The organism is Aeromonas sp. R5-3 (genome assembly GCF_040908225.1).
Classification (GTDB): domain Bacteria; phylum Pseudomonadota; class Gammaproteobacteria; order Enterobacterales; family Aeromonadaceae; genus Aeromonas; species Aeromonas dhakensis.
On the sequence record NZ_JBFODH010000026.1, the window covers coordinates 1 to 56,841 of the forward strand.

Genomic DNA, 56,841 nt, shown 5'->3' on the forward strand with positions numbered 1-56,841 from the left:
CTGACCCCATGCCGAACTCAGAAGTGAAACGCTGTAGCGCCGATGGTAGTGTGGCATTCGCCATGCGAGAGTAGGACACTGCCAGGCACCCAATTTTAGATTACGCGGTGAGCGTGGTCTTTACCGGTTAGTGTGCTGATATGGCTCAGTCGGTAGAGCGCATCCTTGGTAAGGATGAGGTCCCCAGTTCGATTCTGGGTATCAGCACCATTTTCAAGTAGTACAGCTTTTGCCTGACGGCAATAGCGCCGTGGAACCACCTGATCCCATGCCGAACTCAGAAGTGAAACGCGGTAGCGTCGATGGTAGTGTGGCATTCGCCATGCGAGAGTAGAACACTGTCAGGCACCCATTTAGAAGAGGCCTCCCATTCGGGAGGCCTTTTTGCATTGGAAATTTGCCGTTCTGATGGGTTTCTTTTAGTAAAAATGCTGGGATGTCAGCACGTTGCCCGTTACTCTTGGTCTGGTGTTGTCGCGCGTCATTGCCAGAGGAGTATGCATGGCCACGTTGAAGGAAATTGCACTGGAGGCGGGGGTTTCCCAGGCTACCGTGTCGAGGGTGCTCAATGAAGATCCGACGCTGAGCGTCAAGGAAGAGACCAAGCAGAAGATCTTTGAGATCGCCGAGCGGCTGGAGTACAAGACCAGCGGTGCCCGCAAGGGGGTTCACAAGAGCAAACTGCACTTCCTGGCGGTATATGCCTACCCGCAGAGCACCGAGGTCAACGACCCCTATTATCTGGCCATCCGCTATGGCATCGAGACCCAGTGCGCCCGACTCAACATCGAGCTGACCCACTTCTACAACGGTGCCGAGGGGCGCGATCTCTCTGCCGTCGACGGTATCCTGGTCATCGGCCATCTGCCTGCAGAGCGTCTCGCCGCGCTCCACTCCCTCTCTGCCCAGTTGGTGTTCGTGGATTGCCGTTCTCAGGGGGACTTTGACTCGATTGACGTGGATTTGGCGCTGATCAGTCAGCAGGTAGTGGACTTCTTCATCGCCCAGGGACACCAGCGCATCGGTTATATCGGCGGTCAGGATGATGGCCCGGATCTGCGCGAGCTGGCCTTCCTCGACTACGGTCAACGGCTGGGTGTGGTGCAGGAGAGCGACCTCTATCGCGGGGATTTCTCCAGCGCCTCCGGCTACACGTTGGCGAAGGAGATGCTGGTCGGGGATTGGCCCAAGGCGCTGTTCGTGGCCTCCGACTCCATCGCCATCGGCGTGCTGCGGGCCATTCACGAGAAGGGGCTGGCGATTCCCCAGCAGATCGAGCTTATCAGCGTCAACGATATTCCAACCGCCAAGTTCACCTTTCCGCCGCTCTCCACGGTGCGGATCCACTCCGAGTTGATGGGCTCCCAGGGGGTCAATCTGCTGGTTGAACGGCTGCGTGACGAGCGGGATATCCCGCTGCGGGTGCTGGTACCGAGCAAGTTGACCCTGCGTGGTACTACGCGATGATTTTAGTAAAATCATCTGATTTTTAGTCGCATCATCTTGCGGTGGTGCGACACCCCTCCCAAGCAAATCTCTTTCCCATATCATTCCATTTCATCATATCATATTGTTTTATAGTTGATTTTATTCCAGTTCAGCCAACTATCATCAACATCCATGCCACTCCTCCATACCTTTCCCTCCTTTATCTCCCGCTTCTGATCTCGCTCACAAAACCATCTGTGCATTGTGATCAGGTTAAAACTTTACCGATCTAAAACTGATATTTAGTAAATGTTTATCTAGAGTTTACCCAGTTAACGTTGCCTTGTTCCGGGAGGACATGTGAATAACTGGGAAAACGTCCAATTCGTTGGTGAAAACAGGCTGGCCCCGCGCGCCTACTTCTTCTCTTATGCCGACCACGGGCTGGCGGCCACCATGCAGCGCGAGCTGAGCCGCCGTTTTCTGAGCCTTGGCGGCCAGTGGCAGTTCCACTACTTCGATCACCCCCTGCAGGTGCCGGAGGCCTTCTATCACAGCCCCATGAACGAGTGGGGCCAAATCACCGTGCCCAACATGTGGCAGATGGAAGGGCATGGTCAGCTGCAGTACACCGACGAGGGTTTTCCCTTTCCCATCGATGTGCCCTTCGTGCCGACCAACAACCCCACCGGCGCCTATCAGCGCAGCTTCACGCTGAGCCCGGCCTGGGATGGCGAGCAGGTGATCATCAAGTTTGACGGGGTGGAGACCTACTTCGAGGTCTATGTGAACGGCCACTACGTCGGCTTCAGCAAGGGGAGCCGCCTCACTGCCGAGTTTGATATCAGTGCCTACGCCAACACCGGCGAAAACCTGCTGTCGGTGCGGGTGATGCAGTGGGCGGACTCCACCTATATCGAAGATCAGGACATGTGGTGGATGGCGGGGATCTTCCGCGACGTCTATCTGGTGGGCAAACCGGCCACCCATGTACAGGACTTCTTCATCCGCACCGCGCTGGCAGAGGACAACCAGAGCGCCACCCTGAGCTGCGACATCCAGCTCGAGAACCTGGGGGCAGCTGCCCGTGATCACCGTCTGGTCTGGTCCCTGCTGGATCAGGGCAGCGAGATCGCCAGCGGCTCGCTCGACCATCTCGCCATCGACGGCAAGTGTGATTGCCGCTTCACGCTGGATCTGGCCAACCCCCATCTGTGGAGCGCCGAAGACCCTTACCTCTATCAGCTGCAACTCTCCCTCTACAACGGTCAGGGTGAGCTGCTGGAGGTGATCCCGCAGCGGGTCGGGGTGCGTGAAATCACCGTCAAGGATGGCCTCTTCTACGTCAACGGTCACTACCTCAAGCTGCATGGGGTGAACCGCCACGACAACGACCACCTCAAGAGCCGTGCGGTCGGCATGGATCGTGTTGAACGCGATATCGTGCTGATGAAGCAGCACAACCTCAACTCGGTACGTACCGCCCACTACCCGAACGATCCTCGCTTCTACGAGCTGTGCGACCAGTACGGTCTGTTCGTGATGGCGGAGACCGACGTGGAGACCCACGGTTTTGCCAACGTCGGCGATCTCAGCCGCATCACCGATGACCCCTTCTGGGAGCCGGTGTTCGTGGATCGCATCGAGCGCCACGTGCACGCCCAGAAGAACCACCCCTCCATCATCATCTGGTCGCTCGGCAACGAGTCCGGCTACGGCTGCAACATCAGAGCCATGTACCAGCGCTGCAAGGCGATCGACCCGACCCGGCTGGTGCACTACGAAGAGGATCGCGATGCCGAGGTGGTGGATGTGGTGAGCACCATGTACTCGCGCGTCTCCCAGATGAACTGCTTCGGCGAGTTCCCTATGACCAAGCCGCGCATCCTCTGTGAATACGCCCACGCCATGGGCAACGGCCCGGGTGGCCTCAGCGAATACCAGCAGGTGTTTGACCGTCATCCCCATATCCAGGGTCACTACATCTGGGAGTGGTGCGATCACGGCATCCTGGATCAGGACGAGCAGGGGCGCCCGGTCTACAAGTACGGCGGCGACTACGGCGACTACCCCAACAACTACAACTTCTGCATGGATGGCCTCATCTACCCGGATCAGACCCCGGGGCCGGGCCTGCGCGAATACAAGCAGGTGCTCTGCCCGGTCAAGGTGCGCGCGCTGGATCTGGCGAGCGGCATGCTTGAGCTGGAAAACCGCTACTGGTTCTCCAATCTGGACGACATCCGCCTGTTGGTCGAGGTGAAGGCGGAAGGCGAACTGCTGGCGAGCCAGCAGCTGCGGGTGGAAGGTATTGCCCCCGGCGCCACCACAGAGTTGCAACTGGCACTGCCGACCCTCGACGAGCGGGAAACCTTCGTCCAGCTGCGAGTCATCAAGGCCACCGCCACTCGCTACAGTGCGGCAGAGCATGAGCTGGGCCAGTACCAGTTCCAGCTGAAAGAGTCGACTCGCCAGCTGCAACCCTTTGCCAATCCCAACGCCACCCCATTGCAGATCGCCGATGAACGCCTCGCGCTGACTTTGAGCGGTAGCGGCTTTGCCCTGCGCTTCTCGCGCCTCGACGGCAAGCTGGTGAGCTGGCAGCAGGATGGTATCGAGCTGATTGAGCGCTCGCCGCGCCTCACCTTCTTCAAGCCGATGATCGACAACCACAAGCAGGAGTACGAGAGCCTGTGGCACCCGAATCACCTGCAGATCATGCAGGAGCACTTCCGCACTCTGAGCTGGCGTCAGCTGGGTGAGGCGGTCGAGGTGACGGTGGAGAGCCTGATCGCGCCGCCGGTGTTCGACTTCGGCATGCGCTGCCGCTACGTCTACACCCTGAGCCCGAACGGCCAGCTGCACGTGGCGCTGTCCGGCGAGCCCTACGGCGGCTATGACGACATCATTCCCAAGATCGGTTTCGAGCTGGGTATTCGTCAGGATCTCGACCGGGTGCACTACTACGGCATGGGGCCGGGCGAAAACTATCAGGACAGCCGCCAGAGCAACTGGATCGACAGCTTCCAGAGCACAGTGGGCGAGATGTGGGAGCACTACCCTTTCCCGCAGGACAACGGCAACCGCCAGCAGGTGCGCTGGGCGACCCTGACCAACCGTCACGGCGCCGGTCTCTACGTGCGGCCCGATGCCCCCATCAACCTGAGCGTCTGGCCCTACAGCTGGGAGCATATCCACGGGGCGCAGCACATCAACGAGCTGGAGCCCTGTGGTTATCTCACCCTCAATCTGGATCACAAGGTGCTGGGGCTGGGTTCCAACTCCTGGGGCTCCGAGGTGCTGGACTCCTGGCGGGTGCGCTTCGAGCCGTTCAGCTTCGGTCTGACCCTGCTGCCCATTGCCCGTGGCAACCTCAATCCGGCTGCGCTGGCCGGGCTCGATCTCACCATCAACGGCGGGAGGAACCTCGCATGATCACCCTGGACAACCTGACCCTGTTCAAAAATATCTACCGGGAGGGCAAGAAGTGGGGCCGCTGCGTGGAGGCCATCGACAACCTGCCGAACCTCAAGCCAGGTATCTGCCACTCCATCGGTGACTCCCTCACCTACCGCTTGCAGGAGGGGGCCAGCCCAGCCACCTCACTGTTCGAGGGGCAGCGCCGCTACTTCGACGTTCACTACTACCTGGAAGGGGCAGAGACGGTGGAGTGGGCTGCCAAGTCGGAGCTGGGGGTCGAGCAGGCCTACGACGACACCACTGACCGCGAGTGGCTGGCCGGTGAGGTGCGTGAGCGCCAGCAGGTCGGCAATGGGCAGGTGGTGATCTTCGAGAACGACGAGGCCTACCGATTCGTCGGCGACGGGCCGGTGCGCAAGCTGATCATCAAGGTCACCGTCGAAGGCGGCTACTTCAAAAACAAATAACAAGCCGCCGGTTCTGCACTGACAAAGCCGGAAGGGCGGGGCTCACCCTACAAATCATGCCCCGCCCTTTCGCGAGATAACTACAGGTCTGGAGATGCACCATGTCTGATTCCAAACGCAATACGATAGGCAAGTTTGGTCTGCTGTCGCTCACCTTCGCGGCGGTATTCAGCTTCAACAACGTCATCAACAACAACATCGAGATCGGTCTGGCCTCGGCCCCGATGTTCTTTCTGGCCACCATTTTTTACTTCATTCCGTTTTGCCTGATCATTGCGGAGTTCGTATCACTGAACAAAAACTCCGAAGCGGGGGTGTATGCCTGGGTGAAGAGCTCCCTCGGCGGTCGCTGGGCCTTTATCTCCGCCTACACCTACTGGTTCGTGAACCTCTTTTTCTTCACCTCCTTGCTGCCGCGGGTCATCGCCTACGCCTCCTATGCCTTCCTCGGCTACGAGTACATTCTCACCCCGGTGGCGACCACGGCCTTGAGCATGGTGCTGTTTGCCTTTGCCACCTACGTCTCCACCAACGGCGCCAAGATGCTCGGCCCCATCACCTCGGTGACCTCGTCCCTGATGCTGCTGTTGACCCTCTCCTACATCCTGCTGGCGGGTGCGGCTCTGGTGGGCGGCGTGCAACCAGCCGACCCCATCACGGTAGAGGCCATGGTCCCCGATTTCAGCTGGGCCTTCCTGGGCATCACTACCTGGATCTTTATGGCGGCCGGGGGCGCCGAGTCGGTGGCGGTCTACGTCAATGACGTAAAAGGCGGCTCCAAGTCATTCGTGAAGGTGATCATCGTCGCCGGGATCTTTATCGGCGTGCTCTACTCCATCGCGTCTCTGCTGATCAACGTGTTCGTCCACAGCGACACCCTGAAATATACCGGCGGCTCGGTACAGGTGTTCGAGGGGCTGGCGGCTTACTTCGGTTTGCCGGAGATCCTGATGAACCGCTTCGTCGGGCTGGTCTCCTTCACCGCCATGTTCGGCTCCCTGCTGATGTGGACGGCGACCCCGGTGAAGATCTTCTTCTCCGAGATCCCGGCCGGCATCTTTGGCAAGAAAACCGTCGAGCTGAACGAGAACGGCGTGCCCGCCCGTGCAGCCTGGATCCAGTACCTCATAGTGCTGCCGCTGATGGTGATCCCGACCCTGGGCTCCAACACAGCGCAGGATCTGATGAACACCGTCATCAACATGACCGCTGCCGCTTCCATGCTGCCGCCGCTGTTCATCATGCTGGCCTACCTCAATCTGCGTCTGAAGCTCGACCACCTGCCGCGGGATTTCAAGATGGGGTCGCGCACTACCGGCATCGCCGTGGTATCGGTGTTGATCGCCATCTTCTCGGTGGGCTTCCTCGCCTCCACCTTCCCGACCGGCGCCGACATCATGACCATCGTCTTCTACAACGTCGGCGGGATCGTGATTTTCCTCGGCTTCGCCTGGTGGAAATACAACAGATACGAGGCCTCCCTCAGCGCCGAGGCGCGCGCCAAAGAGGCCGAGCCGGCGGCGCAGGTCGCCATGCAGGCGCCATAGGCACTGCATTGAATCCCAATCAGACCGGGTGGCCGTTGGCCACCCGCAAACCATTGAGCCAGATAAGGAGAAGAGCATGAGCGAGACGATCGAGTTTGCCGAATTCAAGCGGGTCGAGATGAAGGTGGGCAAGGTGCTGGAGGTGGTGCGCCACCCCGGGGCCGACAAACTCTACATCGTCCAGATCGACGTGGGGGGCGAGCGGCCGCTGCAGACCGTCACCAGTCTGGTGCCCCACTACCGCGAAGAGGAGCTGATGGGCAGCGAGGTGGTGGTGCTGACCAACCTCAAGCCCACCCGAATGCGCGGTGAGCGTTCCGAGTGCATGTTGCTCTGCGCCGAGACCCAAGACGAGAGCCAGAGCGTGCTGCTGCAGCCGCGGGTGCCGATGGCGCCGGGCACTCCGATCGTTTGAGTGGTTTTGCGAGCCGGTGCGGGAGACTGCACCTGTTCACCAACGAGGCCACCAAGTGGCCCGATCATAACAAGAGAGTAAAGCGCGGGGCCGACAGACCCTTGCCGAACATATCACAGAGTCACAGCGTTACCCGCAGGGAGCGCGAGTCCACTGGAGGACACCATGTCTGAATCCGTACGCGGCACCATAGGCAAGTTTGCCCTGTTGTCGATGACCTTTGCCGCCGTGTTCAACGTGCGCAACATCGTCAACAACAACATAGAGCTGGGGCTCAGTTCCGCCCCCATCTTCCTGCTGGCGACCATCGTCTACTTCATCCCGTTTGTTTTCATCATTGCCGAGTTCGTCTCGGCCAACAAAAACTCCGAGTCGGGGATGTACGACTGGCTGAAAAAACCGCTCGGCACCCGGATGGCCTATCTGGGCTCGTTTCTCTACTGGTTCGTGAACCTGTTCTGGTTCGTCTCATTGCTGCCCAACGTCATCGCCTACGCCTCCTACGCCATGCTGGGCTATGAGTACAGCTTCTCGCCCATGGTCACCTCGATCATCTCCATCGTGCTGTTTGCGGCGGCGACCCACATCTCCACCAAGGGGGCGAGCTGGCTCGGCAAGATTGCCGAGATCGTGGCCTACGGCGTGTTTGCCCTGTTCGCCATCTATGTGCTGGGCGCCCTGATGGCCCTCGGTGGCGATCATGTACCGGCCCAGCCCATCACCCTGGAGGCGATGACTCCCACCATCAACTGGGCGACGCTGGGCATCATGTGCTGGATCTTCCAGGCGGCGGGCGGTGCCGAGACGGCGGCGGCCTACCTCAATGACGTGAAGGGGGGCCAGAAGTCCTTCATCAAGGTGATCATCAGTGCGGGTATCGTTATCGGTGCCATGTATGCGGTCGGTTCCCTGCTGGTGAATGTGTTCGTGCCGCGCGAGAGTCTCACCTATGCCGGCGGCATGGTGGAGATCTTCACCGGCATGGCCCAGTACTTCGGGCTCTCCGAGGCGCTGGTGGGCCGCTTCGTCGGCGTGGTGCTGTTCATCGCCATGTTCGGCTCCATGATGATGTGGACCTCGGCGCCGGTGAAGATCCACTTCTCCGAGATCCCGCAGGGGGTCTACGGCGAGAAGACCACCCAGCTCAACGAGCACGGCGTGCCGGTGCGCGCCGCCTGGTGGCAGTTTGTCTTCGTGTTCGTGATGCTGGTGGTCAACGGCTTCGGTTCCGAGTCGGTGCAGCAGATGATGAACACCGCCATCAACCTCACCGCCGGTACCGCCATGCTGCCGCCGATCTTCATCATGGTGGCCTACTTCGTGTTCCGCTGGAAACACGACGACACCCCGCGCGAGTTCCGCATGGGATCGCGCAAGTTCGGGATGGGGGTGGTGTCGGTGCTGATCGCCATCTTCGTGGTGAGCATGAGCGCCTCCGCCTTCCCGGCCGGGGTCGATCTGGTGCGCGCCTTCTTCATCAACGTCTTCATGACGGCGGTCTTCTCGGCGCTGGCCTACTGGTGGATCTCCCGTTTCGAGAAGCGGCAGGTCCGCAAGCAGGCAACCGGCACAGCCGGCGGCAAGCTGGCCAAACAGAGCTGAAGCACAAGGCTGGCCGGATCCGGTGGCCAGCCGGGTTTGCTTAATTTCCGGCAGATAAAGGGGGGCGCTCAACTTTGCGCCTCCCGCTTATCGGGGTAAGCTGGGGATCCGTTTCAACAGGAGCTGTGCCACAGCTCCTGTTGTGTTTCCTGTCGTCCCCGATCACCGGCTCCGCGTGGGGACGGGATCTGCTTTCACCGGAGACCGCTCGTGCGTCTGGATCCCTTTACCTCTGTACTGATTGTGGTGGTCGCGCTGGCCTCCTTCTTCCCCTGCGAGGGGCAGGTAGCCGTCTGGTTCGGTCTGCTGACCAAGCTGGCGGTAGCGCTCTTGTTCTTCATGCATGGTGCCAAGCTGTCGCGCCAGAACCTGCTGGCGGGCCTCGGCCACTGGCGGCTGCACCTGGTGGTGATGGCCAGCACCTTCGTGCTGTTCCCGCTGTTGGGGCTGCTGCTCACGCCGCTGGTGCCCCACTGGCTGAGCCCGGCCATCTACCTCGGTTTCTTGTATCTGTGCGCCCTGCCTGCCACCGTGCAATCGGCCATCGCCTTCACCTCGATGGCCGGCGGCAATGTGTCGGCGGCGGTGTGCAGCGCCTCGGCCTCCAGCATTCTCGGCATCTTCCTCTCGCCGGTACTGGTGGGGCTGATGATCAATGTGCAGGGGGAGGGGGTCGATACCTGGCACTCCATTCAGGCCATCATGGTGCAGCTGATGCTGCCGTTCGTGGTGGGCCACCTGTCGCGCCCGCTCATCGGTCGCTGGGTCGACAGCCACCGGCCGCTCATTGGCAAGCTGGACCAGAGCTCCATCCTGCTGGTGGTCTATGTGGCCTTCAGCGAGGCGGTGGTGCAGGGGATCTGGCATCAGGTAGGCTGGTACGATCTGGCCAGTATAGTGCTGCTGAGCTGCGTTCTGCTGGCACTGGTGCTGGGCTGGAACGTCTGGATCAGCCACCGCCTCGGCTTCAACAGGGCGGACGAGATCACCATCGTCTTCTGCGGCTCGAAGAAGAGCCTAGCCAACGGGGTGCCGATGGCCAACGTCATGTTCCCGGCCGCCAGCGTCGGGGTCATGGTGCTGCCGCTGATGATCTTCCACCAGATCCAGCTGATGGTGTGCGCCGTGCTGGCTCGTCGCTACCGCGAGCAGGAGGCCGTACCCCAGGTGCAGCAGGGGTAAGACGCCCGGATAAAAAAGAGGGAGGCCAGTGGGCCTCCCTCTTTCGTTTGCCGCCTCGTCAGCGTTTGCGCCAGACGGTGAGCTGGGCCACCGTGTGCTGGTACTTGCGGGCGGTCTCGCGGATGACGAAGGGGACGTCCCGCGGGGGCATGTGCTCCTCGAACTCCTCCGCCAGCAGCCGCTGCAACGACTGATAGGTGCCGAGGGCCTCGCCGTTCTCGCGCACACCGCCGAGCCAGTTGGCTTTTGGGGTGTAGTCGGTCAGCCAGGTGTAGGGGCTGGTGAGCACCAGCAGGCCGCCGCTGCGAAGGCGCGGAGCGATGTCCCGCAGGAAGCGGGCAGGTTCCCGCAGCCGGTCGATGAGGTTGGAGGCGAGCACCAGATCGTAGTCCGCATACTTGGGCTTGAGGTTGCAGGCATCCCCCTGGCTGAAGTGAACGCGATCGGCCTGCTGGCGGCCGAGCTCATGGCGGGAGAGCCGCGCCTCGCAATACTCCACCAGCTCCCCCTCCATCGGCACCGCGTAGCGGAAGCTGTCCTGGCTGGCGAGCGCCAGCGCCACGTCGATGAAGCGGGCCGAGTAGTCGACCCCGTCCACGTGGGCGAAGTGGCGCGCCAGCTCGAAGCTGGCGCGGCCGGTGGCGCAGCCGATGTCGAGCGCGCGCTCATGGCGGCTGCAGAGCTCGCTGGCAAGGCCGGCCAGAGCCTCGGCGTAGTTGGCGACCCCGAAGTGGTTCGGCCCGTACTGGAAGTCGAGATACTGAGCGACGAGCGTGTCGGTTTCATAGGGATTCACGATGACGGGCTCCTGATGGCGGGATACCAGATAGCGGAAGCCCGCATGCTGGAAGAAGTGGCGACGGAAGGCGTAGCGGGAGGACTTGAGCGCCTCGTTGCCGGTACTGATCCAGCTGCCCCCCTTGATCAGGGTGTGTTTGCCGTCGAAGGTGGGGGTGGAGAAGTCGTCGTAGAGGGGGTGCACCTTGAACCCCTCGAAGCCGTCGATGGCGGTGCTGGTCCACTGCCAGACGTTGCCCACCAGATCGAAGAAGCTGCCCTGCGGACAGGCATCCACCGGACAGGAGGAGGCGAAGCGAGCCAGGTTGATGTTGCCGGGCGCCTCGATCCAGTCCGGCTGGTCACCAGCCAGCTGTTCGCGCAGCAGCATCCACTCCGCCTCGCTCGGCAGCTGGATGGGCAGGCCGGTCTGGGCCGCCTGCCAGCGGCAGAAGGCGGCGGCCTCCAGCTGGTTCACCTCCGCCGGCCAGTCCCAGGGCATAGGAACCTGCCTTGTCATCAGTCGCAGTTGCAGTTGCTCGGGCTCGAGGGGGTCGCCGACCCAGAAGGTGGGCATGCGGGCCCCGGCATACTGGCGCCAGCCCCAGCCTTCGTCATCCCACCAGTCACGGGTCTCGTAGCCGCCCGCCTGCACGAAGTCGAAAAATTCTGCGTTGCTCACCAGCATGCGGCTGGCCTGGAAGGGGGCCAGTTCGATGTGGCGCTCGCCATATTCGTTGTCCCAGCCGTAGGTGGCGTCCTGTTTGCCAAGCCGCACCCGGCCACCGGCCACCGGCAGCAGGCTGTTGGCGGGCACCTCGTCACGGCGATGGCGCGCCTCGAGGCAGACCGGCCACTGGGGCTGGCTGCGCACCCAGGCCAGCGGCAGCTGGCGGATCAGCACGCTGGAGGTTTCGAGGTGGATGCGCTCGTGCTCTATGCCCATCAGGATGACCCAGGCCGGGCTCTGCCAATGGATGGGCAGCTCGATCGGCATCCGCTCGATGAAATCACACACCAGGGCGCGCACCCGGCCCCGATAGTCGCGCAGCTCGCTGACGGAGGGCCAGTCGTAGTGGGTCTCGTCCAGATCGTCCCAGCTCATCTCGTCCACCCCGATGGCGACCATGGCCTCGATGCGGGCGTCGAGGCGGCCCTCGATGAGGCGTGCCGCCAGCAGCTTGTTGATGAAGAAGGCGGCGGTGTGGCCGTAGTAGAAGATGAGCGGGTGGCGCAGGGGGATCGCCTTGTCAAACCAGGCCCGCTCGTCGGCCAGGCAGTCGAACAGCGAGTCGTAGAGATCGAAGGTCTGGCAGAAGTAGGTGAGCAGCTCGCGGCGTTTTTGTTCGGGATCGCTGCCAGTCAGCAGCGGGGTTCGGGTCGGTTCCGGCAGGCCGGTGGCGGTGGAATAGAGAAGAGTGGCTTGGGTCACGCTCTGACTCCTTGTTGGCAGTGAAGACTGACAAGACAGTGGTAATGGCATTACCGCAATGGAGAGCTTTGTACGCACAAAGTATCACTATTGGCTCAACAGACCGGCTCGGCAACCAAAAACTTCCACGGCTTGTCAGCATAGCGACCCCGCGAACGGCTCGCCAGCCAACCCTCCGCCTGCCCGTTCGGGGATGGTCAGATTCGCCAGTTTATGGTCTGAATGACTCTCTCTTTGCTGTACCCATGTGGAGTGAAAATGGATATCTTCTTGTAAATCATGTGGTTGATTAACTGGCACAGGCTTTGCGATGGATGCTGATCAAGGGGCCGCGACTGGCCAATACACAATGAGGAGAGTGGCGATGAAATGGATGATGGGCGCGGTGCTGGCGGTCGGGCTCAGCGGGTGCAGCTGGCTGGATGATACCCGGGTGAGCGGGGCGGGGGCCCTGATCGAGCAGCAGCACGGGATGGGCCGGCAGGTGACCCGGGTGCTGGCCGGGGTGCCCGCCAGTGTCCATCTGGTGGCCGGCGAGCCGCGCGGGGTGCGCATCCGCGGGCAGGAGAACCTGCTGCCTTACCTGGTGCTGAGCGAGCGGGGCGACAAGCTGGAGATCGAGGTGAAGGACGGTTACCGGCTCGACCCGACCGAACCGCTGGAGATCACCATCACCCTGCCCGCACTCCATGAGCTGGCGCTGGCAGGGGTTGCCAACGGCGAGCTGCGCGGCTTCAAGGGGGAGGCGCTGGTGCTGTCGGTGGCCGGGGTCGGTGACATAGTCGCCGACGGGCTCGAACTGGATCGGCTGGAAGGCAACATCGCGGGAGCGGGCAGTCTGGATCTGGGGAACAGCACGGCCAGGGCCGTCGAACTCAACATCGCCGGCTCGGGGGGTGTGCTGGGGGCCGGGCTCAAGGGGCGCGAGGTGGAGGTCAATATCGCCGGCAGCGGCGACGTGGAGGTCAGGGCGCAGGATCGGCTCAAGGTGGGCATCGCCGGCTCGGGTTCGGTCAGCTACTGGGGCGATCCCGTGCTGCAGAGCGAGATTGCCGGCTCCGGCGAGGTGAGCCGGCAGGGCAGCTGAATGGTCTTGTCCACCGACCAGAAGAAAACAGGCCCGTCACGGGCCTGTTTCGATCAGAGGTGGCGGGCGTGAAAGCGCAGGTGCGCCTCGATAAAGCTCGCCACGAAGTAGTAGCTGTGATCGTAACCGGGGTGGCGGTTGAGCTCCAGCGGCCACTCCTTGCCGGCGGCCACATCGGCCAGGGCATCGATGTGCAGCTGTTCGGCCAGGAAGGGATCGTCCAGCCCCACGTCTACCAGGGTCGGCAGTGGTTTGACCGACTCATTGCGCAGCAGCTGGCAGGCGTCCCACTCCTGCCACAGCAAGGGGTTGTTGCCGAGGTAGGCGCCGAGCGCCTTCTGGCCCCAGGGGCAGCGACTCGGGTGGCTGATGGGGCTGAAGGCCGACACCGAGCGGTAGCGACCGGGCTCGCGCAGGGCGGCGATGAGCGCCCCGTGGCCACCCATGGAGTGGCCGCTGATGGCGCGTTTCGTCGAGACCGGGAAGTGGGTCTCGATGAGCTCGGGCAGCTCGCGGGTGACGTAGTCGTACATCTGGTAGTGATCGCGCCAGGGGTGCTGGGTGGCGTTGACGTAGAAGCCTGCGCCCATGCCGAGATCGTAACCGGGGTCGTCCGCCACCTCTTCGCCGCGGGGGCTGGTGTCCGGCGCCACCAGGGCGATGCCGAGCTCGGCGGCGATGCGCTGGGCGCCCGCCTTCTGCATGAAGTTTTCATCGGTGCAGGTGAGGCCGGAGAGCCAGTAGAGCACGGGTACCTTCTGGCCGGTGAGGGCCTGGGGCGGCAGATAGATGGCGAAGCGCATCTCGCAACCCAGCACCTCGGAGGCGTGGCTGTAGCGCTTGTGCCAGCCGCCGAAGCTCTTGTTGCTGCTGATTATGTCCAGATTCATCGGGGGAACTCCTGCACCCCGCCCACGGTGGCGGGCGGGGTGATCATGCTCAGTAGTGGATGACGGTGCGGATGCTCTTGCCTTCGTGCATCAGATCGAACGCCTCGTTGATCTGCTCCAGCCCCATGGTGTGGGTGATGAAGTCGTCCAGCTTGAACTCGCCCTGCATGTAGCGCTGTACATAGCTCGGCAGTTCGCTGCGACCGCGCACGCCGCCGAAGGCGCTGCCGCGCCAGACCCGGCCGGTGACCAGTTGGAACGGACGGGTGCTGATCTCCTGGCCGGCGCCGGCCACCCCGATGATGACCGACTCACCCCAGCCCTTGTGGCAGCACTCCAGCGCCGCACGCATCACCTTGACGTTGCCGATACATTCAAACGAGAAGTCGACGCCGCCGTCGGTGAGCTCGACGATCACCTCCTGGATGGGCTTGTCATAGTCGTTCGGGTTGATGCAGTCGGTGGCGCCCAGCTTGCGGGCCAGCTCGAACTTGCTCTCGTTGATGTCGATGGCGATGATGCGGCCGGCCTTGGCCAGGCGAGCCCCGATCACCGCGGAGAGGCCGATGCCGCCCAGCCCGAAGATGGCGACGCTCTCACCCTCTTTCACCTTGGCGGTGTTCATCACGGCGCCGATGCCGGTGGTGACGCCGCAGCCGAGCAGGCAGACCTCTTCCAGCGGGGCGGCCGGGTCCACCTTGGCGATGGAGATCTCGGGCAGTACAGTGTATTCGCTGAAGGTGGAGGTGCCCATGTAGTGATAGATGGGCTGGCCATCCTTGGAGAAACGGGTGGTACCGTCCGGCATCAGCCCCTTGCCCTGGGTGGCGCGGATCTTCTGGCACAGGTTGGTCTTGCCGGATTTGCAGAACTTGCACTCGCCGCACTCGGGGGTGTAGAGCGGGATCACGTGATCCCCCACCTTGACGCTGGTGACGCCCTCGCCGACGGATTCGACGATGCCGCCCCCCTCATGGCCGAGGATGCAGGGGAAGACCCCTTCCGGATCTTCACCGGAGAGGGTGAAGGCATCGGTGTGGCAGACGCCGGTCGCGACGATGCGTACCCGCACTTCACCCGCCTGGGGCGGCATGACCTCGACTTCTTCGATGGAGAGGGGCTGGCCCGGGCCCCAGGCGATGGCGGCCTTACACTTGATGCTTTGAACCTGTGCCATGACGGATGTCCTTATTGTTGAGCAGGGTGAGGAGAATGGGTTCGGACATCCAGTGTAGTTTCCCGCTTATTTGGTGATAATAAGGCGAAATCTGAAATCACTTTTACTGACAGGTAATAATGTTCGGCTGGGAAGGGATCTGTGAATTTGTCAGCGTGGCGGAGCAGGGGGGCTTTACCCCGGCGGCGCGCAAGCTGGGGGTGTCGGTGGCGCAAGTCAGCCGGCAGGTGGCACAGCTGGAGGATCGGCTGCAGGCCAAGCTGTTGCTGCGCACCACACGCCAGGTGCGGCTCACCGAGCTCGGCGAGATCTACTATCGCCACTGTCGCCAGCTGCTGGACAACCTCTACGAAGCGGAGCTGGCGGTGGGGCGCCATCAGGCGGTACCGCAGGGTACCCTGCGCATCACGGCCCCGGTCTCCTACGGCGAGAGCCGCATCGCCCCGCTGGTGAACGACTTCATGGTGCGCTTTCCCCAGCTGGAGGTGACCCTCAACCTCACCAACCAGCTGCTGGATCTGGTGCACGAGGGCTACGATCTGGCGCTGCGACTCGGCCACCTCAAGGATTCCAGCCTGGTGGCGCGCAAGCTGGCGCAGCGGGTGCCCTATGTGTGTGCCTCGCCGGCTTATACCGCCCGCCACGGCATGCCCAACAGCCTCTCCGAACTCACCCGCCACACCTGCCTGGTGGGCAACAGCGACGAGTGGCACTTCACCCTGGATGGCCGCCCCCACAGCGTGCGGGTGCACGGCCTGCTGCACTGCAACAGCGGCCACGCCCTGCTGGATGCGGCGCTCAAGGGGATCGGCATCATCCAGCTGCCGGACTACTACGTGAGCGACCACCTGGCCCAAGGCGAGCTTATAGAGCTGCTGCCCGAGCTGCGGGCGCCGGCGGAGGGGATCTGGGCCCTCTATCCCCACAACCGCCATCTCTCTCCCAAGGTGCGGCTGCTGGTGGACTATCTGGCGGAGCGGCTGAGCGATCCCCACCAACCCGCGCTGGTGCGCCCCGTCGGCTGAGCTGAGCTCAGCTCAATAAAAAAGGCCCGCTTGTGCGGGCCTTTTGCATGGCATGAAGGGGGTTATTCCCGCTCCTTGACGTAGGGGGTGCCGAGCGCCTTGGGTGCCACCGCCTTGCCGATGAAGCCGGCCAGCAGGAACACCGTCAGGATGTAGGGCAGTGCCTCGATGGCTTGCACCGGGATCGGGAAACTGCCGATGCTGACCCCTTGCAGCCGGATGGCGACCGCATCGAGGAAGCCGAACAGCAGGCAGGCCGCCATGGCGTTCCAGGGACGCCACTTGCCGAACACCAGTGCCGCCAGCGCCATGAAGCCCTTGCCCGCGCTCATGTTGGGGATGAACTGGGCGGTCTGGGCCACCGCCAGGTAGGTGCCGCCGATGCCGGCCAGCAGGCCGCCGATGATGAGCGCTGTGTAGCGCATGCGCACCACAGAGATACCGGCGGTATCGACCGCTGCCGGTGCCTCGCCCACCGCCCGCAGGCGCAGGCCGAAGCGGGTACGGAACAGCACCCACCAGGCCAGCGGCACGGCGGCGAACGCCACGTACTCCAGCAGGGAGTGGCCGCTCAGCAGCTCGCTGTAGAGCTGGCCAACGACAGGCACGTCATACAGCTCCTTGGCATAGGGCAGGTCGATGGGGGCGAAGCGGGCCGCGCCGGACAGCGCCGGGGTCTGACCGCCCTGATCGAACCAGTAACGGCCCAGGGTGACGGTCAGGCCGGCCGCCAGGATGTTGATGGCCATGCCGCTCACCACCTGATCACCGCGGTGGGTGATGGTGGCAAAGCCGTGCATCAGGGCGAACAGGATGGAGACACCCACCCCGGCACCCAGCCCAATCCAGGCAGAGCCGGAGACGGCTGCCGCTGCCGCGCTGGCGAACGCCGCCGCCAGCAGCTTGCCCTCCAGGGCGATGTTGACCACCCCGGAGCGCTCGCAGAACATGCCGGCCATGGCCGCCAGGATCAGCGGTGGCGCGGTGCGGATGGTGGCATCCAGCATCAGGATCAGAATTTCAAACATGATCAGGCCCCCTTGACTTGCGCAGAGCGGTTGGCAAACGCCAGATAGAGCTGCTCGATGCGCGGACGCATCATGTGCTCAAGGGCGCCACAGAACAGGATCACCAGACCCTGCAACACCACCACTATGTTGCGGTCCACCCCGAACTCGAAGCTGAGCTCGGCACCGCCCTGATAGAGGAAGCCGAACAGCAGGCTGGCGATGATGACGCCGACCGGGTGGTTGCGCCCCATCAGCGCCACTGCTATGCCGGTGAAGCCGAAGCCTTCCACGAAGTTGAGCTTGATCTGGTGCAGTTCACCCTGCAGTACGTTGAGGGCGAAGAAGCCCGACAGCATGCCGGAGATCACCATGGCCAGGATCACCACCTTGGGATAGGAGATGCCGGCATAGGCGGACGCACTCTGGCTGGCGCCGACCGAGCGGATCTCGTAGCCCCAGCGGGTGTGCCAGATGAAGACCCACACCAGGGCCGCGCAGAGCAGTGCCCAGAAGAAGCTGATGTTGAGCGGGCTGTTCGATATCTCCATGCCGAATGCCCCCGCCAGTTCGCTCATCTTCGGCAGCCAGCTCGCCTCGGCGAACACCTTGCTCTCGGTGGCCATGGAGCCCGCCGGCTTGAACACCTCGACCAGCAGGTAGGCCATCAGGGAGGCGGCGATGAAGTTGAACATGATGGTGGTGATGACGATGTGGCTGCCGCGCTTGGCTTGCAGCCAGGCCGGGATGAAGGCCCAGGCCGCGCCGAACAGGCCGCCGGCGATGATGGCCAGCGGCAGCAGCAGGGCGAACGGCAGGGAGTCACCCAGCAGCAGACAGACCAGACCGACGCCGAGGCCGCCGATATAGGCCTGCCCCTCGCCACCGATGTTGAACAGGCCGGCGTGGAAGGCCACCGCCACCGACAGACCGGTAAAGATGAAGCCGGTTGCGTAGTAGAGGGTGAAACCGACCCCTTCACCGGTGCCGAAGGCGCCGTACCACATGATCTCGGCGGCATCGACCGGGTTGATGTCGAGGTAGTAGAACAGGATGGCCGACACCAGGAAGGCCAGCAGGATGTTGACCGCGGGCAGTACGCCCACGGAGATCCAGGCAGGGATACGTGCTTGGCTCATGGGCGAGCCTCCTTGGCAATCTGGTCGAAGACGGGAGTGTTGACCATCAGCAGGCCGAATCCGTTACAAGTGGCTGTGACCTTCATGATGTGGCTCCTTGTGATTGGCTGGCCGCCACCTCGTCAGGAACTATGTTCGCCATCATCAGACCGATAGTGCGTTCATCCGCCTTGGCGGCATCCAGCTCACCGACGATGCGACCGTCGGCGATGACCAGAATGCGGTCAGAGAGGCTCATGATCTCGTCCAGCTCCACCGATACCAGCAGCACCGCCTTGCCCTTGTCGCGCATGGCAATGATCTGCTGGTGGATGTACTCGATGGCGCCGATGTCGACCCCGCGGGTCGGCTGACCGATCAGCAGCACGTCCGGGTCCTGCTCCACTTCCCGGGCGATCACCAGCTTCTGCTGGTTGCCGCCGGAGAAGTTGGCGGTCTTGTGCTCGGGGTGGGGCGGGCGCACGTCCCACTTGTCCATCTTGGCCTGGCAATCCTGCAGGATCGCCTCCTTGTTCTGCAGCCAGCCCTTGTTGTACTGGGGGCGGCGGTGATAACCGAGGATGAAGGCCTCTTTCGCCTCGAAGCGGTTGATCAGCCCCATCTTGTGTCTGTCTTCCGGCACGTGGCCGAGACCGAAGTTGCGCACCCGCTCCGGGTCGGCCGGGTGGCTCACGCTCACCTCGTGGGCCTGACCGTTGCCGGTGATGGTGAAGCTGCCCTTGCTCGGCTTGAGGATGCCGCCGAGCAGGCTGAGCAGCTCGGACTGGCCGTTGCCGGAGACGCCGGCGATGCCGACCACTTCACCGGCCCGCACCTCGAAGCTGACGGATTTGACCCGCTCTACCCTGGCATCGTCCACATAGCTGAGGCCATTGACCTTGAGCTTGGCGTCGCCAGGCTGGGTCGGCCCCTTGTCGACCTTGAGGCGCACCTTGCGGCCCACCATGAGTTCGGCCAGCTGCTCCTTGTCGGTATCCCTGGTGGCGACGTGGGCCACCATTTCACCCCGGCGCATGATGGAGACCTGATCCGTGATGGCCAGGATCTCGCGCAGCTTGTGGGTGATGAGGATGATGGTGGCACCCTGATCGCGCAGCTTCTTGAGCACCTCGAACAGGTGATCCGCCTCTTGCGGGGTCAGTACCCCGGTCGGCTCGTCCAGGATCAGGATGCGGGCGCCGCGATAGAGCGCCTTGAGGATCTCGACCCGCTGTTGCAGGCCCACCGGAAGATCTTCGACCTTCTCGTGCAGCGGTACTTCGAGGCCATAGTCCCGTGCCAGCTCGCCCAGCAGCTTTTCGGCCGCCGCCAGGCTCTGGCCCAGGTGCCAGCCGTTTTCCGCGCCGAGAATGACGTTTTCCAATACGGTGAAGTTGTTCACCAGCATGAAGTGCTGGTGCACCATGCCCACGCCTGCGGCGATCGCATCTTGTGAGCCATGGGGTTTGAAGGGGTTGCCGTCGATGAACATCTCGCCTTTGTCGGCGTGGTAGAAACCGTAGATGATGCTCATCAGGGTCGACTTGCCGGCGCCATTTTCGCCGACGATGCCGTGAATGCTGCCTTTACGAACCTTAAGGTCGATCTGCTTGTTGGCGTACACTTCGCCAAACCGCTTATCGATACCCCTTAATTCGATGGCATAGCGATCTGTCTGGTCCATGATGCAGTCCTTGCGGGTCATGAAAAGAGACTAAAAACCGGCCCGTGCGGGCCGGTCGTTGGGTTGAGAGTAGTAGCGGTTACTCAGTATTTGCAGGTGCTGTCGCTCATATAGTCGTGCACCTTGACCTTGCCGGAGATGATCTCGGCCTTGATGGCCTCCACCTTGGCTTTCATCTCGGGGGTGATCAGCTTCTCGTTGTCTTTGTCGAGTGCCCAATCCACCCCACCCTCGGCCAGACCCAGGTTCTTGATACCCGGTTTCCAGGTGCCCTTGGCGGCGTCATCCCAGGTCTGGTAGGCGGCCAGGCCCACCGACTTGACCATGGAGGTCAGCATGGTGCCCGGTTGCAGGTGGTTCTGGTTGGAGTCCACGCCGATGGCCAGTTTGCCTTCGTCCTTGGCGGCCTGGTAGACACCGATGCCGGTACCGCCGGCGGCGGCATAGACAACATCGGCGCCCTTGGCGAACTGGGACTTGGCCAGTTCAGCACCCTTGGCCGGGTCAGCAAACGCCGCCGGGGTGGAGCCGGTCATGTTCTGGAACACTTCGATCTTCGGATTGACGTACTTGGCGCCCTGCTCGTAGCCGCACTCGAATTTGCGGATCAGCGGGATGTCCATGCCGCCCACGAAGCCGACCTTGCCGCTCTTGGAGGCGATGGCCGCCAGCGCGCCCACCAGGAAGGAACCTTCATGCTCCTTGAAGATGACGGACTGGACGTTCGGCTTGTCGACCACCATGTCGATGATGGTGAACTGGGTTTTCGGGAATTCGGTCGCGACCTTTTCTACCGCGGAACCCATGTTGAAGCCGACGGCCACGATCGGGCCATTGCCACGGCTGGCCAGACGACGCAGACCCTGCTCACGCTGGGCTTCGTTCTGGGGTTCGAACTCCTTGACCTTGACGCCTTTGTCCTTGTTGTAGACTTCGACGCCATTGCGGAACACGGCTTCGTTGAACGATTTGTCGAATTTGCCTGCGGTGTCGTAGATGACGGCGGGCTGGGAGGCTGCCTGGGCAGAAAGGGCAGCGAGAGTGAGGGCGGCAACGGTGGCCAGCTTGAGCACTTTAGTCACGATCGTATCCTTGATTGTTATGTGAGGGTCCACAACCTGCCGGGGCAGGCCATAAAGCACGCCGGCTAACTGTAAGTGAGCCGTGGTACGGGTCAAGGAGATCATAAAGGAAAAACGTTTGCGTTAACGGTTTGAAATATAAGCAAATGACTTTATAAGTTGTTGTTTTGATGCCTGTTTTCAGATTTAAATTCTGTGAGTAATTGGCTCCAAATGACATTTCTGTTTTTATTCATGAGGTTATAAGCAAGCGTTTTCCTGAAATCGGCTAAAAAGGGGCTTCCAATGGTGCCAACTGATGGATTTTTCTCGGTTGGAACGCCTCGACCGGGGTGACAAGAAACCGGGCCGTGGTGATCACCCCTACGCCGATTTGGTCTGTGGCGCCGCAGGTCGTATAATCCCCGCCTGTATAAATAAACAGGAGTGGTGATGGACGTTTCAACCCTGCTCGACGGGCTCAATGACAAGCAAAGAGACGCGGTGGCGGCCCCCCGTTGCAACCTGCTGGTACTGGCCGGTGCCGGTTCGGGCAAGACCCGGGTGCTGGTGCACCGTATCGCCTGGCTGATGCAGGTGGAACGCTGTTCACCCTTCTCCATCATCGCGGTGACCTTTACCAACAAGGCGGCGGCCGAGATGCGCGGCCGGGTCGAGAAGGTGATTGGCGACGGCGTGCGCGGCATGTGGATCGGCACCTTCCACGGCATCGCCCACCGCCTGCTGCGGGCCCACCATCTGGATGCGGGCTTGCCGCAGGACTTCCAGATCCTCGACTCCGACGATCAGTACCGCCTCATTCGCCGGGTGCTCAAGGCGCTCAACCTCGACGAGAAGCACTGGGCCCCGCGTGCCGTGATGGGCTACATCAACGGCAAGAAGGACGAGGGGCTGCGCCCCGGCGACATCGATCTCTACGGCGACCCCGTCACCCGCACCTATCAGCAGATCTACAAGACCTATCAGGAGACCTGCGATCGCTCCGGTCTGGTGGATTTTGCCGAACTCCTGCTGCGCGCCCACGAGCTGTGGCTGAACAAGCCCCACATCCTCGAGCACTACCGCGACCGCTTCCAGAACATCCTGGTGGACGAGTTCCAAGATACCAACGGCATCCAGTACGCCTGGCTGCGGATGCTGGCCGGCGACACCGGCAAGGTGATGATCGTCGGTGACGATGACCAGTCCATCTACGGCTGGCGTGGCGCCAAGATCGAGAACATCCAGCGCTTCCTGACCGACTATCAGGGGGCCGAGACCATCCGCCTCGAGCAGAACTACCGCTCCACCGCCAATATCCTCAAAGCCGCCAACTGCGTTATTGCCAACAACGCCGAGCGCCTTGGCAAGGAGCTGTGGACCGAGGGCGCCGAGGGCGAGCCGATTTCGCTCTATGCCGCCTTCAACGAGGTGGACGAGGCCCGCTTCGTGGTCGGCCGTCTCAAGGACTGGAAAGAGAAGGGCGGCCTCTTGGCCGACTGCGCCATCCTCTATCGCTCCAACGCCCAGTCACGGGTGCTGGAAGAGGCGCTGATGCAGGACGCCATGCCCTACCGCATCTACGGCGGCCTGCGCTTCTTCGAGCGCCAGGAGATCAAAGACGCCATGGCCTATTTGCGTCTTATCAACAACAGAGGCGATGACGCCAGCTTCGAGCGGGTGGTCAACACCCCGACCCGCGGCATCGGCGATCGCACCCTGGAGATACTGCGCAATAACGCCCGGGATCAGGGCCAGAACCTGTGGCAGTCCGCCAAGACCCTGCTCAATGACAAGGTGCTGACCGGTCGCGCCGGCAACGCGGTGCGCGGCTTTGTCGAGCTGATCGACGCGCTGGAGGAGCAGGTCTCCCTGCTGCCGCTGCACCAGCAGGCGGATATCGCCATCCAGAACTCCGGCCTCAAGGCGATGTATCTGGCGGAGAAGGGCGAGAAATCCCAGGCGCGGGTAGAGAACCTGGACGAACTGGTCACCGCCTGCCGCCAGTACCAGCGCCCGGACGAGCTGGAGGACATGAGCGATCTCTCCGCCTTCCTCGCCCACGCGGCGCTGGAGTCCGGCGAGAATCAGGCGGACGAATATGCCGACGCGGTGCAGCTGATGACATTGCACAGCGCCAAGGGGCTGGAGTTCCCGCTGGTGCTGTTGGTCGGCGTCGAAGAGGGCATGTTCCCCAGCCAGCAATCGACCGAGGAGTCGGGGCGGCTGGAAGAGGAGCGCCGCCTCTGTTACGTCGGCATGACCCGCGCCATGGAGAAGCTCTACATCTGTTATGCCGAGAGCCGCCGCATCTACGGCCGCGAGATGTTTCACAAGCCGAGCCGCTTTATCCGCGAAATGCCCGCCGAGTGCCTGGAAGAGATCCGGCTGCGCACTCAGGTCAGCCGCCCCACCCAGTACGGCCGTTTCAGCCAGAACGAGGTGCAGCAGAGCTTCGACGCCAGCGGCATCAAGCTTGGCCAGCGGGTGCTCCATCCAAAATTCGGCGAAGGAATCGTGCTCAACTTCGAAGGAGTCGGCCAGCAGAGCCGGGTGCAGATCCAGTTCGATGACGTCGGCGCCAAGTGGCTGGTGACGGCGTATGCCAGATTGGAGGCGCTCTAATCCCCTCACCCTGACCCTCTCCCAACGGGAGAGGGGATCACCCCCGAGATAGTCTTTGCCTCCTTCTCTCATGGCGGGAGAGGGGCCAGTTCCCGTGATCGTCTTTGCTCCCTTCTCCCCTTGTGGGAGAGGGGCTTGTTCTCGAGATCGTCTTGCTCCCTTCTCCCCTTGTGGGGAGGGGCCTGTTCCCGAGATCGCCTTTGCTCCCTTCTCCCCTTGCGGGGGAGGGGCCTGTTCCCGTGATCGTCTTCGCTCCCTTCTCCCCTTGTGGGAGAAGGGTTGGGGATGAGGGGGTTCGGAAATGGCTTTGGATCTTGGCACGGCTGGCGCCGTGCAGGACGCGAGGGCCGTGCCCTCGACGGGATTTCGCCCGCCCTTCGGGCTTGGGCGAGTGACTTTTCTTTGCGTGGCCAAAGAAAAGTCACCAAAAGAAAGGCCACCCCCGCCAATCCGCTGGCTTCGCCAGTGCCCTCGGTCCAGAGCCAACGTCGGACGGGCCGCCGCAGACGGCACATCCCTGTGCCGGCTGCGGCTACGCCATCATCCCTGATGGCGTCCCTGACGTTGCCCCTGACCCTCGGCGGATTGGAGGGGGATCAAAACCGTGCCCATCTGTGACTTGGGTTGTTAATAACATTGTCTGAAGTATGTGTTGCTATTATTTGATTCTAGTTTGTAAATAAACTCACAGTACATATAATAAATGTTTAACTATGTGATTCGTATATCGAAATTCAAATATATATTTCATTTTTGATATTGATTGCACCATTCTAAAAAATGCATATTTAAATATGTATGCGATACATGAGTGGATTATATTGAAATATCTTGCTATACTACGTTTAAAGTTTAAAGGGTGTGGCGAAATCATGTCAGTTTTATTGCGAGAGCAGGAAGTTAAAATTGCCCTTATTGATTGGCTATTTAAGAAGGGCTTATTAGAGAATGCTACTCTTATTAATGAAATGGTTGTGGCTGATTGGAGCCGTCGTGCCGACTTGGCCGTGGCCAACGGCCACCTCCAAGCATTTGAAATTAAAAGTGACTTTGATTCTCTTAAGCGACTAGACGGCCAATTAGAAACATTTGTTTCTCGTTTTGAGAAAGTTACTGTTGTTTGTGCTCCAAAATTTACTTACGAAGTCACAAAAAAAGTAGCTTCTGATATAGGCGTTATTGAATATTCAAATACTAACAATGGTGTTCGGTTTAAAATCGTTCAGCGTGGACGGACATCAATTCTAAGAAATAAAAGTATTTATCTTAATTTTCTGCTGAAAAAAGAGTTGCAAACATTTCTCGTTGAGAATGGGAGTCAGCTTCCGTTTGAAACTAGTCGTGAGTCACTAGAAGATATGGCTTATCAGTTTTCATTATCAAGAATTAGAAGCTTCACGTTGAACGCGCTTAAAAATCGTTATAAAGAAACATCTAGTAATTTCTTGAAGAAGTTGGTTGATACTAGTTTTTCTAGTGAGACTGATTTGAATTTATTGAGCAAAGCTAAGTTGAGGCGGGAACACAATAAACTGAATGCTTCTGGAAGTATAAAGATAGACGCATCAAATGAATTCTATACGGCGAATATTGAAAATTTTATGAGAAAACATGGAGAGGTCGGTAATACTCAACCCATTAAAGTCTTGAAAAGAGTCATAAAGTAATAAGGGAGGTTCCCCTCCCTTCTAACCTCAGAAAAATTCCTCTTCAGGATCGTAGGCAGTTTTCAGTGCTTCTGATAATTCAATTTGCTTTGTTATGTGTAGATTTACACGTACCGATATCCATTTTGCAGGACTGCCCATACCGGCAATGTCACCAGATGCAGCATTTCTGATCATTTGGGCCCCCCAAGATTCATCATCCAAATAATCTGGATATCTTTTCAAAATTGCTTTTGCTGCTTCAATATATCCTTTGCTATCAAGACCTGGCCTTCTCTCAAAAAACCAAGCGTCATCTAATGCCACGTCGATTCGAGGCACATAACGTCCACCAACATCGTCATAGACAACAGAGTGGATTGAACTGTGATCTCCATATATTGATACACTTCTCCCTCCAATAGCCTGGTGGAACTCTCTTTCCATTATATCTATATATCCAAATTGCCCATTCTCACCAGAAAAATTCGCGACAGAACTTGGGAAACTGGTTGGCAAAACACTTATTATGGCTTCTGGAAGTTCTGTTCTTATTTGGTTTATCGCATTTATTGCTGCTGAGGTCATTGCTGATATATGCCCTCTTATATAACCTAAATCAATAAATATAATGGCACTTTCTGGCGAATCTAAAGAGACTAGAGATGCAATCGTTTTATTAATATCTGTATTAAGGTTTTTAATGCGAAATGCAATCGCCCCTTTTTCTCTTTCAAGGGTTCTTGCCTGTTGAACTACATCTCTAAGTCTGGCAGATTCTGGCATCTGAACAACAGGGATAATAGCATCATTGCGAGAGCAAAAAGATATCCAGTTACTGAAGTTATTTTCAGAAGATAGAAGCTCTAAACTTGAAGCACAGTGATGTTTGTTCTCTTGAGTAACATCGAGGATGAAAGGTAAACCATTCATTGCCTCCAGGGTTTTATCGAGAGATACTTGAATTTCATCAGCCCTAGGCCACTTACCTAAAGTTACTAATGGAAGAATTTTTTCTTTTTTATCATGAGTCAATTTATTCAACCCAAGAATTTCTGCAGCGCGCGTTCTTAATGCAGGATAATATGAATAATCATCAAAATTAATACTCATTTTAGTTTCCTCCTGATTCAGTGTTTTCTTGCCTTACAATAGCTCTAGGCATAGCGATAACCTGAGAGTTTTGTGTAGCTAAATAAGCTGCGATTCCTTCCATTTTCTCTTTTTGCTCTAAGGCATGTGCAAGCTCTGTGGTTAAATTTTGATTGCGATCTATAAGGTTTTGTTTAACGGCATCATTACTAATTACTACTTCTTTATGATCTCTGCTTAAGAGCTTTATTGTTTTATGCGTGAACCATCCAATTATTAAAGCAGCAAGCCAACCTGAGCATACAAGAAGCCATTGAGATATGTCTTGATTTCTGATGAAGCTCGTCACAATTGTAACCAAAGTGCCGACGATACCAATAATCCCATAAATATGATTTATCATCTTATGACTCGCTGTAACCTGATATATTCCTAAAAAGAGCAATAGATATATGACTACCACGACATAAATTGTCGTTAGTGTACATCCATGTCAGCCTTGATTGAAGCCTTAATATGGCCTGAAAGAAGACTATCCGGAAATCTAGGATTGAGGTGGGCCTTGTCTGGTGGGTTACCCGTGTCGTCACCCAGAGGTGGGTGTCCGAAGATGTTGCTTTGAGGAGGCTGATAGGGACGGCATACTGCCCCGTCACCAGATGGGAGTCGTTGATGTCTACATGGATGCCGACACTGCGCCGGATGGGGCGCTGGTTTTTGCGAAAAACGTCGCTGGCGCTGCTGACCAGGGCCGTAGGTTCGATTAGCGAAGCGTAATCGAACGATCGCGTAATCGGACGTTTAACCCTTGAGAGGTTTACTCCAATCCCCCCATCCACCGACCCGCACCAATCCGGCGGATAAACGCCGCTCGCCACGTAACGATGGAAGGTGGAATACGGCCAATCGGCCACCCGCATGACATGACCATGCTTGAGCGGGTTGATATGGACGTAATCCATATGGCGGCGGTAATCCTGCTCATCCCGGATCAGGTGTTCCCAATAGTGGCGCTGCCAGATGCCCCGCTCCCCGTGGCGTAACCGGGTCTGGCTGCGCCGCTCGGTCACCGGCAAGGCGCGGGAAAATTGGCTTTTGATCAGCCGCCAACGCAGGGGGAAATCGGTGTCCCCTTCCGGCAAAGAGAGAATGCAGTGGAGATGGTCGGGCAACACCACCCAGGCGTGAATGGCAAAGGGGTGAGCCTGTTGCACCTTGGCAACGCTGTGACGCAGCAGGTCGATCTGCTCCACCAGCAGCCGGTTGTTGCGCCGCTCCAGCAGGTTGACGGTAAAGAACCAGGTTCCTCCGGGCCACCATGCCCGCCGCCAGTTGGCCATACCCTTCCGCTCGCCTCGGCCGAAATGCCAAGCATAGCCTTGCCTCACTTCGATCTGCTTGCAGGCCATGATGACGCGGATGTTCCATTACGCGATCGTCCGATTACGCTTCGCTAATCGAACCTACATGCAGGCGGGTTCCAACAGGTGAATGCCTCAAGCTCCCGCCTGTCGGGCTACCTCAACTGAAACGCCTTGACGATAAATTCGATAAAGAGCCGCACGTTGGGGGACTGCTCCTTGTGGAAGGGGTAGACGGCGAACAGGGCGTGGGCGTCGGGTTGCCAGTCGGGGAGCAGTTTGACCAGGGTGCCGTCCGTCAGCTCGCTTGCCACGAACTCGTGCGGCACCAGGATCACCCCAAGCCCTTGCACTGCCGCCTGTTTGAGGGCGATGCCGTTGTTGGCGCAGAAGCTGGCGGGGGGCAGCTCCACCGCCAGGCTCTCCTCTGCCCGGCTAAAGCACCACTTGTTGGGGGAAGCTGAGAGGCTGTAGCGCAGGCAGTTGTGCTCTTTGAGATCCTCCGGCTGGGCGGGCTGACCCGCCTCCTGGAGGTAGTCGGGGGCGGCGCAGAGCACCCGCTGCACCTGGCACAAGGGTTTGGCGCGCAGGGTGGAGTCCTCCAGGGTGCCTGCCCCCCGGATCACCACGTCCAGCCCCTGATCCACCAGATCCATGTAGGCGTCGCTCAGGATCACCTCGATGCCGATCGCCGGATAGCGGTGCTGGAACTCGCAGACCAGGGGGTTGAGCCGGATCAGCCCGTAGGACATGGGCATGCCTATCCTCAGCCGACCCCTGGGGGTGAAGGAGGCGGCCATGATGGACTGGTCGGCGGCTTCCAGGCCGTCCAGCACGGCGCAAATCTGGCGGTAATAGGTCATGCCGGCTTCGGTGATGCTCAGCCGCCTGGTGGTGCGGTTGATCAGCGCAATGCCGAGATAGGCTTCCAGCTCGTTGATGTTCTTGCTGACCGCTGCCTGTGAGAGGTGCAGGTCATCTGCCGCCGCCCTGAAGGTGCCCATCTCCACCACCCGGCGAAAGACGTTCAGCGCCGTGATCTTGTTCATCCTGCCCCCCGATAATTCACCACTGGTAAATGATGGTGCCATCATGGCGCGGTGAATTCACCGTCTCCGGCTTGTCGGGCGCCAGGTAACAGAGAGGCACCACAAGGGCGGCAGGGCCTTGACCCGACCGCCCGGTGCCGCGCGGAGGCCTATTGCGCCTTGCCCGGGGCGGGGGGCAGGTTGATGCCGACATCGGCCCAGGGGTTGGTGCCGAGCAGTTGGGCGTGGGGCACGTCGGCCTGGTAGCGCATGGTGAATTCCTTTGGACCGTGGGCGAAGGCCACCAGCAGCCCCTGTTTGGCATCCATCAGTCCGGCGTGCATGCCCAGCCCGTGATAGCTGATCCGCACGGCCTTGTCCTCCAGGCCCACCTTGTCGATCTGGAAGCGGGCGATGCTGCCGTCTTGCAGGGTAAAGCCCCAGCGGAACGGCCCACCGCTGACCACCGTCATCACCTCGTCGATGTCGGTGCCGTCCTCGGCGGAGTTGACGTGCATGCGGCCATATTTGCCGAGCACGGCGCTGCGGGTGCGCTCGTCCAGCGCCATCAGGTCATAGACCTTGGGGTAGGGGCCGACGCCTGTCTCTTCGGTGGCGACACCGCCCCCAGGTACTGCGGGCTCGCGCCCTGCCAGCCTGGCCTGCTCCAGCAGCTCCCCCTGACTCAGGTTGAAGGCCGCAATCAGGGCGCCGTGCTCCGCTTTGGTCAACGCGCGGCGGTGGGAGGCCTCAAGCAGGGGCTTGGTGGCCTCGGGGATGTCGACGGTGACCACGTTGACGCCGATGGGGTTGAGCGCTTTATTGACCGCCTCGACTCCGCTGACGGCGGGGCGGCCATCGCTGAACTGCACCGAGACCAGGTCACCGGCGAAGGTGCTGAAAGAGAGGGCCGAGGCGAGGGTGCCGGCCAGCAAAGTAATATGGGTGAGTTTCATACAAGACTCCTCGTTAAGGTTCGATGAGCAGTCTAGGGCGGTGGAAAGTGCACTGAAATAGCATCAAATGAATATCAAAATTCACTGCTGGTAATCAATCGCATGGGTGGCCGCCATCATGCCGCCCGGAGCCGCAGGGGCCAAGGTTGATTGACGCATCCTTGCTCGAACCAGCGTAGACACGGGGAACATAGGGAAGGGAGAGCAGAAACCCGGCCACTGACGGGGCGCGGCGGCCGGGTGAATTGTAAAGAGTAGGGTGACAGGTAACGCGGGGTATCAGCCTAGTCTAATCAACTCGATGAGGGCGTAGCGCTCCCGGGAGTTGGCCAGCAGCACGCACTGCTCGTGCTCGGCCTGATAGGGGGTCAGGTTGTCGGTGTGAGCCTCTTTCAGTATGTCGACGGCGCCGGTGGCGGCGATCATCACCCGCTGACCCGGTGTGAGCGCATTACGGTTTCGGTCATAGATTTTCATGGCACTCTCCTTTTGTGGTGCCCGGCGACATGCCCGGGCTGCGCGAATCAGCCTACGCCCCTGTCAAAGCGTGATGCATGTCACAGATCAAAAAAGAGCCAAAGAGGGCCTCGGCATATCGGCAGCCGCAGGGGTCGTCCAATCCTGTCGCTGGGCAACTGGCCGGGGCCGGCATTTTGCGGGGGCGGGCTCGAACAAACGGGGGGATGCGCTATAGTGGATGCCGCTCGTGCAACCGCCTTCAACCAACCGAGAGCGCATTATGAATCGTGAGATCGCCGCCCAGTTTATCAAGATGCTGACCAACCTCGACCACTGTCTGGCCAAGGCCGAGGCCCATGCCGCCGCCAAGAAGTTCAACGTGGAGAACTTCTTCAATGAGCGGCTCATCGTCGACATGCTGCCGCTGGCCAAGCAGGTGCTGATCTGCTGCGACAGCGCCCGTGCCGTGGTGGCCACCGCCAGCCTGAGCGAGCCGCCGGTGCTGGGGGATGACCCTAAGACCATGGCGGATCTGCGCGCCCATGTGGCCAAGACCCTCACCTATCTGCAGAGCAAGCTGGAGGCCGACTTCAGCCAGTATGCGAGCGGCCACTACACCCCCTACTGGGCCGGTGGCAAGGGAATGGACGGTCACACCTGCGTGCACGAGTACGGCATCCCCAACTTCTACTTCCACCTCACCATGACCTATGCCCTGCTGCGCCAGGCCGGGGTCGAGCTCGGCAAGGGAGATTACCTGGGCGCCATCAAGCTGTAATAAGCTGTATTCAGGAACGAAAAAGCCTGCCTCCTGGCAGGCTTTTTTTATCCGCGAACGGAGGGCGAGCCAGATCTAGCTGCATGGTCGCCGGCGACGGCTCTGGGCATAAAGGCGTGGTCTTCGGCCCTCGCGCGGTTACAATCCGGCGTCAAAGTAGAAAGGGTAAGAGAAACATGAAGATCCGAGTAATAATGCTGGCGGCCTTACTGTGCCATGGCGCCGCGCAGGCGCAGGAAAGCGTCGCCGCAAGCTGGCCCGACACCCCCGTCACCCGTCTCAAGGCGCAGGCGCTGCTGCAGACCCTCAATGCCACCTTGCTCAGCAACCCGAGCGCCACCGTCACCCTGCAGAACTGGTGCGCCGACCACCGGATGGCCGGTGAGCCGCGCATCCGCGCCCTGCGTGATCAGGATACCCGCAAACCGGCCGACGCCGCCGTCCGCGAGCAGCTCAAGATCGCGGCCGACGAGCCCGTCGGCTATCGCCGGGTACAGCTCGCCTGCGGCGATCATGTCTTCTCCGAAGCGGACAACTGGTACGTGCAAAGCCGCCTCACTCCCGAGATGAACCGGCTCCTCGACACCAGCGATACCCCGTTTGGCCTGGCCGTCAAGGCGCTCAACTTCAGCCGCCGGACTCTCTCTTCCACCCTGCTGTGGGCACCCCTGCCGGCCGGTTGGGAGATGCAGATGCCCACTCTCACCAGCAGTGACCAGCCGCTGGCGATCCCCGAGCGGGTGCTGCAGCATAGGGCCATCCTCTCACGGGGGGACGGCGTGCCGTTCAGCCTGGTGGTCGAGACCTATCGCCGCGATCTCTTCGCCTTCCCGCTGGACAAGGCCCCCGGCCGCTGAGCCCGGATGGTGGTTTGGCGCACAGGCCGCCAGAAATAAAAAAAGCCTGCCGGCTGGCAGGCTTTTTCGTGGGTGTCACTCAGCCCGGCGGGATCTCCGGCTCCACCAGGGCCGCCAGCTGGGCCAACGACTCCTGCCAGCCGAGATAGCACATCTCCACCGGGATGGCTGCGGGGATCCCCTCCTGCACGATGACGAGTTCGGTGCCGCACACCACCCCGGTCAGGATCACGGTCACGTGCATCACCCCCGGCAGGTTGGGGTCGTCGAAGCTGTCGGTGTAGCGAATGCGCTTGCCCGGTTCGAGCTCCAAGTATTCGCCGCCAAAGGCGTGGCTGTGGCCGTTGCCGAACTGGGTGAACGCCATCCGGAAGTGGCCGCCGACCCTGGCCTCCAGCTGTTCCACCTGGCAGGTGAAGCCGTGGGGGGGCAGCCATTTGGCCAGCGCATCGGCCTCGATAAAGGCCCGGTAGATCCGCATCGGCGGCGCCTTGAGCACCCGATGCAGTCGCACTGTTCCTGTCTTCATCTCTCTTCCTCGTTGCCTTGGGTCCATCAAGGATAGTCGGTTGCGTCCGCTTGCCGACCAGAGTCCGGCCGCGGCGGCCTAGAAGGGACCGTTGCGCTCGCGCAGCTGGTCGGGCAGGCCGTCGTGATCCCCCAGCTCGCGCTCGGGTACCGTATCCCAGTGCCGCTCACCGATGAAGCGGTTGCGCTCAGGGTGCAGGGCGTAGTGGATGTGGTTGTCCGCCCGGTCGGTGTCGCCCACGCAGAGCAGCCGCACCGGCTGATCGGTATTGTTGATGAAGGTGTGGGCCAGCCCGTCTCCCGCCTTGAAGCCGACCGAGTCACCGGGTTGCAGCCGATGGAGCACGCCGTCGAGCCAGACATCCGGAGTGCCTTCCAGCACGTGGACGAACTCGTCCTCGGTCTCCTCGGCGTGAGGCCAGCTGGTGCGCCGGCCCGGCGGCAACAGCTCGTGGTGAATGCCGAGACGGGCAAAGCCGTAGTGTCTGCCGAGGGCACTGCCCAGAGAGAGTGGCTCCTGGCTGCCGGAGTAACGGCCGGGTTCGGGCTCCTGCAGCTCGCGCCAGTGTTTGATGCTGGGGTGACGGGTCATAGTGGTTCCTTTTCTATGGGGATGTGGTCACGGGAAGGGTCATCCTGACTGCCGGAGTGCGGGGAGAACAGCAGAGATTTGCTGGTCAGATGAGCCCCTCTGGCGAGGGGCCCGGTGGTCTGGGCTACTTGGCCTTGACGCAAGGCATTGCGGGCAGTTCCCCCTGGGCGGCCGGCCGGGTCATCTGGTAGTGGCCGGCGAGATCCCGATAGACGCGGGTATTCCACACCTCACCGTTGTCGAGCCGGAAGGCGATGTCGTAGTTGATCCCGGAGACCACCTGGCTGCGCACCTCGAGAATGCGTTCCAGCCTGGCGGAGGTGTTCATGCGCGCCAGCACGCTGGCCAGCGCCGCTTCGGCGTCGGCGTTCGGCAACGGCTGACTCTGCCATCCGCCGGCCATGGGGGCGCACTCCTGCTGCTGTGGAGCCATGCTGCAGGCGCTCAGCAGGCCGGCAACCAGAATGGGAAACAGCGCTTTTTTCATATCTTTTCCTCCAGCCAACAAAGTAATGACCTTATCAACATTCAGGCGATAACGCAGCTGTCATGGCTCCAAAAGCCCCCCTTTTTGGAGGCGGCCAGCCTGTTCAGCGACCCAGGTTGTCGGCCAGCTGCTTGGCGCGGCCGGCGGCCCACTGGTCGATCATCTTCGCCATCTCGCCGGCTGTGATGGGGCTCTCCTTGTGGGTGGTGTCCGGGCTCTCGCGCGCATCCATCACCCGCACCAGCAGCTTGCCGCTTTGGGAGTCGAGCAGCTGAGCCATGCTGCCCACCCTGAGCAGATAGGGCTCCTTGCCGATCACCTCGCGGGTGACGTTGATGGCGATCTTGGCGGGCAGCAGATCCCGCAGCTTGGGGTCGGGCCGGGTCAGGTCGAAGTTGGTGATGGCGGCCTGTACCCGCAGCACGCCAGGGCCAGGGGCGGTGGCAATCCTGACGCCGTGGTTTATCAGCTCGCGCTGGAAAGTGGCGTGGTAGTAGCGGCCGATCTCGTTCTGTTCGTTGGCGGTCAGCAGGTACCACTGGCCGTTCTCCTGGCGGATGAACTGCAAGGGATCGAGCAGCACCTGCTGGTACTGGCGCAGATCCGCACCGGGCTCCTTGTAGATGCGCTGGTTGGGGTTGCTTTCACTCTGCTGGAAGGCGGTCAGCGGGATCGCCTGCAGGCTGTGGGAGACCTGGTTCTTCACCGCGCAGCCACTCAGCAGAATGGCCACCATGCCCGCGATTACGGCTCTCTTCATCTCTTGCTCCTGATTGCGCTGCTTGTCCGACCCTGGCATCCGCTGCACAGGGCATGGCAAGAGAGATAACCGATTCAAAGAGCGCCCACAAGGACAGAATGCGGGGTGTTCAGGCAGGGTCCAGCCTGGCGTCGATGGCTATCCGGTTGCCGGGACATGACGCCAATACGATGATTTTGTTTCGGATCGGCAATCATTTGATCAAGGTTGCGGATATTGACGCCGTTCGCTCATATAATCGCCGCCATGACACTGATTCGGAAGGATTCGATGACCAGCCTGATGGCGGCCCTGTGGGGGCTGCTCTTCTCCTGCCTGGCCTGGGCGGCACCCAACCCCTTCGTCACCACGCCCCCTGACGGCACCACCACGACGCAGCCTGCCAGCATGGAGCCGCTGCTCTCCTGGTTTACCGGCGAGTTCTCCAGCCGCGAGCAGGCCAGCTACGACAGCCGCTTTACCAGCGCCGAGCTGCGGTTGGTGGAGATCTGGCCCGGCTACAAGGGCTTTCGCTGGGTCTATGCCGAGCAGTACCTGACCGAGCGGGCGGTGCGCCCGTTTCGCCAGCGCATCTATCGCTTCTCGCTGGTGCCCGATGGCCGCATCCTGATGGCCGAGCTGACCATGCCGCGAGCCATCGACTTTGCCGGTGCCTGGCGCCGGCCCGAACTGCTCGACTCCCTCACTCCGCAACAGCTCTCTTTGCGCCAGGGCTGCGAGATCTGGCTGACTCGCCAGCCGTCGGGGGAGTACGCCGGCCACAGCAAGGTGGGCAGCTGCTCCACCAATTTCGGCGGCGCCAGCACCCTGGTGCAGTACCTCTGGATCGGCCCCCACAGCGTGCGACTGCTGGATCGGGCCTACGACACCGATGCTCATCAGCGCTGGGGCAGCCCGGGGGAGGGCTATGTCTATCTGCGCCGGGTGAAGCTGCGCGGCGAGTAGGGCTGCGCCCTACAGCTGGTGGCGCAGCTCGATCAGGTAGTCGATGAGCAACCGCAGGCGCAGCGGCAGCGGCTCCCTGGCCGGGTAGAGCAGGTTGACCGGGCGCGGGGCGGGCAGGGCATCCGCCAGGATCTCCTGCAGGGTGCCGCACGCCAGCTCCTCGCTCAGCAGGGCGCGCGGCTGCAGCAGGATGCCGGCGTGGTTGAGGGCGGCCACCTTGAGGGCGCCGCCGTGGTTGCTGATGAAGGGGCTGTCCCACAGGTGCAGCTGTTCGAGGGGAAAGGCCTCGGCCAGGCGCGACTGGCCGAGCCAGGGGCTGAATCCCAGGCAGTGGTGGCTGGCCAGATCCGCCAGCGTGAGGGGAGTGCCGTGGCGTTGCAGATAGTCTGGCGATGCGCAGAACACCGAGCCCGTGCTGGTCAGTGGCCGGGCGATGTAGCCGGCATCCTTGGGCTGGCCGATCCGGAAGATGAGGTCGAAGCCGTCGCCGATGACGTCCACCAGCCGATCCGACAGATCCAGCTCGATGCGGATCTGCGGGTAGCGCTCCATGAAGCGGCACAGCAGCGGCGTCAGCCGATAGCTGCCGAAGGTGACGGGGGCGTTGATGCGGATCCTGCCCGCCGCCTGGCCGGTATTGGCCAGGGTGTTCTGCTCCAGCTCCCGGTAGTGTTGCAACAGGCTCTGGCAGCCGGCGAGGTACTCCTGGCCCGCCTCGGTCAGGCTCTGGCAACGGGTGTTGCGATTGAGCAGGCGGGAGCCGACCCTGGCCTCCAGCCACTTGATGTACTTGCCGATCATGGCCGGCGTCATCGCGAAGCGCTCCGCCACGGCGGCGAAACTGCCCGCCCGGGCAACCTCGACGAAGATCTCGATGGCGGTCAAGCGGTCCACTCTAAACTCCTGGTTTATAAAGCCCGGCGCCACTATGTCTGGCTGGCGTCGCGGCTGTCAATATACTGGGCGGCAGCCAATCCACGCTGGAATCTCTCTCGATGACGCTCGACTATTACGCCCTCTATCTGCTGCTCGCCATCGGCACCGTGCTGAGCCCGGGGCCCGCCGTGATCTACACCATAGGCAACACCCTGACCCGGGGTGCGCGCCATGCCATCGCCGGCTTTTGCGGGGTGGCGGTGGGCATCCTGCTGGTGGCGAGCCTGGCCTCGCTGGCGGTGCTCTGGTTCACCCGCTGGCTGGCCGTGGGCCAGCAGATCCTCACCCTGGGCGGCGCGCTCTATCTGCTCTATCTGGGGCTCAACTCCTGGCGCCAGCGGGCGGTGAGCCCGGTGCCGGGGGCCGGGCCGGATCGGGATTGCCGCCGCAGCTTCATCAAGGGGGCGCTCATCAGCCTGCTCAACCCCAAGGCGATCATCTTCTTCACCAGCCTGTTCCCCCAGTTCATCGACTTTCAACACGGGGCTCTGGGTCAGTGCATGCTGCTGGCAGTCACCTTCAGCGCCGTGGTGCTGGTGGTGCATGGCGGCTACTGTCTGGTGTTTCACTGGGTGGGGGCGCAAGGCTATGGCGAACGCTTCGCCAGGGGGATCAACCGGTTGTCGGCGGTGATGTTCACCGGTTTTGCCCTGTTGCTGTTGTTTAAAGGACTGAGATAGAGAAGAAGGGGCTGGGGGGCCGCGTGGGATCTGCGAACCGGCTTGGAAGGGGAATAGTGGCGGGATGGCGTTTAACCGTGCCATCCCGTTGTTTTATCAGAGCCTGAACAGCGGGCGCAGGCGGATGCCGATCAGGCTGCCGGCGAGGGCCATCAACATCCAGACCCAGCCGTGCAGGCTGCCCGATGCCGTGCCGTCGAAGAAGCCGCCAAGGTTGCAGGCGCTGTACATGGCGCCCATTCCCATCAGCAGGCCGCCGAGGATGGAGGCCAGGCTGTTGCCAAGCCGCATCGGGGCGAATTGGCCGCCACCGCTGATGCAGCGAGCCAGCATGGCCCCCAGGATCCCCAGCCAGAACATGCCGACCATGGGGTTGATGAAGAGCGGCTGGGCCAGCTTGGGGTGGCCCTCGAGCAGACCGAACAGGGAGGCACCGCGCAGCGCCATGTCATAGACGGCGCCAGTGATGGTCCAGGCCGAGCCGTGCAGGGCGACCACGGACGAGTTGAGCAGAGCTATGATGATGCCGCCGGTCAGCACGGTGAAGCGGCCATCGCGCCAGAACAGGTTGCCGCCGCTGAAGAGGGGCTTGAGCTCACCGGTGCGCTTGAGCTCGCTCTTGCGAAACAGCAGGAACAGCGCGGCGACCAGCGCCAGGTTGAGCAGCATGCCGCTCCAGATATTGCCGGTCAGGTCTTTTGCCAGCACGACATGGCTGGAGAAGGTGGCCTCCAGCTCGGGGCGGAACTGGTTGCTGATCAGGGTGCCGATGCCGTAGCAGAGCAGCACCAGCCAGAAGCGGGGTTGCCCCTCGCCGCAGCAGTAAAGGGTGCCGGTGGCGCAGACGCCCGCCAGCTGCATGCCGATGCCGAACAGGAAGGCACCGACGATGAAGGGAATGCCGATGGCCATCACGTTGCCCACCATGGCGTCGCCAAACAGGGCGTGGCTAAAGGAGAGGAAGCAGGTGAACAGCAGAATTTCGATGGCGATGGTGAGCAGGTGAACCCGCACGTAGTAGCTGTTGCGCTTGGTCAGCATCTCGCGCCAACCGAACACGATGCCGAAGCGGCTGAAGGAGAGGGTGAAGCCGAAGCCGAATCCGATCAGGGCCATCAGAGCCCATTTCATACCAAAGGTGTTGCCGAGCCAGAGTAACGCTCCCCCCGCGATTGCCACGATGGGGAGCGACCATTTTCGATTCATGCCTGTTGTTTCCTGTGCGTCATGGATGGAAGCCGTGCATCCTATTCCCACATTGGGTCCGATTCCAGCCCGGATCCGGTGGATGGCCGGAAAATTCGGGCAAAACCCCATCCAGATCAATTAACCCTGTCTTGCAGAGCGAAATGAGGATGAATCCGTTTTCGCGCAATAATTAATATCTCTGCCGTCTTGAATTGGAATTTGATGACGAAAGATGAATTTATATTTTGCGCCACCCCATATTTCTGGGTAGAATCTTGGCGTGTTATCAACAGGTGGAAGGATATTATGGACAGCGACAGTTGTAGCCGATTGCACAGCGCGATGTGGGCTAATCAGAACTGAGGTTGATATCCCTTCTTCTCCCTCACTCTGATCGCTCAGAGTGTGGCATCTAGCGAGTCATCCCGACTCTTGCAACCCAGTCCCGCCGGGATCTGCGTTGTTCCCCGGATTGTTCCACTCCCTCTGCGAGCCATGCCGCCTCGCGCCCCAGCAATTGCACGCCTTGTCACGCGAGCCCTTGGTAATGGGCACGTGTCTGCTCGTCATGGCCGCTCGAAGATTTCTTCGTGAGCATGGTCAGCCAGGCTGGCGTGAAATAACAGGATGGACCGTGTGTATTGAAAACAATGTTGTTTTCGATAGGACGGGTTGCGAATTTAAATAATGAAAGTTTCTGCCATATATATTTCACAATATGCCTTGGTGCTTTTGAAATATATTCATGGGGTGCGGTTGTTTCCCTGCTTAACCGGCCCATGAGCTGCCGCTCGTTATTGTTCGACCATCATGCCGTTATGGTTGCTTGCCGTTATCCAGATCTTCTTTTGTGCAATGAGTCGCCGTCGTCGCGATTCATGCCCTGTCGATAATGCGCGCCGCGCGGATTTGCCCGCCGGTGATGACCAGCCGTGCCCTCGAGATGTCGGGCCGGCTTGCTGCAGCCCAACTCGGAGGAACCGTCATGACCGAAGAGCCCAAACCTAGACCCACGGGGTCCACGCCAGCCCACTCCTGATCCCTACGGGACGGGATGCGGTGTCCTGACCCCCGATCCGACCTAACCATGCCGGTTGCCACGACGGCAGACATTTGTCTGACGGGCCGCCCTGCGCGCGGCGATTGACCGTGCCGGCATTGTGTTGGGTTCACAGCCTTCGATTTCAGTACTGACGCCAGGCCCGGTCCGCGGCAGCGCCCGCTTGCGCGTAAAAATCAGGATAAAGAGTCATGAAGCAACAACATACCGCCAGCCGGCACAAGCAGAGAGGGTTCGTCGCCCCGGGCAGCCAGAAGGAGAAGCTCTCCTCCCGGGTGCTCGACGAGGCCGACAAGTCCCTCGAGTACACCCTCACCGCCGTGCGCGGCAACATCGACGGCCTCACCGCGACCGAGGCCGCCAACCGCCTGATCCAGTTTGGTCCCAACGAGGTGACCCACGACAAGCCGCCCCACGCGCTGATCCAGCTGCTGCAGGCGTTCAAGAACCCTTTCGTGATGGTGCTGATCGTGCTCGGGCTGGTCAGCTACGTGATGGACGTGCTGATGGCCGAGCCGGGCGACGAGGACTGGGTCAAGGTGATCATCCTAGGCGTCATGGTGGGGCTGAGCGGTCTGCTGCGTTTCTGGCAGGAGTACCGCTCCGTCAAGGCGGCCGAGGCGCTCAAGTCGCTGGTGCGCAACAATGCCACCGTGCAGCGTCGCCCCTCGCCTGGAGTCGCCCCCCAGCGCAAGGAGGTGGCGATGACCGAGCTGGTGGCCGGTGACATAGTGCACCTGCAGGCGGGGGACATGATCCCGGCCGACATCAAGCTGATCGAATCCCGCGATCTCTTCATCAGCCAGGCGGTGCTGACCGGCGAAGCGCTGCCGGTGGAGAAGTACGACACCCTGGGCGCCGTGGCCGGCAAGTCGGCGGACGGCACCGGCGCAGGGGAGGCGGGACTGCTCGATCTGCCCAACATCTGCTTCATGGGCACCAACGTGGTGAGCGGTACCGCCCGCGCCGTGGTGGTGGCCACCGGCAGCGACACCTATTTCGGCTCGCTGGCCCGCAACGTGGTGAGCCACAAGCGCATCGAGACCAGTTTCGATCGCGGCGTGAACAGCGTCACCAGGCTGCTTATTCGCTTCATGCTGGTGATGGTGCCCATCGTCTTCATGCTGAGCGGGGTCAGCAGCGGCGACTGGATGTCGGCGCTCACCTTCGCGCTGGCGGTGGCGGTGGGGCTCACCCCCGAGATGCTGCCGATGATCGTCTCCGCCAACCTGGCGCGCGGCGCGGTGGCCATGGCCAAGCGCAAGGTGGTGGTGAAGCGGCTCAACTCGGTGCAGAACTTCGGAGCCATGGACGTGCTCTGCACCGACAAGACCGGCACCCTGACCCAGGACAAGATCATCCTCGAGCACCACTACGACGTGCGTGGCAACCGGGACGACCGGATCCTGCAGCTGGCCTGGCTCAACAGCTTTCACCAGAGCGGCATGAAGAACCTGATGGACATCGCGGTGGTCGAGCACGCCGATGCGCTGGGGGAGAGCTGCAAGCCGGCCAACTACCGCAAGGTGGACGAGCTGCCGTTCGATTTCGTGCGCCGGCGCCTGTCGGTGATCGTGCAGGACGATCTGGGCCAGCAGCTGATGGTCTCCAAGGGGGCGGTGGAAGAGATGCTGGCCGTCTCCAGCCACATTGCGGATGGCCAGGAGATGCGGGAGCTGACCGATGCCGATCGCCGTGCCCTGCTGCGCCAGAGCGAAGAGTTCAACGCCGAGGGCTATCGGGTGCTGATCGTGGCGACCCGCGAGATCCCGGCGGGTGAGTGCAAGCAGAGCTATCAGACCCGCGACGAGGCCAAGCTGGTGGTGCGCGGCTTCCTCACCTTCTTCGATCCGCCCAAGGATTCGGCCGCGCCGGCCATCCGCGCACTGAACGACTACGGGGTGGCGGTCAAGGTGCTGACCGGCGACAACCCCATCATCACCAGCAAGGTGTGCCGCGATGTGGGGCTGGCGCCCGGCGTGCCGCTGCTCGGCAAGGATATCGAGGGGATGGACGATGTGGCGCTGTGCGAGGCGGTCAAGCAGACCACCATCTTCGCCAAACTCACCCCACTGCAGAAGTCGCGGGTGGTGAAGGCGCTGCAGGCCAACGGCAATACCGTCGGTTTCCTCGGTGACGGCATCAACGATGCGCCGGCGCTGCGGGATGCAGACGTGGGGATCTCGGTGGACAGCGGTGCCGATATCGCCAAGGAGACCGCCGACATCATCCTGCTGGAGAAGAGCCTGATGGTGCTGGAGGAGGGGGTGATCAAGGGGCGCGAGACCTTTGGCAACATCCTGAAGTACCTCAACATGACCGCCAGCTCCAACTTCGGCAACGTCTTCTCGGTGCTGGTGGCCTCCGCCTGGCTGCCCTGGGCGCCCATGCTGGCGATGCAGATGCTGATCCAGAACCTGGTGTACGACGTCTCCCAGATGCTGCTGCCGTGGGACAAGATGGACCCCGAGTTCCTCAAGCGGCCGCGCAAGTGGGAGGCGAGCAACATCAAGCGCTTCATGCTGTGGCTCGGCCCGACCTCCTCGGTGTTCGACATCAGCACCTACTGCCTGATGTGGTTCGTGTTCGGCGCCGGCGCCCTCTATGCCACCGCCAACGGCAGCATGGATCCGCTGGTCAACGGTCAGGCCATCATGAACTCCGGCTGGTTTATCGAGGGGCTGGTGTCGCAGACGCTGGTGGTGCACATGCTGCGTACCCGCAAGATCCCCTTCCTGCAGAGTACCGCCACCCTGCCGGTGCTGCTCTCCACCTCGATCGCCATCGCCATCGGCTGCTACCTGCCGTTCTCGCCGCTGGCTGAGCACTTCGGCTTCATCACCCTGGATGGGCCCAAGTACTTCATGTGGCTGGTGATCACCATGCTGGCCTACATGGGGCTGACCCAGACCGTCAAGACCCTCTATATCAAGCGCCACGGTCAGTGGTTCTGATGAAGGGTGAGTGAGAGGGCCGGTTACCCGGCCAGGAGCAATGAACGCAAAGAGGGATGGCCCGGGCCATCCCTCTTTTTCATGTCTGCAAGACAGGGGTCAATGCAGGACCAGTGCATAGGCCTCGCCGGCCATGCCGGTCAGGATGGAGAGGCTGACCGCGCCAAACAGCAGGCCAGTGACCAGATTGAGCGGACGCTGCACGCGGCCGAGCAGGCGCTGGGCTCGCACGGTGGAGAGACTCCAGGCCAGCCCCCCGAACCAGGCCAGCGAGAGCAGGAACAGCTCCAGCACCAGCAGGCCACGTGTCAGGCCGTCCACCTGGGGCGTCACCATGGCGGCCAGCAGCCCCATGAAGAACAGCAGAGCCTTGGGGTTGAGCAGGTTGGTGGCAATGCCGCGCTGCACCCCCTTGCGCCAGCCCTGCGCCTCGCCGCCGGCGTGCAGGGCGAGCTCGGCCGAGCTGTGCCAGGCCGCCTTCAGCGCCCCCCAGCCAAGCCATCCCAGATAGAGGGCGCCGACCACCTTCACCGTCATGAATAGCCAGGGGTGTTCGGCAATCAGCAGGCTGATGCCGGTGAGGCTGAGGGTGGCGTGCACCAGGATGGCGAGCGCGATGCCGAGTGCTGCACCCAGTGCGGTGGGCCTGTGCAGGCTGGTGCGCAGGATCAGCGCGAAGTCGGGGCCCGGGCTCGCCAGGGCGATGAGGTGGATGAGACCTATGGTCAGAAACAGGCTGGTGAACATGGAAACCTCTGCGACAGTATCGAGTTCACAGCATGGCGGATTGTGGAGTCGCGGGATTGTAAAAGATTGCAGTGCGGAGTTAGTCGGTGCGCCCAATGGCGGCCTGCATCTGCTGGCGAAAATCGGCGGGGGTGAGGCCGAACGCCTGGCGAAAACCGTGATGGAAGTGGCTCTGATCGAAGAAACCGACCGCCAGTGCCACCTCGCTCACCGGCAGGCCGCTGCCGAGCAGGCGCTTGCTCTGCTCGAGCCGCAGCCGCTTGAGCCAGGCGTAGGGGGTCATGCCGGTCTTCTTCTTGAACTGGCGCAGAAAGGCGAAGCGATCCAGCCCGAACAGGGCGGCCAGATCCTCCAGACTGTGGCGCTCATCCAGCCGGGACATCAGATAGTCGCGCAGGTACCTGAGCTGGGGGTCGGCCAGGGCGTGGCGCTCGGGGGCTATGTGCAGCAGCTCGCCGAGCAGGGCCAGCAGCTGGCTCTCCGCCAGCAGGCCGTCGGGGCTGGGGTTGTCCAGATACATGTGCAGCCGGGCAAAACCCTGATAGAGGTCGGGGCGGCTCTGCAACCCCTTGTCGAAGAAGGGCTCCGGGCTGTCTAGCAGCCAGCGGGCCAGCTGCTCGGGGGCGATGGCGAACACCCGCACCTCGTACCCTTCCGGCCGCAGGCTGAGGCCGTCGTGCATCTCGTCCGGGTTGACGGTGGAGAGCTCGCCGCGCACCAGGTGGTGGCTGTTGCCCTTGTGGATGAATTTCTGGCCGCCCTGCTGCACCAGACCTATGTGGTAGTCCAGGTGAACATGGCGGCCATAGCTGAACTCCCTGTGGTGGGAGTGGGAGAGTTCAACTCCCGGCAGCAGCCGGGATTGCCAGTAGTGGATGCGGGATTGGGGTGCGCTCATCGGCTATTGATAACCTGAAACCTGGGCATGGGCTTGTAGATTATTGCAGCGCCGGGCGGCGTCCCGTCAAGCCTGCTCCACAGCCTGCCGGCGTTTGCCACTGCGCAGCCCGTCCAGACTGAACAGCACCAGCGCGCTCCAGATGAAGGCGAAGGTGATCATCTTGTCCAGCGCCAGCGCTTCGCCATAGAGGGTGACCGCCAGAATGAACATCAGGCTGGGGCCTATGTACTGGAAGAAGCCCAGGGTGGAGAGCTTGAGCCGGGTGGCCGCGGCGGTGAAGCAGAGCAGCGGCGCCGTGGTGACGGCACCGGCGGCGATCAGCAACAGGTTGAGGTGCCAGTCATTCTGGGTGAGATGGCTGGTAGGGCTGTCGGCGATGCCCCACAGATAGATGGCGGCCGGCGGCAGCATGATCAGGGTCTCGATCAAGAGGCCGGTCAGCGCGTCGAGGGCAAGCTTCTTGCGAATGAGGCCGTAGATGGCGAAGCTCGACGCCAGCACCAGCGCGATCCAGGGCAGGGAGCCGAAGGCGATGATCTGGATGGCGACACCGATCGCTGCCAGTCCCACCGCCCACCACTGCAGCCGGCGCAGCTTCTCGCTCAGGAACAGCATGCCGAGCAGCACGTTGAACAGCGGGTTGATGTAGTAGCCGAGGCTGGCATCCAGCATGTGGCCGTTGTTGATGGCCCAGATGAACAGCAGCCAGTTGCCGCCGACCGTGATGGAGGTAAAGGCCAGGGTGAGCAGCACTTTCGGCTGGCGCAGTACCGCCTGCACCTTGTGCCACTGGCGGCCGAGCAGGGTCAGCACCAGCAGCAGGGCGCACGACCAGATCATGCGATGGGTCAGGATCTCGGCGGCCGGCACGGCGGCGATGGTCTTGAAGTAAATGGGCGCCAGGCCCCAAAGGGTATAGGCGCACAAGGCGTAGATGACGCCTTGGCGCTGAACGTGTTGCTGCATGCGGATAACCTTCACTGGAGAGGCGGATGCTGGAACGCATCGCAAAAAATCAGTGTAGCGATCCTTTTGCGGGGAAAGAAGCGAATAAATGGTGATCAGCGGATTTTAACGGCGTACTGCCCGGCTCAGCGGCCTCCGCCGCGGCGGATCTTGTCCACGTCCAGCAGCAGCCACAGCATGAGTGCGATGGCGGAGATCCACGGACCCCAGGTCACGTAGGCCTCACCGTGTCCCAGTATGTAGAACAGCAGCGGCAGTCCTATTACCAGAAACAGTACACTTCCCAGAAAAAATAACATTTTTATCTTTATATTTAAGGGCTTGTCTATTTGATGATTATATCGATTGAGGCCGGCGATGAAAGGGTAAAAATGAAAAAGGGGGATTTCTCCCCCTTTTCGATAAATGAGCGTCATTTCTGATGCTATTCGAGCTGGATCCAGGTGCTTTTCAGCTCGGTGTACTTCTCCAGCGCATGCAGCGACTTGTCGCGACCGTTGCCGGACTGTTTGAAACCGCCGAACGGCATGGTCATGTCGCCGCCATCCCAGTTGTTGACGAACACGGTGCCGGCGCGCAGGGCGCGGGAGCCCTTCACCGCCTTGTTGAGATCCGCCGTCCAGATCGCGGCCGCCAGACCGTAGTCGGTGTCGTTGCCGAGCGCAATGGCCTCTTCCAGGGTGTCGAAGCCGGTCACCGCCAGCACGGGGCCGAAGATCTCCTCGCGGAAGATGCGCATCTCGGGGGTCACCTCGTCGAAGATGGTGGGCTCGATATAGAAGCCGCCGCTCTCGGTATTGGTGCGTTTGCCCCCCAGCAGCAGTTTGGCGCCCTGCTGCTGGCCGATGGCGATGTAGTTGAGCACCTGCTCCATCTGGATGTGATCCACCATGGCGCCGATGCGGGTAGTGGGGTCGAGCGGGTTGGCCGAGATCCACTCGCGGGCATGGGCCAGCAGCCGCTCCATGAACTGCGGCTTGATGCTGTTTTGCACCAGCAGGCGGGAGGCGGCGGTGCACACCTCGCCCTGGTTGTAGAAGATGGCGCCGGCTGCGCTGCGGGCGGCGGCGTCCAGGTCAGGCGCATCCGCCAGTATGATGTTGGGGCTCTTGCCGCCGCACTCCATGAAGGCGCGCTTGAGGTTGGACTTGCCGGAGCACTGCACCAGATGCTTGCCGATCTTGGTGGAGCCGGTGAAGGTGATGCAGTCCACGTCCATGTGCATGGCCAGCGCCTCACCAACCGTGTGGCCGAAGCCGGGCAGCACGTTGAACACGCCGTCGGGGATGCCAGCCTCCTTGGCCAGACCGGCGATGCGCAGGGCGGTGAGCGGGGATTTCTCGGAGGGTTTCAGGATCACCGAGTTGCCGGTGGCGAGCGCCGGCCCCAGCTTCCAGCAGGCCATCACCAGCGGGAAGTTCCACGGCACGATGGCGGCCACGACGCCGAGCGGCTCGCGGGTCACCAGCGCCAGGGCGGACTCCTCGACCGGGGCGACCTGATCGTAAATCTTGTCGATGGCCTCGGCGTTCCAGGCGATGCAGTTGGCGGCGGCGGGGGCGTCATAGCCCATGGCGTCGCCGATGGGCTTGCCCATGTCGAGCGATTCCAGCAGTGCCAGCTCCACCAGATTGAGCCGCATCAGTTCGGCGAAGCGCTGCAGGACCTGCTTGCGCTGCTTGGGCGACAGACCGCTCCAGCGTTTGTCGTCAAAGGCTGCGCGGGCGGCCTGCACCGCCAGTTCGGCATCGGCGGCGTCGCAGGCGGCGACCCTGGTCAGCAGTTTGCCATTGGCCGGGTTGATGCAGTCGAAGGTGGCGCCGTTGATGGCGTCCCGGTAGCTGCCGTCGATGAAGGCTTGCGAGGGCAGGGTCAGGTGGGAGGCCTTGTGTTGCCACTGGGCCAGGGTCAGGTCACTCATGTTCACTCCTTGAACCGGCAAAAAGTCAGTTTCCGCGTATCAATATGCTAAACATCCTGCCGCTTGTAAATCCATCTTGTAACAATTCGTTAAACACCTTGCCGGTTTGGCCTCATCCGGAATCCGTCCCGGCGAGGGTATCCGGCAGGGCAAACCGCACCGCAAGAGTGGCCATCGGTGCCTGCCAAACCTGAGGCCGGTGCTAAGGGGCTGGTCGTACTGCTGGGTCCGCCGAGGGGCGGGATCTCCCCTCTCATGGCTTAGAAGCTGGCGGGGGTGTTGGCCGAGATCAGCACGCATTCGTGCTCATCCACATTGCGAAAACGGTGCGGGGTGCGGCTGTCGAAGTAGTAGCCGTCCCCCGGCGCCAGCAGGTAGACCTGCTCGCCGACGGTGACCTCCACCTGGCCCTGGATGACGATGCCACACTCTTCGCCTTCGTGGCTCAGCATGTCGTCGCCGGTGTCGGCGCCCGGTGGCAGTATCTCCTGCATCATGCCGATGGCGCGGTTGGCGCGGCTGTGGCCCACCAGGCGGTAGCTGATGGGGTGGGTGCCGAGATCCGGCATGTCGGCGGCGCGGAAGATCACCTCGGAATCCATCTCCGTCTCATCGGTGAAGAAGGTGGCCAGCGACATGGGGATCCCTTCCAGCACCTTGCGCAGGGAGGCGACCGAGGGGCTCACCTGATTTTTCTCGATCTGGGAGATAAAGCCGTTGGTCACACCGGAGCGTTTGGCCAGCTCACGCTGGGAGAGGGCGGCTTTGGTGCGAACCGCCTTGAGGCGGTGACCGATATCCATCGATAGACACTCCTTGACTGTTTACTATTATTAAATTTGTGTTAAATATCTTATACCACCCAGCTCAGAGCAGCTAGCCGGGTGACACCATACGGGGCAAGTTTGAGCCCTTTTTTAAGATTATAGGTGTTTAATTTAATAGGCATTGGCCGACAGTTACTAAACACCTTAAGGATGAGGTGACCATGAAACCGATCAGCGACATCAATACGCCCTCCGACATGTCCGCTTTCTGGATGCCGTTTACCGCCAACCAGCAGTTCAAGGCGGCGCCGCGCATCCTGAAGTCGGCCGAGGGAATGTATTATCACTCAGAGGATGGCCGCAAGATACTGGATGGCACCGCCGGGCTCTGGTGTTGCAACGCGGGTCATGGTCGGCGCGAGATTGCCGAGGCGGTCTCCCAGCAGATTTCCCACCTCGATTTTGCCCCGACGTTCCAGATGGGGCACCCCCTGCCGTTCGAGCTGGCCAACCGGCTGGTGGAGATAGCCCCCAAAGGCTTCGGCCACGTCTTTTATACCAACTCAGGTTCGGAATCGGTGGATACCGCGCTCAAGATCGCGCTGGCCTGGCAGCGGGCGCGCGGTCAGGGCACCCGTACCCGGCTCATCGGCCGTGAGCGCGGCTACCACGGGGTCGGTTTTGGCGGCATCTCGGTGGGGGGTATTCCCGGCAACCGCAAGTGGTTCGGCTCCCTGCTGACCGGGGTGGATCATCTGCCCCACACCCTCAACATCGCCAAGAATGCCTTCACCAAGGGGCTGCCCGAGGAGGATGTGGCGCTGGCTGACGAGCTGGAGAAGATCGTCTTCCTGCACGATGCCAGCAACATAGCGGCGGTGATCGTCGAACCCATCGCCGGCAGTACCGGCGTGCTGATGCCCCCCAAAGGCTACCTCAAGCGGCTGCGGGAGATCTGTACCAAACACGGCATCCTGCTGATCTTCGACGAGGTGATCACCGGTTTCGGCCGCCTCGGCTCCCCGTTTGCGGCCCAGGAGTTCGACGTCATCCCCGACATGATCACCTGTGCCAAGGGGCTCACCAACGGGGCCATCCCCATGGGCGCCGTGCTGGTACAGAACCACATCTATGACGACATGATGGCGGCCGGCAAGGGGGCCATCGAGCTGTTCCACGGCTACACCTACTCCGGCCATCCGGTGGCCGCCGCCGCGGGCCTCGCGACCCTCGAGATCTATCGCAACGAGAACCTGCTGAGTCGCGCCGCCGATCTGGCGGGCTACTGGGAGGAGGCGGCCCATTCGCTGAAGGGCTGCAAGCATGTGAAGGATGTGCGCAACTACGGGCTGGTGGCAGGCATCGAGCTCGAGTCCATGCCGGATGCACCGGGCAAGCGCGCCTACGAGGTGTTCGTACGCTGCTTCGAGAAGGGGGCGCTGATCCGCGTCACCGGCGACATCATCGCCCTGTCGCCGCCCCTCATCATCGAGCGCAGCCAGATCGACGATCTCTTCACCCTGCTGCAGGACGCCCTGCAGGCTCAGGACTGACTTTCAACCGGTTGATGGCGCCCGTCGCGGCGCCACTTGCCCGTGCCTGCTCCCCGGGGCGGCGCGGGCAGGGACGAATTACCCATCACGGAGGATTTATGACATACAGGGTCAGCAACTTCATCGACGGCGAGATGACCGAGAGCCGCAGCGAGCGCTTCGGGGCCATCTTCAACCCGGCCACCGGCCAGCAGCAGGGCCAGGTGGTGCTCAGCACCGCCGCCGAGTGCCAGGATGCCATCGCCAGCGCCGAGCGCGCCCTGGTCGACTGGGCGCAGACCCCGCCGCTGGTGCGGGCCCGGGTACTGTTTCGCTTCAAGGAGCTGATGGAGCAGCACAGGGACGATCTGGCGCGGCTGATCAGTCGCGAGCACGGCAAGGTGTTTTCCGACGCCCAGGGCGAGCTGACCCGCGGTCTCGAGGTGGTGGAGTTTGCCTGCGGCATTCCCCATCTGCTCAAGGGGGAGCACTCCCTCAACGTGGGCCGCGGGGTCGACAGCCACTCCATGATGCAGCCGGTGGGGGTCTGCGCCGGCATCACTCCGTTCAACTTCCCGGCCATGGTGCCGCTGTGGATGTTCCCGGTGGCCATCGCCTGCGGCAACACCTTCATCCTCAAGCCCTCCGAGAAGGATCCCTCCCTCTCCCTTCGCATGGCCGAGCTGCTCAAGCAGGCCGGCCTGCCGGACGGGGTGCTCAACGTGGTCAACGGCGACAAGGAGGTGGTAGACGTGCTGCTGACCGACCCGCGGGTCGGTGCCGTGTCCTTCGTCGGCTCCACCCCCATCGCCCAGTACATCTATGCCACCGCCTCGGCCCACGGCAAGCGGGTACAGGCGCTGGGCGGCGCCAAGAACCACATGGTGGTGATGCCGGATGCGGATCTCGATCAGGCGGTTTCCGCCCTGATGGGGGCGGCCTACGGCGCCGCCGGCGAGCGCTGCATGGCCATTTCGGTGGCCGTGGTGGTGGGTGACGACACCGCCGATGCCCTGGTCGCGAAACTCTCGCCGCTGGTGGCGGCACTGCGGGTGGGCCCGGGGCTGGGCCAGAGCCCGGAGAACGAGATGGGGCCCCTCATCAGCCGCGAGCACCTGGCCAAGGTGCGCGGCTATGTGGATCAGGGGGTGGCCGAGGGGGCCGAGCTGGTGGTGGACGGCCGGGGCCTGAGCCAGGGCGAGGGTTACTTCATCGGCGGCAGCCTGTTCGACCGGGTGAGCCCGGAGATGCGCATCTACCGGGAGGAGATCTTCGGCCCTGTGCTGGCCATCGTGCGGGCGCCGGACTACGAGACGGCGCTCAAGCTCATCAACGAGCACGAGTACGGCAACGGCACCGCCATCTTCACCTGCGACGGCGACACCGCGCGGGACTTCACCGCTCGCGTGCAGGTCGGTATGGTAGGGGTGAACGTTCCCATCCCGGTGCCCATGGCGTTTCACAGCTTTGGCGGCTGGAAGCGGTCCATCTTCGGGCCGCTCAACATGCACGGGCCGGATGGGGTGCGCTTCTATACCCGGATGAAGACGGTGACTGCCCGCTGGCCCCAGAGCCTGCGGGCGGGCGCGGAGTTCTCCATGCCGACCATGAAGTAATCAACCATGCAGCAGCTAGCCCGGACATGGCCCGGTGGCAGGAATCCACCTTCGTTCGCCGCTATCACTGTGAAGGAGTAACAGATGCGACTGGGAATTCTCGATTGTGACCGGCTGGACCCCGATTTGGCGGGGGACTTCGGCCCCGTTTACTCCGAGATGTTTATCAAGGGCTTCCGGGCCCTGGCCCCCGGGCTGGAATTTCGGGTTTGGTCGGCGCTCGATGGCGAGCTGCCGGCCGATCTGCACGAGTGCGATGCCTGGCTCATCACCGGCTCGCGCCACGATGCCTACAGCGACATCCCCTGGATCCAGTCGCTGCGCGACTGGATCCGGCGCGCCCACGATGCCGACGTCAAGCTGGCGGGTGTCTGCTTCGGTCACCAGGTGATCGCCCAGGCGCTGGGGGGCGAGGTGGTGAAGTCCACCAAGGGTTGGGGGCTGGGGGTGTCGGTCCATCCCATGCTGGCCAGGCAACCCTGGATGGAGCCGGGGCTCGAGACCATCCGGATCCTGGCCAGTCACCAGGATCAGGTGGAGCAGCTGCCGCCGGGAGCCACCCGGCTGGCGGGCAATGATTTTTGTCCCAATTTCATGTTTTTGCAGGGTGACCACATAGTGGCCATCCAGGGACATCCGGAATTCTCGGTGGCGTACAACCGGGCGCTGATCGAGCGGCGGCGGGATTTCCTGTCCGATGACCGCTATCAGCGCAGCCTCTCCTCGTTGGAGGGAGAGGTGGATTCGGCCACCATGATGCAGTGGTTGTTGCAATTTTTGGGCATCCTGCCCGGCGCCGACACGGCCGCCGGCGGGATCACAGCAGGAGAGCGAGCATGATTATTGGCGTACCCAAGGAAATCAAAAACCATGAATACCGGGTCGGCATGACTCCCGCCGGAGTGCAGGAGCTGACGGCCCGGGGACACAAGGTGCTGGTGCAGCAGCAGGGAGGCGAGTCGATCGGGCTGTCCGACGCCGAGTACCAGGCAGCCGGTGCCGAACTGGTGGCCAGCGCGGCGGAGATCTTCGCCCGGGCCGAGATGATAGTGAAGGTGAAGGAGCCCCAGCCGGAGGAGTGCGAGCTGCTCAGACCGGGTCAGCTGCTGTTCACCTACCTGCACCTGGCGCCAGATCCGGTGCAGACCCAGCTGCTGGTGCACTCGGGGGCGGTGGCCATCGCCTACGAGACGGTGACCGACGATCGCGGCGGCCTGCCGCTGCTGGCGCCCATGTCCGAGGTGGCGGGGCGGATGGCGATCCAGGCCGGCGCCCACAGCCTGGAGAAGGCGCAGGGGGGCAACGGCACCCTGCTGGGTGGTGTGCCGGCGGTGGCACCCGCCAAGGTGGTGGTGCTGGGCGGCGGGGTGGTCGGTGTCAACTCGGCGCGCATGGCGCTGGGACTGGGGGCCGACGTCACCATCCTGGATCGCTCCCTGCCGCGGCTGCGGGAGCTGGACAGCCTCTACGGCCCGGCCCTCAAGACCCTCTACTCCACCCGCACCAACATAGAGGCGTGCATCGCCCAAGCCGACCTGGTGATCGGTGCCGTGCTGATCCCGGGGGCGGCGGCGCCCAAGCTGCTGACCCGCGACATGCTCAAGCTGATGCGCAAAGGCTCGGTGCTGGTGGACGTGGCCATCGATCAGGGCGGCTGTTTCGAGACCTCCCACCCGACCACCCACGAGGAGCCCACCTACGTGGTGGACGGCATCATCCACTACTGCGTGGCCAACATGCCGGGCGGGGTGGCGCGCACCTCCACCTTCGCGCTGACCAACGCCACCCTGCCGTTCGTGCTGGCGTTGGCCGACAAGGGCTATGCCCGGGCGCTGCAGGAGGATCGCCACCTGCGGGCCGGTCTGAACGTGTTCAAGGGCAAGATCACCCAGGCGGCGGTGGCGCAGGCGCTCGGCTACGAGTACGTCAGCGCCGAGGCGGTTCTGGACTGACGCAGCCATCGCGGGCTCGCCCGGCAAACGTCGAGCGGGCTCACAAACCCCGCGATTTCAGGGAGGGCCGCTGTGGCCCTTTCTCATATACTGGGCTCCCCTGTCAGTGAGGTCTCTTCATGTCCCGCATTCTGCTGCTCGCCAATCTCAACTGTGATCACGTGCTCTCCCTCTCCGAACCCCTGGTGGCAGGAGCCCGCCTGCAGTACGTGGATCAGGGCCGCCGGCTCGGCGGTGGCGCCGCCAACACCGGCATCGGACTGGTGTGGGCCGGCCACGAGGTGACCATAGCGTCGCGCATCGGGCTGGACGAAACCGGTGACTGGCTGCTGGAGCAGGCGGCGGGCTACGGCCTGGATTGCAGCCATGTGGAGCGCTTCGGCGGCGAGACCGGCGAGCTGCTGATCCTGGTGGACTCCACCGGCGAGCGCACCATCCTCAGGCGGCCACGGCGTCCGGATCTGCCGGGGGATCTGCCGAGCGAGGGGGTGGACTGCCTCTACGTGAACTACCCCGGCACCGCCATCATCGGCTACATGCGCCAGATGCTCGGCAAGAGCTTCGTAGTGGCCCAGTACCCCAAGGGCGGCCAGGCGCGTCGCCCCTGCCACGTGCTGGTGGCCTCCCGCTCCGATCTCGGGGAGGTGGGGGACCCCTGGCAACATGCCCGCCAGCTGGCCGGTGAGCAGCTGGAGTGGCTGGTGCTGACGGAAGGCAAGGCCGGCGCCGTGGCCATTCATGACGAGGAGCAGATCCGGGTGGCGGCGCGGCCGGTGTCGGTGGTGGACACCACGGGGGCGGGGGATGCCTTCGCCGGCGGCCTGATCCACGGACTGGCGCGGGGCATGGCGATCCGGGAGGCGCTGCAGTGCGCGGTGGACTGGGGCGCTTTTGCGGTCGCCTCCGAGAGTTCCATCCCCTCCAGCGCTCTGAAGAACTGGCTCAAGCAGCCCCATTGAATCGGCAAAAACGGTTGCGAATGACACATGGCAGCATCGACTGTGGCGAGGGAGGAAACCGGCGAATTTCACCGTCAAATCCCGCCAAAACCTTGGGCTAACCCTGCAAGTTTGCGATCAATCAAAGAAAGTGTCGATTTATGTGCATCTTCATCGACACCCGCCTGAGCTGCTCTTAACCTTGACCTCCACGACTCAGATTAAGAGGCGGACACTGCGCGGGCGCAGGGGTTCCCCTACCTCTTAGCTTTAGGTCGTCGTCCTGATTTCTGGCTTGTAGTAAGAGGCAAGTGCGACCATGCAACTGACACGATTTACCGACTATGCCCTGCGTACCCTCACCTTTCTGGCCGTCCAGCCGGGAGATCGCCTGTCGACCATCACAGAGGTGGCCGATACCTTTGGTATCTCCCGCAACCACGTGGTCAAGATTGTCCACCAGCTCGGCATCAAGGGGTACATAGAGACGGTGCGTGGCAAGCATGGCGGCATCCGGCTCGGTCGCTCCGCCGTCTCCATCAACCTGCGCGACGTGGTGATGGACATGGAGCACGTGCTCTGCCCGGTGGACTGCAAGCGCGAAAACTGCCGCCTCTCCGGTGGCTGCCGCATCCAGGGCATTTTGCGTCGCGCCATGAACGCCTTCCTCGAGGTGCTGGGTGAATACACCCTGGCCGATGCGGTGCGCGACCCGACCCGGCTCTGCCACCTGCTCGGCATCGAACAGGATTCCATCCTGGCCATGGCATAAGCCAGGCAAGCACGACAAAGGGGCCCGCGGGCCCCTTTGTCGTTTGCGCCGGACGCGGGATCAGGGTTGGGGGATCAGGGTGATGGCGCCGTGCAGGCAGGCGAGGCCGCAGGCGCCGCAACCGTCGCAGGCCGCCATGTTGATGCTGACGCCGTCGGCGCAGGCCTTGATCGCCTGCTGGGGGCAGGCATCTTCACAGAGCAGGCAGTAGAAGCCCTGGCGGGCCTGACAGCTTGCCTCGATCCGCACCCGGGTCTGCACCTGACGGCCAAGTTGCAGGTCGAGGGCGCCGGTCGGACAGGCTCTGGCGCAGCTGCCGCAGTAGCTGCACTGGCCGCAGGCGAGATCGAGCAGCGGCGTGCCGGCGATGGGGCTGCCGTCGTATTCGGGCTGGGTGGCCGGCTTGAGCAGGCCGTTGGGACAGGCCTTGAAGCATTCGCCGCAGCGGGAGCAGAGGGAGAGGAACTGGGACTCTTCGATGGCCCAGGGGGGACGGGCTTCATGGCAAACCACTTCGGGTTTGCGGGAGCCTCCCAATGCCTGCGTCAGCCAGCGACAGAAAAAATGCGTCATGCCCACCCCTGATACCTATTAGGGGTTAATTTTATCCAAGTTTCCCTTTGCAAGCCAGAGAATAGCGCCGGCCAGGATCGCAAGCCGGGTTGCCCTTGTGTAAGCTAGGCGGGTCTTTTTGCAGGATTGAATGAACTCATGTGGTTATTTCTGTGGCGTGCTTCTCTGCTCTATATCTTCCCCTTGCTGATGTGGGGCTACTGCCGCATCAAGGGGATCGAATTCGTCGAGCTCGACACCGGGGTTAACAGCCACAAGTGGGTGGTGCTGGCCGCCTATCTGCTCTACGTGCTGATCTGGCTGCTGCTCAACCGCTATCTCGAGCTGTTCCTGCGCCAACGGGGTCGCAAATGATCGAGCCCGGGCTCTGGGCCCTGCTGCTGCCGGGTGCGCTGCTGGCCATCGGCATTGGTTGGGGGATCGGGCGGCGCAGCGGTACGGCGCAAGCCCGGGAATTGCTGCTGAGCCAGGAGCGCCTGCAGGCGCTGCAGGAACGTTATGACGAGCTGCAGGATGAGCGGCTGCTGGGCCAGCAGAAGCTGGATCAGCAGCAGACCCTGCTGATCAAGCTCACCGCCCGTCTCAAGGATGCCGAGGCCACCCTGCGCAGCGAGCGGCTGGCCGCCGCCGAGAAGCTGCAACTGCAACAGGAGGCTGAACAGCGCCTCAGCCAGCAGTTCGAGAACCTCGCCAACCGTATCTTCGAGCAGAACTCGGGCAACTTCCGCGAACTGAACCAGAACAGCCTGGATCTGCTGCTCACTCCGCTGAAAGAGCAGCTGGAAGGCTTTCGCCGCCAGGTGGGGGAGACCCACGCCCAGGAGACGGCCCAGCGCCACAGCCTCAAGTTCGAATTGGAGCGCCTCGCCGAGCTCAACACCCGCATGACCGAGGAGGCGGCGGCGCTGACCCGCGCCCTTAAGGGCGACAGCAAGCAGCAGGGCAACTGGGGCGAGGTGGTGCTGGCGCGCATCCTGAGCGAATGCGGCCTGCGTGAGGGTCACGAGTACCACACCCAGGTCAACATCGAGGTGGACAAGGGCAAGCGCTATCAGCCCGACGTCATCGTCCACCTGCCGCAGGACAAGGACATCATCATCGATGCCAAGGTGTCGCTGACCGCCTACGAGCGCTGGTACAACGCCGCTGACGAGCTGGAGAAGGCGGTAGCGCTGAAAGAGCACGTCGCCTCGGTACGCAACCACATCCGCGAGCTGGGCCGCAAGGATTACCAGCAACTGCCCGGGGTGCGCACCCTCGACTACGTGCTGATGTTCGTGGCGGTGGAGCCCGCCTTCCTCACCGCGGTGGAGGCCGACCCCTCGCTGGTGCGCTACGGTCTCGACAACAACATACTGCTGGTGAGCCCCACCAACCTGATGGTGGCGCTGCGTACCATAGAGAACCTGTGGCGCTACGAACGGCAGAACCAGAATGCCCGCCAGATCGCCGAGCGGGCCGGCCGCCTCTATGAGAAGCTGCGGTTGTTCGTGGAGGAGATGCAGCAACTGGGGGGCAGCCTGCACAAGGCGCAGGAGAGCTACGACAAGGCGATGGGGCGGCTGGTCAACGGGCGCGGCAACCTGATCGCCCAGGTGGAGCGCTTTCGCGAGCTGGGGGTGGAGGTGACCAAGACCCTGCCCGAGCCGCTGGTCAACCGGGCGCTGGAGCGGGAAGACCCGGCCGAGTGAGGCAGGGGCTCAAGTTTCATGTAACAAGAAGGGCAGCCAGTGGCTGCCCTTTTGTATTTCTTCGTCCGCACAGGCTTCGCTCTTCGAACGTGTGAACTCACCGGCATGCGGGTTGCCGCCTTGGTCGGTTATTGCCTCCAGAAGGAGGGGAAGAAGATCACCGCCACGGTCAGGATCTCGAGGCGCCCCAGCAGCATGCCGAACGACAGGATCC

General features: G+C 61.9%; 50 protein-coding genes, 1 tRNA gene, 1 rRNA gene and 1 pseudogene (1 of these 53 only partly in view). 26 read left to right on the top strand and 27 right to left on the bottom strand.

Annotated elements, in window-relative coordinates; all coding sequences use genetic code 11:
• Positions 1-134 precede the first annotated feature (134 nt).
• The 9 genes from AB5Y95_RS17835 to AB5Y95_RS17875 all read left to right on the top strand — a co-directional run bounded on the left by AB5Y95_RS17835 (position 135) and on the right by AB5Y95_RS17875 (position 10,061).
• Positions 135-210: transfer RNA gene (locus AB5Y95_RS17835), tRNA-Thr, on the top strand.
• Between the two features lie 22 nt (positions 211-232).
• Positions 233-347: ribosomal RNA gene (gene rrf, locus AB5Y95_RS17840) — 5S ribosomal RNA — on the top strand.
• A 154-nt stretch (positions 348-501) separates the two neighbouring features.
• On the top strand, positions 502-1,467 hold the full coding sequence (gene ebgR, locus AB5Y95_RS17845; RefSeq protein ID WP_279700429.1) for a transcriptional regulator EbgR: 966 nt from the start codon (positions 502-504) through the stop codon (positions 1,465-1,467).
• Positions 1,468-1,788: 321 nt separating this feature from the next.
• Positions 1,789-4,863 (top strand): beta-galactosidase subunit alpha, encoded by a 3,075-nt coding sequence (gene ebgA, locus AB5Y95_RS17850; RefSeq protein WP_368161748.1) that lies wholly within the window; start codon positions 1,789-1,791, stop codon positions 4,861-4,863.
• Entirely contained in the window at positions 4,860-5,315 is a 456-nt protein-coding gene (locus AB5Y95_RS17855) for a beta-galactosidase subunit beta (RefSeq protein WP_368161749.1), read from the top strand. Before ebgA ends, AB5Y95_RS17855 begins: the two co-directional genes overlap by 4 nt.
• Before the next feature lie 101 nt (positions 5,316-5,416).
• Positions 5,417-6,862 (top strand): amino acid permease, encoded by a 1,446-nt coding sequence (locus AB5Y95_RS17860; protein ID WP_368161750.1) that lies wholly within the window; start codon positions 5,417-5,419, stop codon positions 6,860-6,862.
• Between the two features lie 76 nt (positions 6,863-6,938).
• Positions 6,939-7,277 carry a tRNA-binding protein gene (locus AB5Y95_RS17865; RefSeq protein WP_019841071.1) on the top strand — a complete coding sequence of 113 codons (339 nt, stop codon included), beginning with the start codon at positions 6,939-6,941 and terminating at the stop codon, positions 7,275-7,277.
• Positions 7,278-7,442: 165 nt separating this feature from the next.
• Positions 7,443-8,879, top strand: coding sequence for an amino acid permease (locus AB5Y95_RS17870; protein WP_368161751.1), 1,437 nt, complete (start codon positions 7,443-7,445; stop codon positions 8,877-8,879).
• 210 nt (positions 8,880-9,089) lie between these two features.
• Entirely contained in the window at positions 9,090-10,061 is a 972-nt protein-coding gene (locus AB5Y95_RS17875; RefSeq protein ID WP_219326789.1) for a bile acid:sodium symporter family protein, read from the top strand.
• A gap of 58 nt (positions 10,062-10,119) precedes the next feature.
• On the opposite strand, the gene ovoA is transcribed toward AB5Y95_RS17875, so the two are convergent.
• On the bottom strand, positions 10,120-12,270 hold the full coding sequence (gene ovoA / locus AB5Y95_RS17880; RefSeq protein WP_368161752.1) for a 5-histidylcysteine sulfoxide synthase: 2,151 nt from the start codon (positions 12,268-12,270) through the stop codon (positions 10,120-10,122).
• Between the two features lie 364 nt (positions 12,271-12,634).
• Here ovoA and AB5Y95_RS17885 point away from each other — a divergent pair, with 364 nt between their 5' ends.
• Entirely contained in the window at positions 12,635-13,357 is a 723-nt protein-coding gene (locus AB5Y95_RS17885; RefSeq protein ID WP_368161753.1) for a head GIN domain-containing protein, read from the top strand.
• Positions 13,358-13,410: 53 nt separating this feature from the next.
• Here AB5Y95_RS17885 and fghA read toward each other — a convergent pair whose 3' ends face one another.
• Together fghA and AB5Y95_RS17895 are read right to left on the bottom strand one after the other, a co-directional pair.
• Positions 13,411-14,247, bottom strand: coding sequence for an S-formylglutathione hydrolase (gene fghA / locus AB5Y95_RS17890; RefSeq protein ID WP_024943034.1), 837 nt, complete (start codon positions 14,245-14,247; stop codon positions 13,411-13,413).
• 49 nt (positions 14,248-14,296) lie between these two features.
• Positions 14,297-15,424, bottom strand: coding sequence for an S-(hydroxymethyl)glutathione dehydrogenase/class III alcohol dehydrogenase (locus AB5Y95_RS17895; RefSeq protein WP_010635490.1), 1,128 nt, complete (start codon positions 15,422-15,424; stop codon positions 14,297-14,299).
• 119 nt (positions 15,425-15,543) lie between these two features.
• On the opposite strand from AB5Y95_RS17895, the gene AB5Y95_RS17900 reads away from it, so the two are divergent.
• Positions 15,544-16,449 carry a LysR substrate-binding domain-containing protein gene (locus tag AB5Y95_RS17900; RefSeq protein ID WP_005307641.1) on the top strand — a complete coding sequence of 302 codons (906 nt, stop codon included), beginning with the start codon at positions 15,544-15,546 and terminating at the stop codon, positions 16,447-16,449.
• 62 nt (positions 16,450-16,511) lie between these two features.
• On the opposite strand, the gene AB5Y95_RS17905 is transcribed toward AB5Y95_RS17900, so the two are convergent.
• The 4 genes from AB5Y95_RS17905 to AB5Y95_RS17920 form a co-directional block, all read right to left on the bottom strand.
• Positions 16,512-17,477, bottom strand: coding sequence for an ABC transporter permease (locus tag AB5Y95_RS17905; protein WP_005307644.1), 966 nt, complete (start codon positions 17,475-17,477; stop codon positions 16,512-16,514).
• 2 nt (positions 17,478-17,479) lie between these two features.
• Positions 17,480-18,595, bottom strand: coding sequence for an ABC transporter permease (locus AB5Y95_RS17910; RefSeq protein ID WP_043170712.1), 1,116 nt, complete (start codon positions 18,593-18,595; stop codon positions 17,480-17,482).
• Between the two features lie 82 nt (positions 18,596-18,677).
• Complete coding sequence (locus AB5Y95_RS17915) at positions 18,678-20,258, bottom strand: ABC transporter ATP-binding protein (RefSeq protein ID WP_123247053.1); 1,581 nt, start codon at positions 20,256-20,258, stop codon at positions 18,678-18,680.
• 83 nt (positions 20,259-20,341) lie between these two features.
• Positions 20,342-21,340, bottom strand: a complete 999-nt coding sequence (locus AB5Y95_RS17920; protein ID WP_024943029.1) for a BMP family protein — start codon at positions 21,338-21,340, stop codon at positions 20,342-20,344.
• 432 nt (positions 21,341-21,772) lie between these two features.
• Between AB5Y95_RS17920 and uvrD the strand changes: the two genes are divergently transcribed.
• Positions 21,773-23,944, top strand: coding sequence for a DNA helicase II (gene uvrD, locus AB5Y95_RS17925; protein ID WP_368161754.1), 2,172 nt, complete (start codon positions 21,773-21,775; stop codon positions 23,942-23,944).
• A gap of 872 nt (positions 23,945-24,816) precedes the next feature.
• A complete protein-coding gene (locus AB5Y95_RS17930; protein WP_368161755.1) occupies positions 24,817-25,611 on the top strand; it encodes a sce7726 family protein in 795 nt (264 codons plus the stop codon).
• A gap of 27 nt (positions 25,612-25,638) precedes the next feature.
• On the opposite strand, the gene AB5Y95_RS17935 is transcribed toward AB5Y95_RS17930, so the two are convergent.
• From AB5Y95_RS17935 to ydfZ, 6 genes and pseudogenes are all read right to left on the bottom strand, one after another.
• Positions 25,639-26,703 carry a beta family protein gene (locus tag AB5Y95_RS17935; protein WP_368161756.1) on the bottom strand — a complete coding sequence of 355 codons (1,065 nt, stop codon included), beginning with the start codon at positions 26,701-26,703 and terminating at the stop codon, positions 25,639-25,641.
• Between the two features lies 1 nt (position 26,704).
• Complete coding sequence (locus AB5Y95_RS17940; protein ID WP_368161757.1) at positions 26,705-27,085, bottom strand: hypothetical protein; 381 nt, start codon at positions 27,083-27,085, stop codon at positions 26,705-26,707.
• Between the two features lie 418 nt (positions 27,086-27,503).
• A pseudogene (locus AB5Y95_RS17945) lies at positions 27,504-28,022 on the bottom strand (transposase); the annotation flags it as partial.
• Between the two features lie 176 nt (positions 28,023-28,198).
• Positions 28,199-29,092 carry a LysR family transcriptional regulator gene (locus AB5Y95_RS17950; RefSeq protein WP_368161758.1) on the bottom strand — a complete coding sequence of 298 codons (894 nt, stop codon included), beginning with the start codon at positions 29,090-29,092 and terminating at the stop codon, positions 28,199-28,201.
• Positions 29,093-29,241: 149 nt separating this feature from the next.
• The gene (locus AB5Y95_RS17955; protein ID WP_368161759.1) at positions 29,242-30,027 is read right to left on the bottom strand and encodes a hypothetical protein; all 786 of its coding nucleotides are present in this window, start codon (positions 30,025-30,027) and stop codon (positions 29,242-29,244) included.
• A 279-nt stretch (positions 30,028-30,306) separates the two neighbouring features.
• Positions 30,307-30,504: a putative selenium delivery protein YdfZ gene (ydfZ, locus tag AB5Y95_RS17960; protein WP_368161760.1), complete on the bottom strand. Its 198-nt coding sequence runs from the start codon at positions 30,502-30,504 to the stop codon at positions 30,307-30,309.
• 262 nt (positions 30,505-30,766) lie between these two features.
• On the opposite strand from ydfZ, the gene AB5Y95_RS17965 reads away from it, so the two are divergent.
• Complete coding sequence (locus AB5Y95_RS17965) at positions 30,767-31,264, top strand: DUF1993 domain-containing protein (RefSeq protein WP_368161761.1); 498 nt, start codon at positions 30,767-30,769, stop codon at positions 31,262-31,264.
• Between the two features lie 191 nt (positions 31,265-31,455).
• Positions 31,456-32,121, top strand: a complete 666-nt coding sequence (locus AB5Y95_RS17970) for a hypothetical protein (RefSeq protein WP_168968559.1) — start codon at positions 31,456-31,458, stop codon at positions 32,119-32,121.
• 79 nt (positions 32,122-32,200) lie between these two features.
• Here the strand turns inward: AB5Y95_RS17970 and AB5Y95_RS17975 are convergent, their stop codons facing one another.
• From AB5Y95_RS17975 to AB5Y95_RS17990, 4 genes are all read right to left on the bottom strand, one after another.
• Positions 32,201-32,650 (bottom strand): SRPBCC family protein, encoded by a 450-nt coding sequence (locus AB5Y95_RS17975; RefSeq protein ID WP_005307686.1) that lies wholly within the window; start codon positions 32,648-32,650, stop codon positions 32,201-32,203.
• A 78-nt stretch (positions 32,651-32,728) separates the two neighbouring features.
• Positions 32,729-33,241: a cupin domain-containing protein gene (locus AB5Y95_RS17980; protein WP_336290024.1), complete on the bottom strand. Its 513-nt coding sequence runs from the start codon at positions 33,239-33,241 to the stop codon at positions 32,729-32,731.
• A gap of 124 nt (positions 33,242-33,365) precedes the next feature.
• A complete protein-coding gene (locus tag AB5Y95_RS17985) occupies positions 33,366-33,728 on the bottom strand; it encodes a cystatin domain-containing protein (RefSeq protein WP_126880907.1) in 363 nt (120 codons plus the stop codon).
• 103 nt (positions 33,729-33,831) lie between these two features.
• The gene (locus AB5Y95_RS17990; protein ID WP_368161762.1) at positions 33,832-34,488 is read right to left on the bottom strand and encodes a DUF3313 domain-containing protein; all 657 of its coding nucleotides are present in this window, start codon (positions 34,486-34,488) and stop codon (positions 33,832-33,834) included.
• A gap of 270 nt (positions 34,489-34,758) precedes the next feature.
• Here AB5Y95_RS17990 and AB5Y95_RS17995 point away from each other — a divergent pair, with 270 nt between their 5' ends.
• Positions 34,759-35,433: a chromophore lyase CpcT/CpeT gene (locus tag AB5Y95_RS17995; protein WP_338713397.1), complete on the top strand. Its 675-nt coding sequence runs from the start codon at positions 34,759-34,761 to the stop codon at positions 35,431-35,433.
• A gap of 9 nt (positions 35,434-35,442) precedes the next feature.
• Here the strand turns inward: AB5Y95_RS17995 and AB5Y95_RS18000 are convergent, their stop codons facing one another.
• A complete protein-coding gene (locus tag AB5Y95_RS18000; RefSeq protein ID WP_368161763.1) occupies positions 35,443-36,327 on the bottom strand; it encodes a LysR substrate-binding domain-containing protein in 885 nt (294 codons plus the stop codon).
• Positions 36,328-36,428: 101 nt separating this feature from the next.
• On the opposite strand from AB5Y95_RS18000, the gene AB5Y95_RS18005 reads away from it, so the two are divergent.
• On the top strand, positions 36,429-37,049 hold the full coding sequence (locus AB5Y95_RS18005; protein ID WP_368161764.1) for a LysE family translocator: 621 nt from the start codon (positions 36,429-36,431) through the stop codon (positions 37,047-37,049).
• Positions 37,050-37,145: 96 nt separating this feature from the next.
• Here the strand turns inward: AB5Y95_RS18005 and AB5Y95_RS18010 are convergent, their stop codons facing one another.
• The gene (locus AB5Y95_RS18010; RefSeq protein WP_368161765.1) at positions 37,146-38,255 is read right to left on the bottom strand and encodes a YeeE/YedE thiosulfate transporter family protein; all 1,110 of its coding nucleotides are present in this window, start codon (positions 38,253-38,255) and stop codon (positions 37,146-37,148) included.
• 1,233 nt (positions 38,256-39,488) lie between these two features.
• Between AB5Y95_RS18010 and mgtA the strand changes: the two genes are divergently transcribed.
• Positions 39,489-42,251: a magnesium-translocating P-type ATPase gene (gene mgtA, locus AB5Y95_RS18015; protein ID WP_368161766.1), complete on the top strand. Its 2,763-nt coding sequence runs from the start codon at positions 39,489-39,491 to the stop codon at positions 42,249-42,251.
• Between the two features lie 99 nt (positions 42,252-42,350).
• Here mgtA and AB5Y95_RS18020 read toward each other — a convergent pair whose 3' ends face one another.
• The 6 genes from AB5Y95_RS18020 to AB5Y95_RS18045 form a co-directional block, all read right to left on the bottom strand.
• Positions 42,351-42,998 (bottom strand): LysE family translocator, encoded by a 648-nt coding sequence (locus AB5Y95_RS18020; RefSeq protein ID WP_368161767.1) that lies wholly within the window; start codon positions 42,996-42,998, stop codon positions 42,351-42,353.
• Between the two features lie 79 nt (positions 42,999-43,077).
• Complete coding sequence (locus AB5Y95_RS18025) at positions 43,078-43,896, bottom strand: helix-turn-helix domain-containing protein (RefSeq protein WP_368161768.1); 819 nt, start codon at positions 43,894-43,896, stop codon at positions 43,078-43,080.
• Between the two features lie 66 nt (positions 43,897-43,962).
• Positions 43,963-44,865, bottom strand: a complete 903-nt coding sequence (rarD, locus tag AB5Y95_RS18030; protein ID WP_211049131.1) for an EamA family transporter RarD — start codon at positions 44,863-44,865, stop codon at positions 43,963-43,965.
• A 125-nt stretch (positions 44,866-44,990) separates the two neighbouring features.
• A complete protein-coding gene (locus AB5Y95_RS18035) occupies positions 44,991-45,164 on the bottom strand; it encodes a hypothetical protein (protein ID WP_005307716.1) in 174 nt (57 codons plus the stop codon).
• Between the two features lie 125 nt (positions 45,165-45,289).
• The gene (locus AB5Y95_RS18040) at positions 45,290-46,786 is read right to left on the bottom strand and encodes an aldehyde dehydrogenase (RefSeq protein ID WP_368161769.1); all 1,497 of its coding nucleotides are present in this window, start codon (positions 46,784-46,786) and stop codon (positions 45,290-45,292) included.
• A gap of 260 nt (positions 46,787-47,046) precedes the next feature.
• Positions 47,047-47,589 (bottom strand): cupin domain-containing protein, encoded by a 543-nt coding sequence (locus tag AB5Y95_RS18045; RefSeq protein WP_005307724.1) that lies wholly within the window; start codon positions 47,587-47,589, stop codon positions 47,047-47,049.
• A 185-nt stretch (positions 47,590-47,774) separates the two neighbouring features.
• Here AB5Y95_RS18045 and AB5Y95_RS18050 point away from each other — a divergent pair, with 185 nt between their 5' ends.
• The 6 genes from AB5Y95_RS18050 (at position 47,775) to AB5Y95_RS18075 (ending at position 54,363) form a co-directional block, all read left to right on the top strand.
• A complete protein-coding gene (locus tag AB5Y95_RS18050; RefSeq protein ID WP_017778620.1) occupies positions 47,775-49,106 on the top strand; it encodes an aspartate aminotransferase family protein in 1,332 nt (443 codons plus the stop codon).
• 98 nt (positions 49,107-49,204) lie between these two features.
• The gene (locus tag AB5Y95_RS18055; protein WP_368161770.1) at positions 49,205-50,701 is read left to right on the top strand and encodes a CoA-acylating methylmalonate-semialdehyde dehydrogenase; all 1,497 of its coding nucleotides are present in this window, start codon (positions 49,205-49,207) and stop codon (positions 50,699-50,701) included.
• 84 nt (positions 50,702-50,785) lie between these two features.
• Positions 50,786-51,541, top strand: coding sequence for a glutamine amidotransferase (locus AB5Y95_RS18060; protein WP_368161771.1), 756 nt, complete (start codon positions 50,786-50,788; stop codon positions 51,539-51,541).
• Entirely contained in the window at positions 51,538-52,653 is a 1,116-nt protein-coding gene (gene ald / locus AB5Y95_RS18065; protein ID WP_368161772.1) for an alanine dehydrogenase, read from the top strand. Before AB5Y95_RS18060 ends, ald begins: the two co-directional genes overlap by 4 nt.
• Positions 52,654-52,772: 119 nt before the next feature.
• A complete protein-coding gene (locus AB5Y95_RS18070) occupies positions 52,773-53,612 on the top strand; it encodes a PfkB family carbohydrate kinase (protein WP_368161773.1) in 840 nt (279 codons plus the stop codon).
• Between the two features lie 298 nt (positions 53,613-53,910).
• Positions 53,911-54,363, top strand: a complete 453-nt coding sequence (locus tag AB5Y95_RS18075) for an Rrf2 family transcriptional regulator (RefSeq protein WP_005307739.1) — start codon at positions 53,911-53,913, stop codon at positions 54,361-54,363.
• Positions 54,364-54,423: 60 nt separating this feature from the next.
• On the opposite strand, the gene AB5Y95_RS18080 is transcribed toward AB5Y95_RS18075, so the two are convergent.
• A complete protein-coding gene (locus AB5Y95_RS18080; RefSeq protein WP_010635455.1) occupies positions 54,424-54,936 on the bottom strand; it encodes a ferredoxin-type protein NapF in 513 nt (170 codons plus the stop codon).
• 138 nt (positions 54,937-55,074) lie between these two features.
• Here AB5Y95_RS18080 and AB5Y95_RS18085 point away from each other — a divergent pair, with 138 nt between their 5' ends.
• Entirely contained in the window at positions 55,075-55,290 is a 216-nt protein-coding gene (locus AB5Y95_RS18085; protein ID WP_042005813.1) for a hypothetical protein, read from the top strand.
• A complete protein-coding gene (rmuC, locus tag AB5Y95_RS18090; protein WP_368161774.1) occupies positions 55,287-56,627 on the top strand; it encodes a DNA recombination protein RmuC in 1,341 nt (446 codons plus the stop codon). The genes AB5Y95_RS18085 and rmuC overlap by 4 nt, the downstream gene beginning before the upstream one ends.
• A gap of 128 nt (positions 56,628-56,755) precedes the next feature.
• Here the strand turns inward: rmuC and AB5Y95_RS18095 are convergent, their stop codons facing one another.
• Positions 56,756-56,841, bottom strand: partial view of a TrkH family potassium uptake protein gene (locus AB5Y95_RS18095; protein ID WP_005307750.1) — the final stretch only. 1,357 nt of this gene lie beyond the right edge of the window; only the last 86 of its 1,443 coding nucleotides appear in the window; its start codon lies beyond the right edge, outside the window; it ends in the stop codon at positions 56,756-56,758.

What these genes read in the sequence shown, in the direction of transcription:
- ebgR (WP_279700429.1), top strand. Translation starts at nt 502, where the DNA reads ATGGCCACGTTGAAGGAAATTGCACTGGAGGCGGGGGTTTCCCAGGCT.
- AB5Y95_RS17855 (WP_368161749.1), top strand. Translation starts at nt 4,860, where the DNA reads ATGATCACCCTGGACAACCTGACCCTGTTCAAAAATATCTACCGGGAG.
- AB5Y95_RS17860 (WP_368161750.1), top strand. Translation starts at nt 5,417, where the DNA reads ATGTCTGATTCCAAACGCAATACGATAGGCAAGTTTGGTCTGCTGTCG.
- AB5Y95_RS17865 (WP_019841071.1), top strand. Translation starts at nt 6,939, where the DNA reads ATGAGCGAGACGATCGAGTTTGCCGAATTCAAGCGGGTCGAGATGAAG.
- AB5Y95_RS17870 (WP_368161751.1), top strand. Translation starts at nt 7,443, where the DNA reads ATGTCTGAATCCGTACGCGGCACCATAGGCAAGTTTGCCCTGTTGTCG.
- AB5Y95_RS17885 (WP_368161753.1), top strand. Translation starts at nt 12,635, where the DNA reads ATGAAATGGATGATGGGCGCGGTGCTGGCGGTCGGGCTCAGCGGGTGC.
- fghA (WP_024943034.1), bottom strand. Translation starts at nt 14,247, where the DNA reads ATGAATCTGGACATAATCAGCAGCAACAAGAGCTTCGGCGGCTGGCAC.
- AB5Y95_RS17895 (WP_010635490.1), bottom strand. Translation starts at nt 15,424, where the DNA reads ATGGCACAGGTTCAAAGCATCAAGTGTAAGGCCGCCATCGCCTGGGGC.
- AB5Y95_RS17900 (WP_005307641.1), top strand. Translation starts at nt 15,544, where the DNA reads ATGTTCGGCTGGGAAGGGATCTGTGAATTTGTCAGCGTGGCGGAGCAG.
- AB5Y95_RS17905 (WP_005307644.1), bottom strand. Translation starts at nt 17,477, where the DNA reads ATGTTTGAAATTCTGATCCTGATGCTGGATGCCACCATCCGCACCGCG.
- AB5Y95_RS17910 (WP_043170712.1), bottom strand. Translation starts at nt 18,595, where the DNA reads ATGAGCCAAGCACGTATCCCTGCCTGGATCTCCGTGGGCGTACTGCCC.
- AB5Y95_RS17915 (WP_123247053.1), bottom strand. Translation starts at nt 20,258, where the DNA reads ATGGACCAGACAGATCGCTATGCCATCGAATTAAGGGGTATCGATAAG.
- uvrD (WP_368161754.1), top strand. Translation starts at nt 21,773, where the DNA reads ATGGACGTTTCAACCCTGCTCGACGGGCTCAATGACAAGCAAAGAGAC.
- AB5Y95_RS17930 (WP_368161755.1), top strand. Translation starts at nt 24,817, where the DNA reads ATGTCAGTTTTATTGCGAGAGCAGGAAGTTAAAATTGCCCTTATTGAT.
- AB5Y95_RS17935 (WP_368161756.1), bottom strand. Translation starts at nt 26,703, where the DNA reads ATGAGTATTAATTTTGATGATTATTCATATTATCCTGCATTAAGAACG.
- AB5Y95_RS17940 (WP_368161757.1), bottom strand. Translation starts at nt 27,085, where the DNA reads ATGATAAATCATATTTATGGGATTATTGGTATCGTCGGCACTTTGGTT.
- AB5Y95_RS17950 (WP_368161758.1), bottom strand. Translation starts at nt 29,092, where the DNA reads ATGAACAAGATCACGGCGCTGAACGTCTTTCGCCGGGTGGTGGAGATG.
- AB5Y95_RS17955 (WP_368161759.1), bottom strand. Translation starts at nt 30,027, where the DNA reads ATGAAACTCACCCATATTACTTTGCTGGCCGGCACCCTCGCCTCGGCC.
- ydfZ (WP_368161760.1), bottom strand. Translation starts at nt 30,504, where the DNA reads ATGAAAATCTATGACCGAAACCGTAATGCGCTCACACCGGGTCAGCGG.
- AB5Y95_RS17965 (WP_368161761.1), top strand. Translation starts at nt 30,767, where the DNA reads ATGAATCGTGAGATCGCCGCCCAGTTTATCAAGATGCTGACCAACCTC.
- AB5Y95_RS17975 (WP_005307686.1), bottom strand. Translation starts at nt 32,650, where the DNA reads ATGAAGACAGGAACAGTGCGACTGCATCGGGTGCTCAAGGCGCCGCCG.
- AB5Y95_RS17980 (WP_336290024.1), bottom strand. Translation starts at nt 33,241, where the DNA reads ATGACCCGTCACCCCAGCATCAAACACTGGCGCGAGCTGCAGGAGCCC.
- AB5Y95_RS17985 (WP_126880907.1), bottom strand. Translation starts at nt 33,728, where the DNA reads ATGAAAAAAGCGCTGTTTCCCATTCTGGTTGCCGGCCTGCTGAGCGCC.
- AB5Y95_RS17990 (WP_368161762.1), bottom strand. Translation starts at nt 34,488, where the DNA reads ATGAAGAGAGCCGTAATCGCGGGCATGGTGGCCATTCTGCTGAGTGGC.
- AB5Y95_RS17995 (WP_338713397.1), top strand. Translation starts at nt 34,759, where the DNA reads ATGACCAGCCTGATGGCGGCCCTGTGGGGGCTGCTCTTCTCCTGCCTG.
- AB5Y95_RS18005 (WP_368161764.1), top strand. Translation starts at nt 36,429, where the DNA reads ATGACGCTCGACTATTACGCCCTCTATCTGCTGCTCGCCATCGGCACC.
- AB5Y95_RS18010 (WP_368161765.1), bottom strand. Translation starts at nt 38,255, where the DNA reads ATGAATCGAAAATGGTCGCTCCCCATCGTGGCAATCGCGGGGGGAGCG.
- mgtA (WP_368161766.1), top strand. Translation starts at nt 39,489, where the DNA reads ATGAAGCAACAACATACCGCCAGCCGGCACAAGCAGAGAGGGTTCGTC.
- AB5Y95_RS18020 (WP_368161767.1), bottom strand. Translation starts at nt 42,998, where the DNA reads ATGTTCACCAGCCTGTTTCTGACCATAGGTCTCATCCACCTCATCGCC.
- AB5Y95_RS18025 (WP_368161768.1), bottom strand. Translation starts at nt 43,896, where the DNA reads ATGAGCGCACCCCAATCCCGCATCCACTACTGGCAATCCCGGCTGCTG.
- rarD (WP_211049131.1), bottom strand. Translation starts at nt 44,865, where the DNA reads ATGCAGCAACACGTTCAGCGCCAAGGCGTCATCTACGCCTTGTGCGCC.
- AB5Y95_RS18035 (WP_005307716.1), bottom strand. Translation starts at nt 45,164, where the DNA reads ATGTTATTTTTTCTGGGAAGTGTACTGTTTCTGGTAATAGGACTGCCG.
- AB5Y95_RS18040 (WP_368161769.1), bottom strand. Translation starts at nt 46,786, where the DNA reads ATGAGTGACCTGACCCTGGCCCAGTGGCAACACAAGGCCTCCCACCTG.
- AB5Y95_RS18045 (WP_005307724.1), bottom strand. Translation starts at nt 47,589, where the DNA reads ATGGATATCGGTCACCGCCTCAAGGCGGTTCGCACCAAAGCCGCCCTC.
- AB5Y95_RS18050 (WP_017778620.1), top strand. Translation starts at nt 47,775, where the DNA reads ATGAAACCGATCAGCGACATCAATACGCCCTCCGACATGTCCGCTTTC.
- AB5Y95_RS18055 (WP_368161770.1), top strand. Translation starts at nt 49,205, where the DNA reads ATGACATACAGGGTCAGCAACTTCATCGACGGCGAGATGACCGAGAGC.
- AB5Y95_RS18060 (WP_368161771.1), top strand. Translation starts at nt 50,786, where the DNA reads ATGCGACTGGGAATTCTCGATTGTGACCGGCTGGACCCCGATTTGGCG.
- ald (WP_368161772.1), top strand. Translation starts at nt 51,538, where the DNA reads ATGATTATTGGCGTACCCAAGGAAATCAAAAACCATGAATACCGGGTC.
- AB5Y95_RS18070 (WP_368161773.1), top strand. Translation starts at nt 52,773, where the DNA reads ATGTCCCGCATTCTGCTGCTCGCCAATCTCAACTGTGATCACGTGCTC.
- AB5Y95_RS18075 (WP_005307739.1), top strand. Translation starts at nt 53,911, where the DNA reads ATGCAACTGACACGATTTACCGACTATGCCCTGCGTACCCTCACCTTT.
- AB5Y95_RS18080 (WP_010635455.1), bottom strand. Translation starts at nt 54,936, where the DNA reads ATGACGCATTTTTTCTGTCGCTGGCTGACGCAGGCATTGGGAGGCTCC.
- AB5Y95_RS18085 (WP_042005813.1), top strand. Translation starts at nt 55,075, where the DNA reads ATGTGGTTATTTCTGTGGCGTGCTTCTCTGCTCTATATCTTCCCCTTG.
- rmuC (WP_368161774.1), top strand. Translation starts at nt 55,287, where the DNA reads ATGATCGAGCCCGGGCTCTGGGCCCTGCTGCTGCCGGGTGCGCTGCTG.